The following is a 56,986-nucleotide window of genomic DNA, read 5'->3' as shown; positions in this document are numbered from 1 at the left end:
AAAATTGCGCAGCCCAGGCAAAAGCCCGCAAATGCCTCCAGCGAAGCCGCCACGATCAGCAGCGCCAGCAGTATCCAAGCGGCGGGCTGGAAAGCGGTGAAAAACAGCACGACGGCGGCACTCGTCAAGGCGGCCCCGATGCCTTGGGCGAAACGCTTGGGAGGACGGGCAACGAGCTTGGCGTGCCCGATCCGGGGCCAGCACCTTGACGGACAGCACTGCGAGCGGTGAGAGACCACAACCAGCCTGGCGGTGATCCGTGCAGCATTATTCGTTCACCGGGTTCGGGAAGGCGAAGACGGCCCGCCAATCCACCCCGCCGTGTGTGGCAGCACCGGCAGGCGGAGGCTGAGGGTTTGGGGAAGGGCCGGCCAGGTCATGCCCCGCCCACCATCTGCAGGAATTCGCCCTCGGAGACAACCTCGATTTGTTGGCCCTTGGCGTGAAGTTCCAAGACCCGTTTGGCTTTGCCGGTCAGGCGTCCGGCGCGAAGGTCGCCTGCCACGAAGCCATCACCGACAATCAGCACGGTGGTCCGTGCTGTGACCCGGCTTTCCGGGCGGGCACCCATATCCGCGGCCCGTGACTTCGCCTCCGGCCTGGTGATGGCGAGGTCGCCCGTGAACACCACGGTCTGGCCGAAGAGCGGATGTCCAGGTTCGGCAGCGGGGTTCGGCAAGGGGTTGGGCCCCTCCTCCGGCCACGCCGCGAAACCGCTGGGGACGCCCATGGCTCGTCCCAGTGTTCGTTCGGCTGAGCTGCCGGTCCTGGCCGCGAGCGCGGACATGGTCGCTTTGGAGAGACCATGCGCGGGATCGAAGGCCGGCTGCTTCGGCAGGTTGAGGCCCAGTGATAGATAGAGTTCGGCGATGCTGTTGGCGTTGTTGCGGCGGGCGATGTCCACCAGGATGCCGGCGCAGGCGCGTGCGTCTTCTGCGGCGTCGTGGTGGTTCACCAAGGGAACTCCGGCTTCCTCGGCTGCGTAAGGCAAGGAATTGGACACCAGTGAGTAGCAGCGGCGGGACAGCATCACGGTGCACACGTAGTCGTAGGCTGGTCCGGCAAGACCAGAGACTTCCAGGCCTGAACGGATCACGCCAAGGTCGAAGGCTGCATTGTGCGCTGCGAGTACATCGTCCCCGATGAACGCACCGATTTCCGGGAACAGTTCCCCGAACCTCGGGCGTCCGGCGACGTCTTCGGCACGGATGCCGTGAATTCGCGTGTTGTGGAATTCGAAGTGATCGTGGTTCTCGGGTGGGCGCATCAGCCAGGAGGCTTCCTCCACCACAACGCCACCGCGGACTTTACTGAGGCCTACCGAACACGGCGACCCCCGGAAGCCGTTGGCTGTTTCAAAGTCGATCGCCGTAAAGTCCAATGCCACTGGACAAGATTACAGCCGGTAAAGGCCGCCCCAGCCGATTTCCGCGGCGGGGCGGCCCTTCCGGCCTGCTTTGTGGTGAACGCTACATTCGGCGCTTATGGGGTTGCCCTGCGAAGGGTCGCGTAGGAGCCGACTGCGAGAACGACGCACAGCAGCGCGGCCCACCCGCTGATGGTTAGCGGTGTTTGCTGGGCAAACCAGCTTCCAACGTGCCCCCACCACTCAAGCAATGTTGTGAGGGCTGCGAAGCCTATCAACGCCAAGGCGGTTCCCAGGGTGGAGATCAGGGTGCCCGTGGTTCCCCAGCGCTTGAATATGGTGGCGAACCAGAATCCAATGATGAACATGAACATCATCAGTACGAAGAAGAACGCCGCGGTGGAGTACCAGGGACCATCCGTTACCCATGGGATGTTGAAGAAGTAGCCGTAGATGCCCCAGCCTGTGGTTGCCCTTTCAATGACACCACCGAGCAGGTAGAGCGCTGTCATCCCGAGTGCGATGAGGGAGAAGAGACCCAGAGTTCCCAGGTAGAACGCCCTGCGGCTGATGCTCAGGCCCTGGGAGAACGGGAACACCAAGGTCATGCTTTGGATTCCGAGAACCAGGAAATACCACAGGGGCGCTTGGCTTCCGCCACCGTTTTTGCCCTCGGTGACGGGGATGAGTGCGAAGATGGCGAGCGACATCAGGAAGGCTGCCGCCAGGATGGTCAACGGCCATCCGATGTACGTCCATTTATTGATCAGTTGCATTCGGGCAACTGCCAGGGTCCTGCTCATCGCCTTGCCTCCAACGTGTCGTCGGCGAGTTCTTCTGTTCTCGACGCGGGTCCGGGTACTCCCGAGCCCGCCATGGTTTTGCGGACCACCAACTGCTGCAGGGAAACGGGCGACAATTCGAGACCAAGCTCTTGGGCCACGCCACGTTCGCTGCTGCTGAGCGCCTCGTCCACTGTCACGGACGCCAGGGAGCCCAACGTTTCGCGGTGCAGAATCCTGCGGCCGGTCAGGAAAGCGTCCACTTTTTCCACGGAACCTGAAACGGTGACAGCCGAACCGCGGATTTCTTCGGCGTCGGCGTCCATGATGATCCGTCCCCGGTCAATCACCACAACATGTTCCAGGAGGTTTGCTACCTCGTCGATCAGGTGGGACGACAGGATGATGGTGCGCGGGTGCTCTGCATAGTCCTCCACGAGGCGGTCGTAGAACAACTGGCGGGCTACTGCGTCGAGCCCCAGATACGGCTCATCGAAGAATGTCAGTTCTGCTCGGGACGCCAGTCCGATGATGACTCCCACGGCAGACAACTGGCCGCGGGAGAGTTTCTTGATCCGCCTCTTGACGGGAAGCTGGAAGTCCTCGGCCAGGCGGTCCGCGAAGTCCTGGTCCCAGTTTTTGTAGAAGAGCGCAGCCGAGCGGAAGGCGTGCTGCGGCTGGAAGTCCTCCGGATATTTCTGCGATTCACGGATGAAGCAGATCCGGGACAGGACGGCGTCGTTCTCGTAAGCGTTGGCGCCAAAAACCAGGGCTTCACCGGAGGTGGCGAAAGCCTGGGCCGTAAGGATGGACATCAGCGTTGTCTTGCCGGCACCGTTGCGTCCCAACAGGCCGTAGATTCGGTTTGCCGAGAGGCTGAGGGTGACGTTGTCCAGTGCGTTGACGTCTTTGTAGTGCTTGACCAGGTTACGGGCCTCGACGATGGTCTCGTTCACAGGGCCGCGCTCCTTTCTTTATCGGTCCCGGGTTCCGGGGCAAGCCCCGAGCTTCGTTCAATCATGGTGTTCAGCTGCTCGGCCGAGATGCCCAGTTTCCGGGCTTCCAATGTCAGCGGCTTGACGTACTGTTCGAAGAACTCTTCAGTGCGGCGCGCAACCAGCTGGGCACGGGCCCCTGTAGCGACGAACATCCCTATCCCCCTGCGTTTGTAGAGAATTCCTGAATCCACCAGCACATTGACGCCCTTGGCGGCAGTCGCCGGGTTGATGCGGTGGAAAGCTGCGAACTCGTTGGTGGAGGGCACCTGCGATTCCTCGGCCATGCTGCCGTCCACGATTCCGTTTTCGATGAGTTCGGCGATCTGCATGAAGATCGGTTTGCTGTCATCGATCATGAGCACCACCGCCTTACTGGTTCATTACTCATGTAACTAACCATACAACCGGTGAACCAGGAGTCAATCGGCTCACCGGAAAAACACGACGACGGCCGTCAAGTAGGCTTGATGGGTGATCTTTACTGCGATAAGCGACCTTGCCGTATCCACTTTCGGGGGCGCGGGCCCGGTACAGCCGCCTATGGCTTCGTTCCTGCCGGACTGGCTGAACCCCGACGTCTTCCTCCGCGATTCACCTTTGGGACCGTGGGTGGTCCTTCTGGTCTGCGCCATTGTGTTCGCAGAAACAGGCCTCCTTGTGGGGTTCTTCCTGCCCGGTGACTCGATGCTGTTCACGGCGGGGCTCCTGGTCTCCACCGGGGCTATCGAGTTCAACCTCTGGGCCATGTGCGCCATGATCATCGTGGCTGCCATCATCGGCAACCAGACCGGTTATCTCATAGGATCCAAGGCCGGCCCGGCCATCTTCAACAAGCCCGACTCCAGGCTTTTCAAAAAGGAGAACGTGGAGAGCGCCCATGCGTTCTTCGAAAAGCACGGCGGCAAAGCCTTGATACTGGCACGGTTCGTTCCCATCATCCGCACCTTCGTGCCGGTGATCGTGGGCGTGGCTCAGATGGACAAGCGCAAGTTCTTCCTCTTCAACGTCATCGGCGCCGTCCTTTGGGGCGGCGGTGTTACCCTGCTCGGCGCATGGCTTGGCCAGTTCGAGTGGGTTGGAAACAACATCGACATTATCTTCATCGTCATCGTTCTGATCTCGGTCATCCCCATCTTCATTGAGATCGGCCGTGGATTCATGGCAAAGCGCAGGGCCGCTGCCGAAGGCACGGACCCCGTGGAGGAATTCATCGAGGAACACGAGGGCGGCAAGCACGGCGAGCACTAAGGCTCCTGGAACCCCTGAAACGCGAAAGGCACCCCGCAGCAGCGGGGTGCCTTTTCACGTACAGGAGCAAGCTACGCGGCGTCTGGCCCGGACAACGCCGATACGATGGCGGGCAACAAAGCACGGAACGCCTGTCCGCGGTGGCTGATGGCGTTCTTTTCTGCGGGGCTAAGCTCGGCACAGCTCCGATCCATTCCGGCGGGTTGCAGCACGGGGTCGTAGCCGAAACCACCCTCGCCGCGGGGTTCACGCAGCAACGTCCCTTCCAACTGGCCATACTCCACGGTCTCGTGGGCAATGCCGTCGGGACCCGGGACCGCCAAGGCAGCAGCGCATACGAACGCAGCTCCGCGGAAAGCGTCCGGAACATCGGAGAGCTGTGCCAGCAACAGGTTCAGATTGCCGATGTCATCACCATGCGTGCCGGACCAGCGTGCCGAGAAGATACCCGGAGCCCCGCCCAGGACATCAACGGCCAATCCCGAGTCGTCGGCGATGGCCACCAGGCCGGTCGCCTCCGCCACCGCCCTGGCCTTGAGGAGGGAGTTCTCAGCAAAGGTGACACCGGTTTCGGCAACATCCGGGGCACCTGCCGCAGCGGCGTCCACCACCTGGGTATCGACGTCGAGCCCTGGCACCTGGCCCCGCAGCAGTTCCCGGAGTTCCTTCAGCTTGCCCTTGTTGTGTGTTGCCAGGACGAGGCGTGGAGCCTCAGAGGCCTGTGCGCTGCTCACGGTGCTTCGGCCAGCGTCTCACGCTGGATGGCGGACAGCTGCGTGGTGCCGAGGAGTGCGAGGTCCAAGAGGGCGTTGAGCTCGTCGCGATCGAACGGAGCGCCTTCTGCGGTGCCCTGAACTTCCACGAACTTGCCCGAACCGGTCACCACAACGTTCATGTCCGTCTCCGCACGAACGTCCTCCACATACGGAAGATCCAGCATCGGGACGCCGTCAATGATGCCCACGGAGACCGCTGCAATGGTATCCACCAGGGGCTCCGCGTTGCGTGCAATGAGCTTGTTCTCACGTGCAAAGCGGATAGCTTCCGCCAGCGCCACGTAAGCGCCGGTGATCGCGGCGGTGCGCGTGCCGCCGTCGGCCTGCAGGACGTCGCAGTCCAGAACGATCGTGTTTTCGCCCAGTGCCTTGGTGTCGATGATGGAGCGCAGCGAGCGGCCAATGAGGCGCGAGATCTCATGCGTGCGCCCACCGATCTTGCCCTTGACCGACTCGCGGTCGGAACGGGTGTTCGTGGCACGGGGAAGCATGGCGTACTCGGCCGTGACCCATCCGCGGCCTTCGCCCTTGAGCCAGCGGGGCACACCCTCGGTCAGGGAAGCGGTGCACAGAACCCGGGTGTTGCCGAATTCGATCAGTGCCGAGCCCTCGGCCTGCTTCGACCAGCCGCGGGTGATGCTGATGGGTCGCAGTTGATCGGGGGTCCGGCCATCGGCGCGGATGACGGGAGTGGCTGTAGCTTCAGAAGTCATGGTTCAAGCTTAGCCAAGCTGAAGGCACCACCCCGACGCGGGGTAAGGTGCGAGGCTAGATCGTGTAGTGGACTCCGGCGACGGCGACTGCAACGTCACCGGTGAAGACCGGCTTGGCCTCGGACAACACCTTGGTCTGGGAGGTCCACACCGGGATGTGTGTCAGGAGGAGGCGTTTGGCACCGGCATTCATGGCAGCCTCACCTGCACGCTTGCCCGTAAGGTGGACGTCCTTGATGCCGTCATCCCTGCCTTCCTCGAATGCCGCCTCGCACAGGAACAAGTCCGAGCCCCTCGCGGCGTCCTCGAGCCCCTGGCAGGAATCCGTGTCCCCGGAGTACGTCAGGATCCTGGTAACGGGAACGCCGTCCTTGCCCGGTTCCGTGGCAGTAACGCGCAAGGCGTAAGCCTCCTCGACGGGGTGGTTGACCGCGAAAGGGGTCACAGTGAAGGGACCCACCGTGACCGGCTTGAGCTCGGTCCAGTTGGTGAAGTCGAATTCCTCGTGCATGCCGGGGTCGAGGTCCAGCCCGTAGGCGGTGGCCATTCTGTCCGCAGTAGCCGCAGGACCCCACACTGGCAGGCGATCCCGGCCCCAGCCGCCCGGCTTCCAACGAACCGCGACGTGGAGGCCGCAGAGGTCCATGCAGTGATCAGGGTGCAAGTGCGTGAGGAAGATCGCATCGATGTCTTCCAGATCCGTATAGCGCTGGATGGCGCCCAAAGCTCCGCTGCCCAGGTCCATCACGATCTTCCACTCGCGCTCACCGTCGTGCGCTGTCACCAGATAGCACGACGCCGGCGAACCAGGACCGGGGAACGAGCCCGTGCAACCTACGATGGTCAGTTTCACAGGCCACGTCCCATGGTGGTGCGAGCTTCGCCGGTGAGGGTGTCCTCCGGCTGGACGAAGTACGAGCGGCGGGACAGCCCTGCTCCCGAACGTGCGGCTTCCAGCATCTCCGGAGTGATGCGGGCCAGGCTGCCTGTGGGGTACTGGGCCGCGACGTGATCCACGTGCTTCACGGAGAGGACTTCCGGCCCCAGGAAGCGGCGGGCCAGGGTCTCGAACTGCGTGGCATCACCCGTGGCTACGAATTCGTGGCTCGGCGCCTGTGCCTCCGTCCGCTGGATGCCGTGGTTGGCCAAAGCACGGTAGACATCCTTGGCCGTCTCCTCAGCGCTGGAAACCAGGGTGACGTCCTCGCCCATGACGAAAGAAATCACGCCTGTCAGCAGCGGGTAGTGGGTGCAGCCCAGGACAACAGTGTCCACGCCGGCGGACTTGAGGGGCTCCAGGTATTCATTGGCAGCAGCCAGGAGGTCGGGACCGGTGGTGATTCCCGCCTCCACGAAGTTCACGAACGCCGGGCAAGCCACGGAAGTGATGGTGAGGTCCGGCGCGGCGGCAAACGTATCCTCATAAGCTCTGGACCCCACAGTGGCCGAGGTTCCGATCACGCCGATCTTGCCGGAGCGGGTAGCAGAGACTGCACGCCGGACTGCCGGCTGGATAACCTCGATGACCGGGATGCCATAACGGGCCGTGTAGCGTTCCCTCGCATCACGGAGCACAGCGGCGGATGCCGAATTGCAGGCAATGGTCAGCAACTTCACGCCTGAATCCACCAGTTCGTCCATGACGCCCAGCGCGTTGGCACGGACTTCGGCTATGGGCAGTGGACCATAGGGGCCATTAGCGGTGTCGCCGACGTAAAGAATCGATTCGTTGGGGAGTTGATCGATGATGGAACGTGCCACCGTCAACCCGCCCACGCCTGAATCAAAAATGCCGATCGGACGTGCCCCTATGAGTTCCCCGTTGCTGGTGGGGGTGCTGCTGCCCAACGCGCCGCTTGGTGAACCCGATGCTGAAGTCATAATTATTCGAGAATAAGGCTTCCCGTGGTGTCCGGCCATTAACTGTGTTCTCCGCCTCGTGTCTGATTTGTCACAGAGCTGAAGCAGCAACCCGCCATCCGGATCAGGATTTCGCCTGCCTTGCGGCCATCATTGCCTGCACCAAGGACTCCTGGAGCCACGTCGTGAAGTTGTAGACGAGGGCCAAGTAACTCTCCACATCCTCCGCCTGGCTCCAGTCCTGCATGCTGTGGATGTGCTCTGCATCCGCTTCATCGCGGATGTCCAGGCGTTCGGCCAGGACAAGCCGGACGTCGTTCAGCGCCATCGACCACCGCTTGGCATCCTCCGGCGTCAGAACAAGCTCGTTTTTGTCCAGGCCCAAAGCTGCAGCCCTCAAGGCACCAATTTTGCTCTCCCGAACAGAGCGTTCGGTGAGCTGGCGGAACTCCAGCGAGCCCTCGTCGTCGTCCTTCATGACGTTCGGCAACAGGCGCAGCAGGGCGCGGTCGTTGGGCTTCTTGACGTCCATGTCCAGGCCGATCAGCGCCGCCAGCGGGTCTTCGTTCTCCCGAACGTCCGATTCCAACATGGAAATGACGTCGTCCAGCAACCCGCGCAGGAGGTCACGCTCCGCGGGCTCCAGGTATCCGCTGATGCCTTTGAGTCCGTATTTGAATGCCTTAGCCACGCTGGCGGCCGCCCTTTCCGGGTGTTTCGTTGCCGCTCGCGGCCTTCTCCACAGTGGCCCACAGACCGAAACCGTGCATGGCCACCGCGTGCTGCTCCACTTGTTCCTTGCTGCCATGGGCCACAATGGACCGGCCCTTCTTATGGACCTCCATCATGAGCTTGTGGGCTTTGGACTCGGAGTAGCCGAAGTAACTCTGGAACACATAGCTCACATAGCTCATCAGGTTCACGGGATCATTCCAGATCACAAGGTTCCACGGGATATCAGGGGCTGTCAGGACATCGGTGGACGACTGCTCTGCAGCTTTCGTCCTCTCATCAATGTCCGTGCCATACGCAACGCTAGGGCTCATCTGTCCATTCTATGGCGGCTCGCACTAGAGTGAATTCGTGAGTAGAGCCTCGTCGTGGGACCACCCCGCAACTTCCTTGTACACAGACCACTACGAACTGACCATGCTTCAGGCAGCCTTGCATTCGGGCGCCGCGCACCGCCGCTCGGTGTTCGAGGCATTCGCCCGGCGGCTGCCGGACGGCCGCCGCTATGGCGTAGTGGGCGGCACAGGCCGCCTCTTGGAGGGCATCGCAGACTTCCGTTTCGGCGACGCCGAGCTCGCGTTCCTTGAGCTAAACAAAGTGGTCAACCAGGAAACCCTGGACTACTTGGCCGACTACAAATTCAGCGGCGACATCTGGGGTTACGCCGAGGGTGACGCCTATTTCCCCAACTCCCCCATCCTCATCGTCGAATCAACGTTCGCCGAGGCCTGCATCCTGGAAACGTTCATCCTGTCAGTCCTCAACCACGACAGCGCCATTGCTTCCGCGGCCTCAAGGATGACCTCAGCGGCCGGCACACGCCCGTGCATCGAAATGGGCTCCAGGCGTACCCAGGAAGAATCAGCGACGGCGGCGGCCCGCGCCGCCGTGATTGCCGGCTTCGCCAGCACCTCCAACCTGGAAGCCGGCCGGCGCTACGGCATCAAAACCGTCGGCACAGCCGCACACTCCTTCACCCTCCTGCACGACACCGAACGGGAGGCCTTCGAGGCACAGATCGCAGCGTTCGGTCCAGGCACCTCGCTGCTGGTGGATACCTACGACGTCGAGACGGCGGTGCGTACCGCCGTCGAACTGGCCGGTGACAAACTCGGCGCAGTCCGGCTGGATTCGGGCGACCTCATTGCGCAGGCGCAGTGGGTACGGCAAATGCTGGATGACCTCGGCAACGTCAACACCCGCATCGTGGTCACCTCGGACCTCGACGAATTCGCCATCGCAGCGCTCCAGTCGGCGCCGGTTGACTCCTACGGTGTTGGTACGTCCCTGGTCACCGGATCCGGGGCACCCACCGCGAGCATGGTCTACAAGCTGGTCAGCCGCACCAACGACGCCGGCGAGTTCATTTCAGTTGCCAAGGCAGCCAAGAACAAGGCGAGTGTTGGTGGACGCAAATACGCCCTCCGCAAGCTCAACGAACGCGGCCGGGCCACCCAGGAGATTGTTGGCATCGGTCACCGCCCGGAAGATGACGGCAATGACCGCGTCCTGCTCCACCAATTCGTCAAGAACGGCGAGGTGCTGCCCGGATGGACCGGACCGGAAGGCGTCATCCGTGCCCGTGAACGGCACGCAGCCACCATGGCAGAGCTGCCCGCCGTCGTGAACCGCTTGCAGCGTGGCGAAGCTGCCATCCCCACCATCTACGAGGAGAACTGATGTCCAGGGCCCTGATCATCGTCGATGTACAAAATGACTTCTGCGAAGGCGGAACGCTCGCCGTCGAAGGAGGAGCCGCGGTAGCCGGTGCCATCACGGAGTATGTAGACGCCAACCAGCAACACTTCGATCACATCGTTGCCACCCAGGACTGGCACATCGAGCCCGGCGAGCACTTTTCGGATGACCCGGACATGGTTGATTCCTGGCCTCCGCACTGCAGGGCCAGGAGCAAAGGTGCCGAACTCCACGAAGACCTTGATCCCGAGTACATCCAGGCCTACTTCCGCAAAGGGCAGTTCACCGCTGCCTACTCCGGATTCGAGGGCGTCCTGGCTCCTGAGGACGATGTCCCCACCGGTGACCTCAAAGCAGGCACCACCCTAACTGAAGTCCTCGATGAAGACGCGATCGGGCTTGACGACTGGCTGCAAAGCCACGACGTCGAGGAAGTGGTGGTAGTGGGGCTCGCAACGGACTACTGCGTCAAGGCCACGGCACTGGATGCTGTGCAGGCCGGTTACACCACCACGGTCATCGCTGAACTCACGGCCGGAATCGCCGAAGACCTCACCGACGCCTACGACGAAATGGAAGCCGCCGGCGTCGAGGTTGAACGCGACTGAAGCTGAAACGGCTGGAAACACGGGAGGGCGCCGCAACCGCGGCGCCCTCCCGTGTTTACTGCTGAAATTCGAACCAGCTACTTCCTGCCGATGAACCAATCCTGGAGCTTGCGCAGGCGGGCCTGCAACTGTTCCTCGTTCGCTTGGGCAACAGCGGGACCGCCGCACACTTCACGCAGCTTGGTATGAACCACTCCATGCGGCGTGCCGGTGCGGGCGGACCAGGCCGCCACGTTCTTGGCCAGCTCGTTGCGCAGGTCCATCAGCATGCGGTGGTCGGGAACCGCGGGCGAAGCCGCAGCTGCCAAGGGCGACTGGCGCTTCTTTCGTGACTGCTGTTCGTGCTGGCGCTGACGCAAGAGCGTACCTACTTGCTCGGCGTCAAGAAGCCCCGGAATTCCCAGGAAGTCCAACTCTTCATCCGAACCGATATCCGCACCTGTGCCGAACTCGCCGCCGTCAAAAAGGACCCGGTCAAAAGAGGCCTGGGAATCCAAGGCTTCGAACTTGCCCTTGGTGAGCTCGTCCGAGGCCTTGTCCTCGCGGTTGGCCTCCGCCATGAGGTTTTCTTCCGGGTTGAAAAGGCCGTCCTCGTCTTTTTCGGGGCGGTCCAACGCGTGATCGCGTTCGGCCTCCATGGTGTTGGCGAGCACCATCAGCGGAGGTACGGAGGGCAGGAAGACCGACGCCGTCTCGCCCCTCTTGCGGGCACGCACAAAGCGCCCCACGGCCTGGGCAAAGAACAGCGGCGTTGACGTTGAGGTGGCATACACGCCCACGGAGAGACGTGGAACGTCCACGCCTTCGGACACCATGCGGACAGCCACCATCCAGCGCTGGTCCCCAGCGGAGAATTCCTCGATCTTGCTGGAAGCCTTGGAATCATCGGAAAGAATCACAGTGGGCGACTGGCCCGTAATCTTCTTCAGCTGACCGGCATAGGCGCGGGCGTCATCGTGATCCGTGGCAATCACCAGGCCACCGGCGTCCGGAACCGTCCGCCGAACCTCGCCGAGCCGTTTGTCCGCAGCTGCAAGCACGGCTGGGATCCACTCGCCGGTGGGGTTCAAAGCAGTTCGCCAAGCCTGCGAGGTGATGTCCTTCGTGACGGCAGCCTCGCCCAGCGACGCCGCCATTTCATCTCCGGCACTTGTCCGCCAGCGCATCTGGCCGGAATAGGCCATGAACAGCACAGGACGCACCACATGGTCCCGCAGGGCGTTGCCATAACCGTAGGTGTAGTCGGCCTTGGAACGGCGAATACCGTCGCGGTCCTCGGCGTACTCAACGAAAGGAATCGGCGACGTGTCCGAACGGAAGGGTGTACCTGTCAAGGACAAGCGCCGCGCAGCAGGATCAAAGGCCTCGCGCAGGCCGTCACCCCACGAGAGAGCCTCGCCGCCGTGGTGGATTTCGTCGAGGATCACCAAGGTGCGGGCAGCTTCAGTCTTCGCGCGGTGCAGCATGGGCTTGCTCGCCACCTGCGCATATGTGACCGCGACACCCACGAACCCGCGGCCGTGTTGGCCGTCTGAGTTCTTGAAGTTTGGATCAATGGCGACGCCCACTTTTGCTGCGGCGTCCGCCCACTGCCGCTTCAAGTGGTCAGTGGGCGCCACAATGGTGATGCGGTTGACCACCCCGCTGTCCAGCAGGGTGGTGGCGATGCGCAGCGCGAAAGTGGTCTTACCAGCGCCGGGCGTTGCCACAGCGAGGAAGTCCTTTGGATTGCGGGTCATGTAGAGGTCAAGCGCCTCCTGCTGCCACGCACGGAGTTTGGGCGCCGTACCCCAGGCAGCACGCTCCGGGTACGCCGGAGGCAGCGATGGTCCGCCAAAAAGTGTTTCTGTCATGCTGACTCCCCCGGCCTGATGGCAGCGACCACGATCGCCGGCTTTCCGGGCACGCCAAAGCGGACCGAAAGACTGTGATGATCAGTGTGGGCCGGTGTTCTCTTCCCACCCACTACTTGGAGTTGCCCGGGCCGCCGTTTTTTCCACCGTCGTTACCGGGGCGGAGGCCTTCGTAAATCTCCTTGCACTCCGGGCAGACCGGGAACTTCTGGGGATCGCGCCCCGGCGTCCAGACTTTACCGCACAGGGCAATGACGGGCTCGCCGGTCAGGGCCGACTCCATGATCTTTTCCTTGCGGACGTAGTGCGAAAACCGCTCGCGGTCGCCGGGTTCCACTTCCTGACGCGTTTCCTCACGCTCAATAGTGGAAGTGGACGTTCCGGCTCCGGAAAGCTCGCGCATGGGGTCGTTTTCGAATGGATCCGGAGGAAGCGTAGTCATGCCAAACATCTTACCGTCTACAGTCCCTGCCACTCCGGCTTGTTGTCATAGGTGTGCCGATAATAGTCGGCCAATTTCAGCGACGACGCGGCCGCCTCGTCCACCAGAATCGTGGCGTGCGGGTGCATCTGAAGGATGGACGCCGCGCAAATGGCAGCTACCGGGCCCTCCACGAAATCGCGAACCGCCTGGGCTTTCTGGGCACCTGTTGCGACCAACACCACATGCCGGGCATCCATGATGGTCCCGAGGCCCTGTGTGACTACGTGATGGGGAACGTCGTCAATGCTGTCGAAGAACCGGGCGTTGTCCTTGCGGGTCTGCTCGATCAGCGTTTTGATACGTGTACGGGAGGCCAAGGAAGATCCGGGCTCATTAAAACCGATATGCCCGTCCGTGCCGACGCCCAGAATCTGGAGATCCACTCCGCCCACGGCCTTGATGGCATCTTCATAGCTTTGGCACGCTGCCTCAAGGTCCGCGGCCGCACCATCCGGTCCGTGGACATTCTCCGGCTTGATATTGACCCGATTGGTGAACTCGCGCCGAATCACCTCGCGGTAAGACTCGGGATGTCCTGCTTCGAGCCCGACATACTCATCCAAAGCGAAACCGTGTGCTTGACTGAAGTCCAATCCCCCGGCTTCGTAGCGGCTTGCCAGTTCGTCGTAGATAGGCAGCGGAGACGAGCCCGTGGCCAAGCCCAGGACCGCGTTGGGCTTACGGCGCACCAGTGCCTCGATGGCGTCGGCTGCCAGCGCACCGATTTGCTTGGTGCCAGGGAGAATGACAACTTCCATCGTCACGGCCTTTCGTAGTTATGGTCTTCGAGCTAATTCACAATGAGGTTATCCCATGTCCCACCTTAGGGCACGGTTATTACGGGGCTAGCGGTTCACGCTGAGTTGGGCGAACATTTCCGGACCCCGCGCGTCCAACCATTTTCCACCGAGGCGCACACCAACCACGAACAAGATGACGCCCAGTAAAGGACCGACGGCCAGGTTGATCCATCCGGCCTCGGGGCCCCCGCTGAACGCTTGGACAGCCACCAGTGCAAGCTCCGGAACGAGCAGGAGCGCCAAGAGGCCCATGCCAACGGCCTGGACTGCCAGCGTCTGGGCGACATTTCCCGGAGGCTTCTTGAAAGGACTGTCCCCCGGCAACGGCACGGCGATGTTGTAGCGGGCCGACATCACGGATGAGAGTCCCAAGCCGGTGAAGAGCGTTCCCAGCGACAAGCCCAAAAGGTTGGGCAGCCATTGCCAATCACCAGTGACGAAGAGTGGCCCTATGGTGAACACCAGCACCACTGGAAGTGAGATCGCCAAGCATGCCAAAGCCCGTCCCAGGCGATCGTCAATGCCCCGGACTCCCGCCGCGAGGTGAAGGGCAAAAGCGGTGTTGTCATACGAGACGTCGGCGCAAATGGACCACGCCATCATGAACGCGGTCAACGGCCCCAAAAGCATCAGCAGACCATAGCTGCCACTCTGTGATCCGCTGAAGAAAAAGAGAACGGGGAACAACGGAACAATCACCAGGGATGCCGCGTACCTCGGATCCTTCATCCAATAGATTAAGGACCGGGCAGCAACTGCGCCCGCAGGCGTCCCGGGGAGTACGCCGAACAATCCGAGTTTTCCGCCCTTCCTTGCCGAGCCTCCGGAGTACGGAGGGGTCACCAGGGCTCGCTGCAGCAGAAGATGCCAGCACAGGAGGAGGCCGGCGATGGTTGCCGCCGAGATCAGAAACTTGAGCGCCGCGGCGCCCACGTTGCCGGACTCAAGGTCGCCACCCAGAGACCACGCCGCACCTAGCGGCGTCCAGGACACAGTGCGGGCCAACACGGGCAGGTAGTCGGCGCTGCCGCGAACCCCGTCCACGATTCCCACCATGATGGGCCCCAACAGCATCAGCGGAATGAAGACGATGATGCTGCTGACGTCTTTGAAGCGTCGCGAAGAGGCAAGGCCGGCCGTCGCCGTCGTAACCACCTTGGACAAAACTACGCACGTAAGGGCCGCCAGGATGGCACCCAACAAAGCACCCGCTACGGCCGGAACACTGCGCCACCAGGTACCCACCGTGCCCAAGGCGGCGAGCAAGGTGGCGATGCCCGGAATGCCAATGAACCCTGCCAACGCAAGCCCCGCCAGGAGCTGCCTCGGCGGAATAGCGAACGTCGTAAAACGAGCGGGATCCAAAGTCATGTCAGCCGCGGAAGCGACGAGGGGAATTATGGCCCACCCCAGCACAGTGGCTGCACCGCCCAGCACCACAGCGGTATGGGCAATCTCAGCGTCAACCCAGCGCAGCGCAATGAGTCCGCCGATCAAGAGTGACAGGACGCCCAGTGCATACAGCAAGCCGAGGGCCATGCCCACCAACTGCCACGGGCTGCGTTTGAATCCGTTAAGAAGCAGGCGCCACTTCAGGTTTAGAAGGTGCGCAACCATTCCAGCCCCTCCGTCCGGTGTCCGCCGCCCACCAACTGCACAAACCGTTCTTCCAAGGTGGAGCCGTTCCGGACCTCATCCACGGATCCTGCCGCCAGCACCCGCCCGCCCGCGACCACGGCGACGTGGCTGCACATGCGCTGCACAAGGTCCATGACATGGCTGGACACAATGACGGTGCCGCCGGAGGAGACGTAACTCTCCAAAATGCCCCTGATGTTGGCAGCCGAAACAGGATCCACCGATTCAAAAGGCTCATCCAGGACGAGGAGCCGGGGTGCATGGATAAGTGCGGACGCAAGGGCGATCTTCTTGGTCATACCTGCCGAGTAGTCAACAACCAACGTACCGGCGTCTGCTTCAAGATCAAGGGCAGCCAGCAATTCAGAAACCCTTGAGCCCACCACGTCACGGTCCATTCCGCGGAGCAACCCCGAATAGGTGACTAATTGTTCGCCCGTCAGCCTGTCGAACAAGCGCACGCCATCCGGCAGGACGCCCATGAGCTTCTTAGCCTCCAAGGGCTGCTTCCAGACGTCCACGCCGTGAACCAGGGCCGTGCCAAAATCGGGCCGCAGCAGGCCAGTAGCCATGGACAGCGTGGTGGTCTTGCCGGCACCATTGGGACCAACCATCCCGTAGAACGAACCCGCAGGTACCTCCAGGCTCACGCCATCGACGGCGATCTTCTCGCCGAATCGCTTGGCCAAGCCCCGGATGGAAAGTGCAGCCAACGGCGTACCCTCCGCAGAACCTTTGGAAGGCAACAGGAGGTTGCCAACCCCCGGCTGGTCGACGTGCTGCGTTTCGGGAGCCAGCGGCGTTGCCGGGGATTGTGGCGCAGCGGACGCTTGTGGCGGCGCGGACGTGGGCGTGGGTTCATGGCGTGGTTCCGTCATGAACACAGCCTAACCTTTGCCAACACTAACCTGAGGAGCTCCTAGAAGCCGTGGCGGGGGACGGCCCGCTGATACTGCGGAACCCAAGGAATATCATGGCCTAGTTCGTAGGCTGCCCTGAGCCACCAGTGCGGATCCCGCAACGCGGCCCTGGCCATGAAAACGGCATCCGCCCTTCCGTTGGCCACAATGTCCTCCGCCTGCGCGGCACTCGTGAGCAAACCCACCGCGCCGGTGGGAACACCGGCGTCGTTCTTCACACGGTGGGCGAAACCTGCCTGATAACCGGGCACAGCCCTGATCTGCTGATGCGCTACTGCGCCGCCGCTGGAAACGTCCACCAGATCAACGCCACGTTCGGCAGCGGCGCGGGCCAGACGAACAGAAGCGTCAGGATCAACGCCGCCCTCCGCCCAATCAGACGCTGAGATACGGAGCAGGAGGGGCATGGAGTCGGGAATGGCATCCCTGACCGCATCCACCACGGTGAGCATCAGCCGGTTCCGTCCCTCCTCGTTTCCGCCCCAGCCATCGGTCCGGGTGTTGATGAGGGGGCTTTGAAACTGGTGCAGCAGGTAGCCATGAGCTCCGTGGATCTCCACAGTGTCAAAGCCCACTGCCACGGCGCGACTCGCAGCGGCAGCGAAGTCAGCCACCACGCCGTGGATATCCTCTTCACTCATAACGTGCGGCGCAGCATAGCCATCAAACGGATCGCCGGTAGGTCCCACGGTGACCCATCCGCCGTCGGACTCCGGAACTGAGCCGGAGCGATCCGAAAACGGCCAATACGTAGATGCCTTGCGCCCCGCGTGGGCGAGTTGCGCCCCTATCTTGCAGTCGACGGCGGCATGCCGGTGCACGAACGCCACTATCCGTTCCCATCCGGCAGCCTGCTCATCTGAGTACAGCCCGGCGTCCAGCGGGCTGATCCGGCCTGCCGCGTTCACCGCCGCTGCCTCACTCAGGATCAACGCGGCGCCGCCGGCGGCAAAAGAGCCCAAGTGCATCAAGTGCCAGTCATTCGGGACGCCTTCCCCGGTCTCCGGATGGCAACTGTACTGGCACATCGGCGATACCCAACCACGGTGCGGGACGCTAAGAGAGCGCAGCTGAAGCGGTGTGAACAGCGCGGATGTCACTAGAAGAGAACCCTCGCGAGCCCCTGACGGGCCTTTGCCACCCGTTGGTCCTGGGTGCCCACAACCTCAAAAAGCTCAAGAAGGCGCAGGCGGGCAGTCTCACGCTCGGGGCCGAAGTTCCTGCCAATGAACGTGATGATGCGGTTGAACGCGTCCTCGATGTGACCGCCGGAAATGTCCAGGTCGGCCACATCCAACTGGGCCTGGACGTTGTCCGGCTCTTTCGCGGCGAGGTCGCGGAGGCTTTCAGCCTCGGGTGCAGAGAGTTTTTCCAAGCGTGCCATCAGCTCCACCTGGGCAAGGCCGGCCTTGGCGTCCGTGTCTGCCGGCTGCTCGAGGAGCGCCTGCTTGTAAGCTGCGGCTGCTGCGGCATAGTCTCCGGCTTCGATCGCGTCAATGGCGGCCTGGTGAAGTGGAGGCAGTGGTGCCGGTTCGGTGTCCTCGCCCGGCGCCGCGTCACCTATGCTGCCTGTTACCCCGTTGGCTGCAGCAACCTTAAGAAGTTCCTCCACAAGGCTTCGGATCTGCTCGTCATCAGCGGGCCCTTGGAAAAGCGGAACGGGCTGTCCCTTAACCACAGCAACGGCTGTGGGGACGGCCTGGACCTGGAAAGCCTGCGCCAGCTGCGGGAAAGCGTCCACATCAGCGGCTGCAAGCACCAGACGGCCACCGTAGCCTTCAACAACGCGCTCTGCTGCGTCGAGGACGGCGGGTGACTCGGGCGCATAGCGCGACCAAAGAAGGAAGAGCACGGGGATCTGCGCAGACAGCTGCACCAGATCCTGGAAATTTGATTCGGTTGCATCCACCCGAAGTGGAGCTTGGCCGGTTTCGCCTGCTGGGGGCGTGCCGTTCTCAGGCGTTTCGCCCTGCCCCGAAACAGGAGCGGCAGGCACCGGCGGGGCGGCCGGGCGGCGCAGCGACGACAGGTCAACGGCACCGCGAAGATTGAGCTGGCTGGCAGCGGCTGGAGTGGGTCGGTATCCGGGCGAACTCATACCGTCCACTCTAGCCGCTGCCCTGCCATGGATATGCCTTACTTGAAGCTGGCCCCCACCAGCCCGCGGGTTGCGGCCACGAGCTTCATGGGATCGGCAGAACCTGCCGGCGGAATGTATACGGCCACGGATTCGGCGAAGTTCAGTACCATGCCCGTCGTGGTTTCCTTTCCACCGGCGAAGACCGCAGAATCATCCTCAAGAAGAAGCTTGTCGCCTGCCGCCTTGGGCGTACCTTCGAAGGCGAAGTCCAAACGTCCCACAACCAGGGCACCGCCATCGGCTGTCCGCAGCACCACGGTCTGATTGGTGACCGGCGTGTGCGTGAACTTGAAGTTGGCGCTGGTTCCGTTCTTCACGGTGTCCGCCTGATAGGCCAGTGCGCCCGCGATGTACGGGGAAGACTGTCCATCGGCCAGCTTGCTTCGGTTGGCCGACTCAGGGTTGGTCAGCATCTCGCTCAGGATTTCCAAGGCCTCGTTACCGCTGTAGGCCAAGCCCGTGCTGTCACTCGCCGGTACAGACTCGGTACCCTTGCGCGGAATCGGGAAGGAAGGGAAGTTGGTGCCAGGCTGAAGCGGCGCACTGCCCCACAGCTTGTAGTTTTCACGAGGAGAAAGCTGCACGAGGGTCAGGACCTGGGGCACCACGTTTCCTTCGCCCTCCGTGAGGGCGAATACCGTACGGGGCCAGTCGCGCTTGGTGCTGATAACGCTGCTCTGAAGCTTAGTGGCGCGGACCGGCATGCGCGGCTCGTAGGCGGAGACCGTGGACCGGATCTTGTAGTTCTGCGTCCGGATCTGAAGTTCCATCTTGTCTACCCGGGGAGCCAGTTTTGCTGCGTCCTTGGCGGCATCCGCTGCATCCACCGTGCTGGCTACCTGCTCGAGGATCCTCTGCAGCTGGGATTCCAGCATGACAGGGGTCCCACCGTCGGCAGTAGCTGCAGCAGAGGACGTTGAGGTGGCCTCAGGCGTCGTGGTGGCTTGGGCGGCGATGGCCGTGCCGCCCACCATGACCGCTGCCAGCGTGGCAGCGAGTGCGGTGATCCGGAGGGTCGGACCTTCGGTGCCGGCACCACGACCACGGCCTTCGTCACCCGCAGGTGACTGAACCGTTGGGGACTGTACCGTGTGCGACTGATCCTTGGGCGACTGATCCTTGGGCGACTGGACAGGCAGCGTGGTGGTCTCTCCGCCGTCGCGCGGCTCGTCGTCGTCGCCTTCGTTGCGGCGGTTACTGAGCGCTTTGGCGATGAACGGCAAGGCCGCTCCCACCAGGATGATGACGATGCCCAGAACAATCAGCGGCACTGCCCATGGGGTGGTGGCGTTGTTCGGGAACGTCATGGAAATCGACGACGGCGCAGGCTGGGTACCGTCGCCGGCTACCAGCAGGGACCACTCACCATCAGCGGGAGGGTTCCATGTGTAGTCCAGCTCGCCGCTGGCGTCCTCGGTGCTGACCCACAAATCGGATCCAGCAGGGGAAGGCGCAGTGGCTTCGCCGTCCGCAGAGGAAACCTCCAGTGACTTCTGGTCCGCGGAGACACCGGTCAACGTGTTGTGGGCAGTCTCGCCAACCCAGGCTTCGACGTCGTCCGGGCGTCCCGTGGCAACGATGAAGTTGCCTTCACCCTGGATCTTGATCTTCACCGGCCCGTCGTGGAGGGCGATCAACTTTTGGTCGATCACGGTCAGCGGGGCAGCTTTGGTATCGCTGGGAACCGAGGCCGTTACGGTCTCGGAGGGGGCCCAAAAAGTCAGCTGGCCAATACCGGCCAGCATCGTCAGCAGGCCCAGCAGCACCAGCAAGGCTGCAGTCTTCAAACGCACAGGATCACCTATCATCAGCGGTCGTTGAACTTCAAGGGTAACCGTTTTGTTATCAAAGAGTCAGATCGAGGTGATCTCCCCGACATCCCGAAAAGCCCGTCACCGCGCCGATGCAGCGCCATTCCGCGCTCCTGATAGTGTGGCGATGATCATGACATAAGGGCCTTCAAACGCCTATGTCCACCCTGTACCACCACTGAAAAGGCAGCTAAACCGCGTGAAAGACCACATGGAGCCCCGTCCCGTCGATGAGCCCGGGTCAAGTGCGGTGAGTGGACCTTCCGAGGGAACTTCTGCGACCGTCCCGGTCCGGACCGGACGCCTTGCTGCCATCAGCCGCAGACTACTGCGGCCCATCCCCGGAGCACGGGACCGGCTGCGCTTCGAGATGCCCCCTGAAACTGAATCCGAAGAGGGCACCAAAGTTTTCCGGCCCGAAGACGATCACGGCTTCGGCGCCCCGGGCCCGCGGATGTCATCCCAGCACCCCGTTTATGTCGGATTCATGGGTACCGCCGGGGTCGGCATTGCCTTGGCCGTGTTCTACATTGCCAGCAACACCACCCAGCTCATTTTGTGGATCGTGGCCGCACTGTTCATCGCCCTCGGACTTGATCCCGTGGTTCGCTGGCTTGAAAGCCGCAAAGTCCCGCGGCCGGCCGGCATTCTTATTTCCGTCTCAGCGCTTGTCCTGGCAGTGGCAGGCTTCTTCGCAACACTGATACCCACCATCGTTGAACAGGTATCCGAGATCGTGCGACAAGCCCCGGAGTGGATCCGCGGCTTCCTCGACTCAGACTTCTTCCGCAACGCAGACAGCCAATTCGGCGTGCGTGACCGTATCACCACTGAGCTGGACAAGTTCGTCAAGGATCCCGAGGCGATGGGTGGCATCTTCGGCGGCGTGGTCGGTTTCGGTTCCACTGTGGCCAACGGCCTGTTCGGCTCGCTGATCGTCCTGGTCCTGAGCCTGTATTTCCTGGCAGCCCTGCCGTCCATGAAAAAATGGGCTTACCGCCTCGCTCCCCGGTCCCGCCGTCCGCGTGTTGAGGCGCTCTCCGAAGCGATCACCGATTCCGTGGGCAATTACGTCATTGGACAGGTCTGCGTAGCCCTCCTGAATGCTATTTTTGCCTTCATCCTGATGACGATCCTGGGCATACCATTCAGCGTCCTGCTTGCGTTCGTGGTTGCCCTGCTGGCGTTCATCCCCTTGGTAGGCGGCATGATCGCCGCTGTCGTGGTCATCCTGGTGGCACTGACCGCCGGCTGGCAGACAGCCGTGGTCTACGCGATCGCCTACTTCGCCTACCTGCAGTTCGAGGCGTACTTCATCTCACCCCGCATCATGCAGCGCGCTGTGGCGGTTCCGGGGGCCGTGGCCGTGATCTCGGTGATTGCCGGTGGCAGCTTGCTTGGCGTCCTTGGCGCACTGATCGCCATTCCCACAGCAGCAGCGATCATGCTGCTGATGAAGGAAGTCTTCATCGTCCGGCAAGACAGGCACTGAGCCCTCCCCTTCTCTACGAGTTTTCGAACAGATAATGCCCCTAAACGCGATGTTTAGGGGCATTATCTGTAAGCAACTCGGCGGCCGGGCCGGCACTCGCCACCGAGCTAGGCACTCGCCACCGAGCAAGGCACTCGCCACCAGGCTAGGCACTCGCCACCAGGCTAGGCACTCGCCACCAGGCTAGGCACTCGCCACCAGGCTAGGCACTCGCCACCAGGCTAGGCACTCGCCACCAGGCTAGGCACTCGCCACCGACCCCGCCCACTCCCGGGGAAGGCCGGCCGCTCCGGCACCCGCCGGAGTGACGTCGTCGACTATTTCATCCAGGACGCGCGCCGCGTACTTCTCGCCAACCCAGAGGTGCTTGGCGCCGTCGACGCCGACAATCCGGGCCTGCGGCACGAGGCTGAACCGCTGGGCCGCTTCGGCAGGTTGCAGGTAGTCGTCGTGTTCAGGCACGAGGACTGTCAAAGGCTTCCCGGAGGCCGCCCACTCCTTAAGGTGCACGTCTGTGGCGCGGTGCAATGGCGGGGACAGCAGCACAGCTCCCTCAACCTGCGCTGCGACGGGATCCACCGCCCCGTACATCAGGGCAAGTTCGGTTCCGAAGGACCACCCCACGAGCCAGCGGTTGGGCAGGCCGCGTTCTACGGCGAACCTGACTGCAGCTTCAACGTCATAGCGCTCCCCGAGGCCTTCCTCGAACTGGCCGTCGCTGGTGCCGCGCGGCGACGCTGTGCCCCGGGTATTGAAGCGGAGGACAGCAACTCCTGCCAAAGCCGGCAGCCTGTAGGAGGCCTTGCGGTAAACGTGCGAATCCATGAATCCCCCGTGCGTGGGCAGCGGGTGGAGGGTGATCAGCGTGGCGGTGATTTCTCCTGATGCCGGGAGCGCGAGCTCACCCACCAGCACCTTGCCATCCTCAGTGGTGAATTCCACATTCTCGCGCAGGGCAGGGAGGACCGTGGAAGCACGAATTTCCGAGGGCGCTTCCTGCGGGGTGAAAACGAACGAGGCGGGGTCGAAAGTCATGCAATCAAGCCTAAGGGAATCAGCGGTAGCGGTACGTCCGTGAAGTCCAGCAATTGGTGTGCCAGTGCCTGCGCTCAGCCAAGCCCGCGGCCTGGCCGAAGAGATGGCTGTCCGACCACACCACCAAGTGCGCTATTCCGGGCATGATCGCGGTAGAACAACCAGGGCAGATGTATTGCTTCTCTGCTTTCTTGGCCGTCATGGTGCGCACCATCCAGTCCCCATCCGGCGCGCTTTCGCGCCTGGCAATTCCCCCACGCGCACGCTCAAGGTCCAGCTCCGGCGTCGGTTCCGTCCACTTGCCTCCGGTGTTGCCGGAGCGTGTGCTGGACGCGTTGCGACGAGGACGGTTGGAGCGGGGCATGCTTCCATTCTGCCCCAGCCATGCTGTTGCAGATGGTGAGACGGTAATGTGGGGCGGGTGCGACTCGTCATAGCCCGTTGTTCTGTTGATTACGTTGGCCGCCTCAAGGCCCATCTTCCCCTCGCTACCCGGCTCCTGCTGGTCAAAGCTGATGGTTCGGTGCTGGTGCATTCCGACGGCGGCTCCTACAAGCCGCTGAACTGGATGAGCCCCCCTGCGACCCTTCGGGTGACCTCACCGGAGGAGACCGAAGTGGAGGAAGGGGTGGTGGAACAGTGGACTGTTCAGTCCGCCAAAACGGATGATCGCCTCATCATCAACATCTACGAGCAACTGCACGACACCTCGCACGAGCTCGGCACCGATCCCGGCCTGATCAAGGACGGAGTCGAAGCAGATCTTCAAAGGTTGCTGGCCGAGCAAATCGAGCTTCTGGGGTCCGGCTACTCCCTCATACGCCGCGAGTACTTCACAGCCATTGGTCCTGTAGACATTCTGGCCAGGGACGCTGCCGGTGCCACCGTTGCCATTGAGCTGAAACGCCGTGGAGACATCGACGGCGTCGAGCAACTCACCCGGTATCTCGAACTGCTCAACCGCGATCCCCTGCTGGCGCCGGTGCGGGGGATCTTCGCCGCCCAACAAATCAAGCCCCAAGCGAAAGTACTGGCAAACGATCGCGGTATCGATTGCGTCACTCTGGATTATGACGCCATGCGCGGCGTGGACGACAGCGAGTCGCGGCTCTTCTGAATTCCCGTCTTCGAGAGTGTGTGCCGCAGGCCACTAGAATCAGAATCATGACTGCCGCATCCCGTTTTCCCTCCTCCGCTCCAAGCCATCAGATCATCAGAGGAACGCTTGTCAGCGACGGCGAGGTGGTGGAAGACGGCCTGGTTGCCGTGGACGGGGACCGGATCGCCTATGCGGGACCGGCCAATGGTTTCGATCCCGAAGAATTCGAAGGGTTTCAGAGCGCAATCCGTTTGGGAATTCCCAGCGGAAGCTATCTCTTCCCCGGCCTTGTGGACGTTCACTGCCACGGCGGCAACGGTGGCGATTTCCCCAGCGGCGAAGAAGCCTCGGCGCGCAAGGCTGTGGAGTTTCTGCATCGGTCCGGAACCACGACGTTCCTTGCAAGCATGGTCACCGCTCCACGGGCCGACCTCCTCCGCGGCATTGAACTCTACGTGAAGCTCGTGGACGAAGCCCTGGTAGCGGGCATTCACCTTGAAGGCCCTTTCCTTTCCCACGCCCGGTGCGGGGCCCAGAATCCTGATTACTTGCTGGAACCCGACCTTGAGTTGATGGACGAGCTCGTGGGCGCCGCGGCCGGCAAGCTCGCCACCATGACCTATGCGCCAGAGCTTCCGGGAGCATCTGCCTTGGTGGACCTGATGACATCGCATGGCGTCACACCGTCGCTGGGGCACACGGATTGCGACGACGCTACGGCTACGGCGTCGCTGGCTGCCGCCCGCGAGGGGCTCGAGTCAGCAGGGTTCGACGGCGTGAGCTCACTCCCTACGGTCACGCACCTTTTCAATGGGATGCCTCCCCTGCATCACCGCGCCTCTGGTCCCGTTGCTGCGTGTCTGCGCATGGCCCAGGAGGGAAAGGCAGTTGTTGAACTCATCGCAGACGGAACCCACCTGGACCCCAGCACGGTAGCCACCGTCTTCCAGTTGGTGGGAGCCGGGAATATTGTGTTGGTGACGGATTCCATGGCTGCAGCAGGACTAGCCGATGGAAACTACATGCTCGGCCCGTCTCCCGTCACCGTCAGTGGTGGTGTGGCCACACTGGATGCCACAGGATCCATCGCCGGAGGCACCTCCACCCTCCTGGAAGTCGTCAGCAAAACGGTGGCAGCCGGCGTCGCGCTTCCCGATGCGATTTGCTCAGCGACGGCGGTTCCGGCCGCCGTTCTGGGACTTTCCGACGAAATAGGCGGGCTTCGACGGGGCCTGCGAGCCGATGTCGTTGTAACAAACGAGGATCTGGAACTGACGGGCGTAATGCGCAATGGCCAGTGGTTGTCCTAGGTGCACCGGGAAAACGGCCCTGATGAATTCCAGAGGCCGACGTTACCTTCTTTTTACCGAAAATTTTCCTGAATTGCCCAAAACACCGTTGACCTCCGGCATAGCTCGTGAAAGTGTTGTAGCAGTCTTTGTGTAGGTGGTTTTCATGCTCGCAAGACCAGTTGCGAGCGTGAAGCTCCTGCGAATCAATCAAGCCCCGGCTTGGATGGTATTCAGGTCTTCTCGCGGAGTAACAAACCCGGTACGAGGTGTATCGGACTGATGTTCCACAATGAGGAGAAATACATGGCACTGGGAACCGTCAAGTGGTTCAACGCTGAAAAGGGCTTCGGCTTCATCACCCCGGATGACGCGGACGGAGACGTTTTCGTTCACTACTCCGAGATCCAGACCGGTGGCTTCAAGACCCTCGATGAGAACCAGCGCGTTCAGTTCGAGATCGGTCAGGGAGCTAAGGGCCCCCAGGCAACCGGCGTTACGGTGGTCTAGTCTTACCCGTTGACCTTTGCTTGTGGCAGGTCCAACAAACACGCTGACCCTGGCTTTCGAGCCGGGGTCAACGTGTCTTAACATCAGGAATGCAAGCCGGAATATGAGCTTGTCAACAAGGCTTGTTACTAAGTTTGAAGAAATACCAAAAGGGTCCTCCAAATAGGTGTTGACAATTCAACCAACCAAGCTCCGGAGCAGCCGCGCGGAATGCCGGACTGACAATCCCGGAAGGTAAGCCCTGCTGAGCGCCCGTCCTATTGCAGGAAGATGCAGCGGGTCCTGATAATACATGTACAGCGTTCTGTACTCGGGCTGGAATCTCGACTTAAAAGAAGCCAACGACCTGAATCCGTAAACAGGTTCCAAGGCCTGCCCAACCACCTCCAGTATTCCGGCCAGGCCTTTAGCCCGCTGCTCGATTTCGCTCTCTTCCCGGGCCAAGGGCGAACCGGACAAAGAAATCAGCTCCACGGAATCCCGCAGATGCAATACGGCGGAAGCGATCAGGAACTCCATGACTCCCGGGAAGGCATCGCCTCGCCGCCGCATGAAGTCCAACGTCCAACTGACAACCGCGCCATCCTCATAGACAGGAAGCCAACTGGTCACACCGTAGACAAAGCCCGTGTCATCCACAGCAACGCAGCACAGGACGTCGTCGTCATCCAACTCGTCCAAGCCGCCCATGGTGAAGCCCATTTCCGGGATCTTTTTCTGCGCTGCCCACTCCTCTGAGACCTCACTCACCTGGGCACGCACCCCATGCGGAAGGTCAGAGTACCGACCCCAGCTTGCCGTGATCCCCATTTTCGCGGCACGGTTGAGAGATGTTCTGACGTTCTGCCACTCTTTGCCCCTGAACTCCAGGCCCCTTATCCGCAGCCGTGTCTCTTGGGCAACCGAGACGCGGCGGAATCCACGTGATTGCAGCATAGGCCAGAGCTTGTCCGTGCAGGAGTAGAGGCATGGTGTCAGCGCATGCTGTGAGCAGTACTCCAGGAAGCCTTTCGCGGTGGTCGAATGGTGCTGCCGTGGTCCGAAGGGACCCGCCAACGTCAACGCCACGTGGCTGTGCTGCTGGTAGGCCACTCCCCCGGTGCCGTCGGGAGCGAACCAGTACTTATTCGGCTCCCAGAGAGCCATCCATGACAAGGAATCTCCGCCGCGCTTCACCAGGGCACGGGCCCTTTGGCGCGCCTGAAGGTCAAGTCCCCCGGTGTGATGCCCGCGGATCAGAAGCATCCACACACCAAGCAACGCGACGAGCCAAAACACCGTCCCCGAGTAAGAAAAGAGGAAGACTTCCACTACGTCACGCTCGGCGAAAACCTTCCGGTAGACACCAGGAAGCGGAACCGGGAGATACTGTCTGGCGAGCTCAGCCGCCAAACCCAGCATTCCGCCGTCGCGAACCAAGCCGCCCGATGCCAACCACACCACGGTGTAAGCCAGGCTAAGCCCTCCCCCGGTGAGGCCAACCAGCCAGAACACTTTCCGGCGGAGGTGATCCGAAGTCACCACCCGGAAATGGCCCCGGTACGCGAAAAGGAGAAGTGCCAAGGCCAAGGGGACCAGCACAAGCGGAATGATGTGAACCACAGCAGAGTTGAGCATTCCCACATGGGGGCGGCCCACCGGTCGCGGCATACCGGCGAAGAGGCCAAGGTAGATCGTGGACAAGACGACTACCACCAACTGCACGCCGATGGCAATCCCCAACGCCAGCCGGCGTCCCCGCCTCATGCCGTCGGCACAAATCAGGAGCAAGACCACCGGCACCACCGCCAGAGCCAAGCCGAACGGACCTGTGTACCCCTGGCGGGCAATCTCAAGGCAAGCGACATCGATGGTGCCCCCGCAGTTGCTTTCCAGCTGGCTCAGGGTAGGTAGGGGGTTGAGGATGACGTCCCGCAACAGAGCCAAAGGCCCGGATGGACTTTTGGCTGCAGCGGTCACGATAGGACCCACAGCGAAGATTGCCATGGTCAGTGAGAGGAGGTTCCTGACCTCACGGCTGGTTGACCGGTGAAGGTGGAGATGACCTTGGCTGCTTTGCATCCACCACCCGGTGAGCAAGCCGATCAGCGCGCCCAGGAAGCCGACCACCGTCTCTGCGTGTCCTACATAGAGCACCAGCAGCACGGAGATGGAGAGCACCACAGTGCGCAGGCGCCGCTGCCACAAAGTGGGCAGGAGGGCGCTGGCGGCCAAAGCGGTGGCCAGAACTGCGCCGTAGGGTCCAATCAGGCGGATATCAGCCATCCCGGAGAGCCACCCGTCATCGGCGTACTGCGCCACTTGGGTCACAAGGAAGAACGCCGAGATGCAAGCGAACTGGCTGCCGAAGAACACCCCCGCGGTCTTTAGCGAGCCCAGGTGTCGCTCTGCCGGGCCAAGGAGAAACACGATCATGAGAACGGCCGTGACATAAGCCAACGGATTGGTGGTGAAGAACAACGATGTCCAAATAGACCACCAATCCCCCGACCGCAGACCCTCCAGCGACACACTTGCCACCGGAAGCCAAGGCTCAGGTGGCCCCGTCAGGAAGCTCGCGGATACCAACGAGAGGCTCACAAAAAGGGCAAGAACCAGCAGAGTGAACGGTGTGGACCGCAGATGCCGGCCCGCCTGCCCCATAGCTGGCTCGATCACACCCTTCAGGGCAAGGCTCACCGCGGCAACCCCCATCGGGCAGCCAGGAAATCGAGTCCACCAGGCATTCCACGTATCACTGCGTCCCAGGAGTGCCCGGCATGGGGAATGGCATGTTCTTCGGTTTCAAAACCGGCATTTCTTGCCGCGTCAGCAAGCTCATGCATGTAGTCGGTGAACTCGCGGTCAGCTTCACCCGAGACCAGATACACCCCGCTGCCGGCAAAGTTGCGCTGCTCCATCAGCACCAAGGGAGTCCTGGATTCGAAAGCTTCAACATCGCCGTCGAATGAGTCCGAAATGGTCTTGTTTCTATCCTTGGCGAGAGCGGGTTCCCGCTCGGCGGCGAAAGGCAGGATGGACGCGTACACATCCGGGTGTGAGGTTCCCATCTGCATGGCGCAAGTGCCGCCAAAGGAGAAACCGCCAACTGCCCACTGCTTGTGATCCTTGGAGACATTCAACGTCTCACTGATCCACGCCGGCACATCCTGTGAAAGATAGGTGTCCACGGAGGCGATGTTGCTGTCCATGCACATAGTGTTGGCGTTGGCTGAGCCGTTGGGGTCCACCACCACGGTGACAGGGGCGATCCCCTGGTGTGCTTCGGCGAACTTGTCCAGGAGCGTGCGGAGCTGGCCACCAGACAGCCAGTCCGCAGGACCGCCCGGCTGCCCAGCGAAGAGTACAAGCACAGGAAGGCTTGGACGAGGCACCGTCTGATAGGCCGGCGGCAAGTAGATATAGGCCTCCCGAGCAGTAAACCCGGAAGCAGTACCGGGAATCCCGGCTTTGCGCATGATGCCGTTGCGGGGCATGGAATCCGGAGCTTTCCATGCGGAAAGAGCAGGGCCGGGCTTCGCGTCCGCAGCGCGCTTAAGGCTTGCTTCGAGAGGCTGTATGCGCGCTACCGCCGTACCCAATAAGTCCGAGACGGTGTTGTTCAGTCCAAAATAGAGATTTATCTGAACCACGCAGAGGAGCACAACGCCAAGCACTGCGGCCACACTGAGCGAGCGGCCGCGCCAGGAACTTTGGGGGAAGCGCGCGGCGCACAGGAGCACAGCCGCGACAGCCGGAACCGCCCAGGCCAGAGTCTCAAAAGGCAGATTCTCAGAAAACGTGGCGGTAAGGTCCACAAGGACCCAATGAATCAGCGCCACAGCGCCTATGGAGACCACCAGGCTGGCCAGGACGAGCAGCAACCAGGAACGTCGTCGACGCCAGAGAAGGTAGGCCCCTCCGGCCGCACCAAAGGCGATGCTGAACCAGAGGAACGGCCCATCCACCAGACTCACGTCCGAAAGAAAGTCCATGGCGCCTAACGCCAGGTTCCGACGCCGATGACCGGCCCGGCCTCGAGCCAGGAGGACAAACCAGCGTAGGCGTCGAAATTCATGGCGAGCATGAACTCTTTACCTTCGTACTGCAGTTCCACCACTACGACGCCGGGCTGTATCCTGACGAGTTCATCTTCCGTGGGCTGGCGGCGGCCAAGCAGTTCAAGCGAGCTGCGCTTGAACTTGTGCTTAGGGATGACGCTGAGGGACATCAGGCGGAACCACTCGAGCTCGTTGTCCTGATAACGACAAACCCCCATCTGCCAGCTGTTTCCAGCCATGCAAATGGAGGCGTCGACCGTGCCCAGGGCGCGCCGCAGATTGAAGCGGCGCACCCCGAAAAGGCACAGTGAAATGATCAGCAACGTAAACGCTGTTGCCAGGGCGATGAACGGAATGAGGGAATCGTCCATCAAGGTCGTGCTATCGGATCCCCGCTGTAGCCGCTTCGCCCAATTTGGCGTTGTCAGCAACAATCACCACGCGGTCGTTGTCCACGGAGAAGAATCCACCGTCAACAACCACCGCAATGCGATCACCGGAAACCGGCTGGATTGCCAGCTCGCCCGCGGCCATGATGGCCAGAAGGGGCGAGTGGCCCGGCAGGATTCCGATTTCACCATCGCTGGTGCGGGCCTTCACCATCTTGGCCGCACCGGACCACACGAAGTGGTCCGCTGCGACAATCTCAACCTCGAGCTCAGCCATACTACTTGGTCTGTTCCTGGATCTTGGCCCAGTTGCGCTCGACGTCATCCAGGCCGCCGACGTTGAAGAACGCCTGCTCTGCGATGTGGTCAAGCTCGCCGTCGCAGATGGCAGTGAAGCCTTCAACGGTGTCCTTGATGGACACGGTGGAGCCCTCGACGCCGGTGAACTGCTTGGCGGTGTAGGTGTTCTGCGAGAGGAACTGCTGGATACGACGTGCACGCGACACGACGATCTTGTCCTCTTCAGACAGTTCGTCAACACCGAGGATGGCGATGATGTCCTGGAGTTCCTTGTTCTTCTGCAAGATCTGCTTGACACGGACTGCCGTGTTGTAGTGATCCTTGCCGATGTACTGGGGATCCAGAATACGGGAGGTGGACGTCAGCGGGTCAACGGCCGGGTACAGACCACGGGATGCGATTTCACGGGAAAGTTCCGTGGTCGCGTCGAGGTGTGCGAAGGTCGTTGCCGGAGCCGGGTCGGTGTAGTCATCAGCCGGCACATAGATAGCCTGCATCGACGTGATGGAGTGACCCTTGGTGGACGTGATGCGCTCCTGGAGCAGACCCATCTCGTCAGCAAGGTTCGGCTGGTAGCCCACAGCAGACGGCATACGGCCGAGCAGAGTGGAAACTTCCGAACCTGCCTGCGTGAAGCGGAAGATGTTGTCAATGAAGAGCAACACGTCCTGGTTCTGGACATCGCGGAAGTACTCCGCCATGGTCAGGGCAGACAGGGCCACGCGCAGACGCGTTCCCGGCGGCTCATCCATCTGGCCGAATACAAGGGCGGTGTCCTTGAGAACGCCTGCCTCTTCCATTTCAACCCAGAGGTCGTTACCTTCACGGGTACGCTCGCCAACACCGGCGAATACCGAAGTACCACCGAAGTTGCGGGCAACACGAGTGATCATTTCCTGGATCAGAACGGTCTTGCCAACGCCGGCGCCGCCGAACAGGCCGATCTTTCCACCCTTGATGTACGGGGTGAGAAGGTCGATGACCTTGATGCCGGTCTCGAGCATCTCCGTAGAGCCCTCGAGGGAAGCGAAGGACGGAGCCTTGCGGTGGATCGGCCAGTAGGCGTCTGCCTTGATCTCCGACTCTTCGACGTCCAGCGGCTTGCCGAGAACGTTGAAGATGTGGCCCTTGACGCCGTCGCCAACGGGCACGGAGATGGGAGCACCGGAATCCTGCACGGTGGTACCGCGGACGAGGCCGTCGGTTGCCTGCAGGGAGATGGCGCGAACGAGGTTGTCACCCAGGTGCTGTGACGTCTCGAACGTGATGGTCTTCGTCTGGCCGTTGAGAGTGATCTCAGTGGTCAGAGCGTTGTAAATCGAGGGGATTGCGTCAGCCGGGAATTCGACGTCGACAACCGGACCAATAACACGGGCAATGCGGCCGGTGGCACCGGCCGTAGCTACGTGTTCGGTAGCAGTGGCAGTCATCTCTCTCACTTCACTCAGTAGATGGCGTGGGGTTAAGTTTATCTGTTTGGTGCAGGTGCGGCTTCGAGCCGAATCCGTTGCTGGCTAGGACGCGAGGGCGTCTGCGCCGGCCACGATTTCGGAAAGCTCCTGCGTAATCTCGGCCTGGCGGGCCGTGTTGCGAAGGCGCGTGTACTTCTTGATCAAATCCGTAGCGTTGTCACCGGCCGACTTCATAGCGCGCTGGCGGGCTGCGAGCTCGGAAGCTGCGGCCTGCAGCATGGCTGCGAAGATGCGGGACTCGATGTAACGCGGAAGCAGTGCGTCAAGCACCTGCTCTGTTTCCGGTTCAAACTCGTACAACGGCAACAGCTCGGATTCCGAGGCTGCTTCCTCTTCGACGACCTCCAGCGGGAGCAAACGGATGACCGTAGGCTCCTGCGTCACCATGGACTTGAAGCGGGTGTACACAACGTGGATCTCGTCCACGCCGCCCTCTTCGAAGTCAGTGGAGAAGTCTTCAAGAAGTGCAGCTCCGACTTCCTGCGCGGTTTCGAATTCCGGTGCGTCCGTGCCACCAGTCCATACGCGGGCGTAGGACCGGTTGCGGAAATCGAAGTACGCCTGCGCCTTGCGGCCAACCAGGTACGCCTTGACTTCCTTGCCTTCTGCGTGAAGAAGCTCGGTGAGACCTTCAGCCTGCTTGAGCACGCTCGCGGAGTAGGATCCTGCAAGGCCGCGGTCCGATGTAATGATCAGGACTGCGGCGCGGCGGATCTGCTCCGGCTCGGTGGTCAGCGGGTGGTCGATTTCGCTCTGAGTTGCGACAGCAGAAACGGCGCGGGTAATCGCGTTCGCGTAAGGCAGTGAAGCTGCTACGCGGGCGCGGGCCTTACCGATGCGCGAGGTAGCGATCAGTTCCATCGCCTTGAAGATCTTGCGCATCGACGTCGTCGAGCTGATCTTCTGACGGTAGACCCGAATCTGGGCTCCCATACTTATCCTTTCCTAAGTTCCCGATGTGCTGCCCTGCCGGGGCCCTTGCGGACCCCGGCAGAGCAGGTTATCGAAACTAGCGCTTCTGCTTGACGATCTTTTCCTGGTCGACGTCGCCGCCGGAGATCGCTGCGTGCTCTTCGTGGCCAGCGCCAACCAAGTGGTTGTCGCCTTCGCCGAAGAAGCCCTTCTTGAAGGAAACAATTGCTTCCTTCAAGGCTGCAGCGGTGTCGTCATCCAGGACGTTGGTCTGTGCCAGCGTGGTCAGGATGGAGGACTTGTGCGTGAGGTGCTCCAGGAACTCGGACTCGAAGCGGCTGATGTCCTCAACCGGAACGTCGTCCAGGTAACCGTTGGTACCGGCCCAGATGGAGACAACCTGGTTCTCAACCGGGAACGGTGAGTACTGGCCCTGCTTCAGCAGTTCCATCAGGCGTGCACCACGGGTCAGCTGCTGACGGGAAGCAGCATCCAGGTCAGAGGCGAACATAGCGAATGCCTGCATGTCGCGGTACTGAGCCAGGTCCAGCTTCAAGGTACCGGAGACCTTCTTCATGGACTTGACCTGTGCAGCGCCACCAACGCGGGACACGGACACACCAACGTCAACAGCGGGACGCTGGTTGGCGTTGAAGAGGTCCGACTGGAGGAAGATCTGGCCATCGGTAATGGAGATCACGTTGGTCGGGATGTAGGCAGAAACGTCGTTTGCCTTGGTTTCAACGATCGGCAGACCGGTCATCGAACCTGCACCGAGCTCGTCAGAGAGCTTGGCACAACGCTCCAGCAGACGGGAGTGCAAGTAGAAAACGTCACCCGGGTAGGCTTCGCGTCCCGGCGGACGACGCAGCAGCAGGGATACGGCGCGGTAGGCTTCGGCCTGCTTGGACAGGTCATCGAAGATCACCAGAACGTGCTTGCCGCCGTACATCCAGTGCTGGCCGATGGCCGAACCTGCATACGGTGCCAAGTACTTGAAGCCGGCGGGGTCAGATGCCGGGGACGCCACGATGGTGGTGTACTCCAGTGCGCCGTGATCCTCGAGTGTCTGACGAACGGCTGCGATGGTGGAAGCCTTCTGGCCAACACCGACGTAGACGCAACGTACCTGCTTGGTGACATCTCCCGAAGCCCAGTTGGCCTTCTGGTTGATGATGGTGTCCACGGCGATGGCGGTCTTGCCGGTCTGGCGGTCACCAATGATCAGCTGACGCTGGCCACGGCCGATCGGGATCATGGCGTCGATAGCCTTGAGGCCGGTCTGCATCGGTTCGTGAACCGACTTGCGTTCGGTAACGCCCGGAGCCTGAAGTTCCAGGGCACGGGTGGCTTCGGCCTTGATCTCGCCGAGGTCATCGATCGGCTGGCCCAGGGGGTCGACGACGCGACCCAGGAAGGCATCGCCAACCGGGACGGACAGGATCTCACCGGTACGGTGAACTTCCTGGCCTTCTTCAATACCGGTGAAGTCACCGAGGATAATGACACCGATCTCGCGGACGTCAAGGTTCTGGGCCAGGCCCAGCGTGCCATCTTCGAAGCGAAGCAGCTCGTTCGCCATGACCGAGGGAAGACCCTCAACACGGGCGATGCCGTCACTTGCGGTGGTCACACGACCAACCTCTACGCGCTCTGCGTTTCCGGGTTCGTAGGACGCCGCGAACTCGTTCAACGCATTACGGACGTCGTCGGCGTTGATGGTCAATTCGGCCATCTGCAGTCCCTGCTCTCCTGTTTTCGTGATCATCGTTGCTCACGATGACCGGGTTTTATATCAGTTAAGTTGTGCTTTGTCTTCGCTAGCCAGCGAGCTGGCGGCGGAGTTCGGTCAGACGGGCGATAACCGAAGCGTCGAGCACTTCGTCACCCACCTGCACGCGGATTCCACCGATCAGTGCGGGGTCAACATTGACGTTGACCTTCAGTTCGCGGCCGTACAGGGCATCCAGCCCGGCCTGCAGACGGCTGGCCTGCGTTTCCGTCAACGGACGGGTAACGCTGACAGTTGCAATCCAGCGCTGCTGACGCTTGGCTGCAAGCTTGGCGAATGAATCGACAAGCTTGCTCGGCTTGACACCGCGCGGCTGCGTAACTGCCTGGCTGATGAGAACCTTTGCTTCCTCGCTGCTGCCAGGAACAAGCTTCTCGGCCAGTGCAATCTTCGCCGCGGGAGATGCCTGCGGCTCAGACAGAGCACGTTGTACCTCGTGGCTGGAGGCGACGGCCTGATTGAAGGCAAACAGATCGTTTTCCAGCTCTTCCAGCCCTGTGATACCGGAGGCAGAAACGGCCGACTTGTTTTCAGCTACGGCAATGACAACCGTGGCAGCAAGCGTCTCGAGTGCATCGCCGATATCGCGTGCCGATGCCCAGCGCGAGCTGGCCAATCCGCCTGCAATCTCAGCAGCATCAGCGGAGACTTTTCCGCCAACCAGCTGCTTGACCAGCGCCGACTTCTCGTCACCGGAACGGGACGGGTCAGTCAGGGCGCGGCGCAAGCCAGCCGAGCTGTCCACCGTTCCCAGGATTCCGAAGAGGTCCTTAGCCAACTGCAGCGAGGCGAAGGGAAGCTTGGCTTCCAGCTGCGCCAGTGCTGTGGTCAGCGATTCGCTCGATATACCTGCCATTACTTAGCTGCACCTGCGCTCTGGGTCTCCAGATCTGCAAGGAAGCGGTCCACAACGCGTGCGGCGCGCTGGTCGTCGGTGAGTGCTTCCCCGACGATGCGGCCGGCCAGCGTAGTGGCCAAAGTGCCAACCTCGGAGCGAAGCGAGACAACAGCTGCCTGGCGCTCCGACTCGATGGCAGCGTGTGCCTGCTCAGTGATGCGCGCAGATTCTGCCGCAGCCTTTGCCTTCAGGTCCGCGAGGATCTGGGCGCCTTCGGCGCGTGCTTCTTCGCGGATGCGGTTGGCTTCGGCACGGGCATCGGTGAGCTGCTGCTTGTACTCTTCAAGAGCTGCAGAAGCTTCCGCCTGGGCCGCTTCGGCCTTTGCAATGCCACCTTCGATTGCTTCGGCGCGCTCTGCGAAGGTCTTCTCGAACATCGGGACAACAAACTTGACCACGATGTACATGAGGACCGCAAAGCCCACGAGGACTACGCCCATTTCCCAGACGTTGGGAACGAGCGGATTAGCCTCCGCAGCGCCTTCAGTGGCGGCTGAGATGATCAGCTGATTCATATTTCACCCGTCCTATCTACTCGTGCTTGGGATTCGCTTGGTTCTAAGGACTAGGAAAGAACGAAAGCGAAGACCAGGCCGAGGATGGCGAGAGCTTCAGTCAGTGCCAGACCAAGGAACGCGATCGGCTGCAGCACACGCTGAGCTTCCGGCTGACGTGCAACACCGTTGATGTACGCGGCGAACACGAGACCCACACCGATACCACCGCCGATGGCCGAGAGACCGTAGCCGATGAGGTTGAGGGAGCCGTTGATGGTGCCTTCCATTTTTTCTTCCTTTCAAGATGCCGCCCGTGCGGCAGGTTGTTTGGGTTGCTTCATCCCCGCGAGGGGAAGTTTTGGGAGCCTAGTGGCTGTCGGCGTGCAGGGCGCCTTCGATGTAGATCGCGGTCAACAGTGTGAACACGTAAGCCTGCAGGGCCATGATCAGTGCTTCGAGCATGTACATGGCCACGGCGCCTACCAGTACCAGTACCGATGCGCCCTTGAGCAGGACGTTCTCCTGCATGACAAGGAACTCGATGCCGGAACCGGCGAGCATGACGATCAAGTGGCCGGCCAGCATGGTCGCGAACAGACGGAGGCTGTGCGTGACGGGGCGGACCAGGAAGTTGGAGATGATTTCGATCGGTACCACGATCGGCAGGATGTACCACGGAACACCGGAAGGAACTGTGGCGAGCTTGAAGTACTTCAGGCCGTTCTTCTTGATACCGATGATGATCCAGGTGAAGTACACGATGCCGGCCATGACGTAGGCGCCGCCTACGTGCGAGAAGCTCGGAAGCTGGATCACCGGGATGGCGCCGTAGATGTTGTTCACCAGAATGAAGAAGAACAGGCTGAACAGCAGCGGGACGTACTTGATGAAGTCCTTGCCGCCGATGATGTCCTTGGCGATGCCGTTACGGACGAAGCCGTAGGCCATCTCGCCTGCGAACTGCAGCTTGCCGGGAACCAGCTGCTGCTTACGTGCAGCGAGGATGAAGAATGTAGCGATAATGACGACCGATAGGATCACCAGCAACATCTGCTTGGAGAAGCCATCGTGCGCACCCCAAGGCAGGATTGCCGGCAGGTGCATTTCGTCGATTCCGGGTGGGGTGAATGACCCCGAATCCTGGGCGGGGAGCGCAAGCGCGATCAACGCGTTTCCTCTCTGCTGTGTCCATCATTGGGCATTGGTTGGAATCCGGACGCGTTGGACGCATCTGCATTCCTTGTGAAATTATTTGGCATTACTGTCCCCGTCCGTGGACGGACCGCTGTCTGCGTTGCTCTCGCCAGAAGAGGAGCTTTGTCTGGTGAGGCCGTGCATATGGGAAAGATAGAACCCTCCTGCGGCTCCCAGCAGAGCGCCAAGGAGCACAATCCAGCGGGTCCCCCACAGATTATCCAGACCCCAGCCTATCAAACTCCAGACAATGATCCCGCCAATGATGTAGCTGAAGACGGCAATGCCGGCGTTGTATCCGCCGTCGTTTCCGGCTTCCGCGGATTCATTGCGGTTGGCAGCTTGCTGATCAGTCACAACCGGGCGTGAATAGCGCTTACGCGGGGACATCCGGGCCGCCTTTCTGCTCAGCAGGATCGTTGTAGATCTGCAGGCGGGCCTTGCTGAAGCCATAGATCTCGGCGGCTTGCCAGAAGACGACGGTGACCACGGCGCCGATGAGGAACCAACGGTCGTGGAGCCATTCCGGAGCGCCGAGTACAAAGAGCACAACAGCGAATCCGACCACCTTGATGAAATACGTCGCAACAAAGAGGCCGACTGCACCGGAGGGGTTGTTACGGCCAACGAAGTGGCCGATCAGGAGGCTGATCCCAAAGAAGAGCATGACCAGCACGGCACCGAACGCGGCTGAAAGCGCGCCCTGCCCGCCATTGATGAACGCTGCGATCACACAGGTGACGGCCGTGGCCGCTACTGCTGCTGCAGCGCTAAGAAGAAGCAACCGGAGCCACAACGAGGACGGCTGACCAACAGATCCAACACCACGTTTACCGGACGGGCGTCCGGTTTCGGCGTTGGATGTCATGGGGATACCAATCCTCGTGGCACAGGTGCCATATTCTCAAAGTGGGGTTACGGGCGAGTGACTGTCCGCAGAAAGAATTCTACATGAGATAGAACTGTGACCATAACCGGCCGTCACAACTACTCCCCAGGCCGCGTGGAGTTCCGGGTGAAGTAGGGCCACGCCGTTACGGCGGCCATGACCAGCGCTGCCGCTATGACCACGATGAGCACGATTTGCCATGGGAACACAGCAAAGGCGACACCGCCGAAGGCAAGAATGCACGTCCACACATAGAGCATGACGACGGCGCTGCGGTGCGAGTATCCGAGGTCCACCAACTTGTGGTGGAGGTGCCCGCGGTCAGCCGACCACGGCGATTGGCCTCTGGCTGTTCTCCGGACAACAGCCATCCCCAGGTCAAGAAGGGGAAGGGACAGTACCGCGAAAGGAAGCAAAATAGGAACGATCGTGGGGATACCGTTGGCGCGGTCGTAGAGGCCGGACCCGATCTGTCCAGTGGCCACAACACCGGCGGAAGCCATGAGCAAGCCGATAAGCATTGCCCCGGAATCTCCCATGAAGATTTTGGCGGGGAACCAATTATGCGGCAGGAACCCGATGCAACTGCCAACCAGGATGGCCATCAGGAGTGTTGCGAGATCCGAGTTGTCCGTGGATGGGTTGTTACGGTGTACCCAGTACGCGGTGAGGAAGAAGGCTCCGCCACCAATGATCGCGACTCCGGCGGCCAAACCGTCCAGTCCGTCGATGAAGTTGACGGCATTCATGGTGGTGACAATGAGGCCGGCCGTCAGCACAATCTGGACCACCTCGGACTCAAGGAAAATCGGTTCAGGGATGAAGGGCACCACAGACATCCGCACACCCCAGATAGCCACAATGAACGCTGCCGCGGCCTGGCCCAGAAGTTTGATCCACCAGCGGATGTCGAGGATATCGTCCGCGACCCCCACGGCGACGATCACTACAGCACCGGCCAGGATCCCCCAGGGGGCATCGTTGTGCCTGAAAATGTCCTTGACGAAAAAGGAATTGCTCGCGACTACCAACGCGGCGAAGAAGCCCACAAAGATGCCCAGTCCCCCAAGTTTGGAGATCAGGGCTGAGTGCATGTCACGGCTTCGGATGGGTTGGTACAAACGGAGCTTGTTTCCCACCACACGGGCACCCCATGTCCCGGCATACGCCACAACCGCAGCCGTAAGGGCCATCAGCATGTACATGATCATGCCGCGGCCCCAAAGAGCAGCCCGATGAATAACCGGGAAACCTGGATCACTGCACGCAGCCGGCGCGCACTGCCGCGAAATTGAGCGCAGCTCAGGGTGTGGAATTCTGTCTTTGGATAAATGGAACTTCTCCGTCGCCATGCCTGCACCGGCTGTGCCGAATGTTGCGGGATTTCTGTGGACTCTTGTCACGATACTAATGCCAACGGTCGTGACCACCCTGTGACGCAGCCGCCAAACCCAGCGTGTTTGGCTGAGGTTAAGCTGCGTGGCTCTTACCGAACCGGCTCTTGAACATTGCGCAACGCGTAGATGCCTTCGAGCACTTGGTCGTTGGAACGCGGGGCTTTCAGGCTGTGCCGCAGGCCCTTGAAAAACCCTGCCAACAGCACTTTGCGGTTGGGCGAGGCCGCGATGGTGCGGGTCCAGTTGCGCAGCGAAGCACCGGTGAACAGGACCTTTTCCCACGGCGCCAAGGCATTCGATCGGGTATAGACCCAGAGCTTGTTCCGCACTTCATAATAGAAGCGGGGGCCCGGATCTGCTCCCGCGTCGCCAAAGACCTTGGTGTGGTGGTTGGCCACGGAGGCGTTGGTGGTCAAGGCGGTCCCCCGGCGGGAAATCCTGGCGGTGTACTCGAGATCATCGTTCCAGATGAAGTAGTCCGCAATAGGGAGGCCATGCTGTTTGACCTCTTCAGCACGTATCAGCACCGAAACGAACGATGCAGTCCGGATTTGGGTCGCACCCAGCCGGGCAGCTGCGCTGCGCTCGTTCTCGCTTGCTCCCATCCGCGGCCGCATGCGGTTCATCGGATGGTCGCGGCCATCAGTCCACACAACACGGCTTGCGATAAAGGCCGGGGCCTTACCTGCTGCCTGTCGGTAGGACTCCGATACGTCCAATGCTTCGCGAAGGGCATCCGGCTGCGGTTCCGTGTCGTCGTCCATGATCCACACGTGGTCCGCGCGGTGGTCCAGTACGGCCCGTTCCATGCCGACAACGAACCCCCCGGCCCCGCCCACGTTCGTGTTCAAGGTAACCACATCAGTGGTCACCGTGCCTTGGTACTGCTGGAGGAACTCGGCGGTGCCGTCCGTGGAGGCGTTGTCCACGATGACGACGGCGTCCGGTACCCGGGTACCTGAAGCGATGCCTTCCAGGGTTGTCTGGAGGAGTTCACGCCGGTTATAGGTCACTACAACAGCGACCACTACAGGGTGGGACGTCATTTACTTGCCTTTGGTCTTGGATGGTTGGAAGCGGCGCCGGATCAGCAGGCCTGCCAGCTTCCAAGGTTCAACAAAAACTCTGTAGGCCACGCGGCCCGGGTGCAGGACCAGGCGCCAAGCCCATTCGAGCCCCAAGCGTCCGAGCCAGCGTGGCGCCAGCTTTTGGATGCCTGCAACTTGTTCAATGGCACCTCCTACAGCGCAGTAGAGGGCGGGCGGCAATTCCGGGAGCCTACGGTGCAGGACAGTTTCCTGAAGGGGCATCCCGAGTCCGATCAGGACCAACTGCGGTCGGAAGTCCGTCAGCCAGTCCACCACCGCGTCTTCCAGGGCGCTGTCCCACCCTTCACCCGGCATTCCGTCCACTGTTGCACCGGGGACGATAGCGCGCAGCCGGGCGACCGCCGTCGTATTGGCCGCGCGTCCCGCGCCTACTACGGCCACGCGCTCCAGACCCTCGACCTTTCCAAGCTCCGGGATCCAATCCATGGAACCCAGCCGGTAGGCCATTGTTCCCTCACCCAAGGGCTGGAGTTGACGCTTGTGGGCGAATCCCCAGAGCATCGCAACGGGAGCACCATCCAAGAGGACGATCGGACTGCCCTCATACAAAGAACGGACATCCGGGCGCGAATGAAGCAACGTGATGCTGTGAAGGTTGTGTCCAAGCACCGTGGCGGTTGTTCCGGAGGCGATGAGCCCGCCCATGGCCTCAATAAGCTCATTGACGCGCAACGGAGTGGCGTCGACGTCAAGGACGGGGACGCGTTGGCGCTCCGGAATCATTCGGGCTTGGCTTCCCTTGAGGCCTCTGGCTTCACCGTTTCCAGCGTTGAGTCCTCGACGGCGGCGGCTTCCGTTACTTCCACAGGCGCGTCATCCGCTGTTGTGGGCTTCTCTTGGGGAACGATGGCTTCCTCAGAAGGTTCATCGACAGCCGCAGTATGCTCTGCGGCGCCGGCTGCTGTGGTTCCTTCAGGCGCCGCGTCGTCCACAGCAGGCTCCTCCGCAGGAATGATGTCGGCGGCGCCCAGGGTCTCGCCAATGCCCAGTATCGACGGAACAATTTCGCGGAGCCGCTCCAGCTCAATGGCTCCTTGGCGCACTACCCGGAACGGAGTGGACGTGGCGTCAACAATGGTGGAGGGCAGGGCAGCAGTCCCCTTGATCGGACGGAAACCGCCTTCAAGGTAGACCTCAACGGACTCCGCCAGTTGGAGTCTCGCTTCCGAGGCTGTCTGTGCCGCTTCCTGGCCCGTCCGGTTGGCGGAGGAAACAGCCAAGGGACCCGTGAGCCCCAGGAGTTCCAGGGCAATCTGGTCATCAGGCATCCTCAGGGCAACGGTGCCCTTGGTGTCACCGAGGTCCCAGTCCAAGGACGGCTGTGCATGCAGGATCAGCGTCAACCCACCCGGCCAGAAGGCTTGAGCCAGTGCCCGGGCATCGGCGGGTACGTCGGTGGCAAGTCCATCCAAGGCGTTGACCCGCGGAATCAGGACCGGAGGAGGCATCTGCCGGCTGCGACCTTTGGAGGCCAGCAACATGGTCACGGCCAACGGCGAAAAGGCATCAGCAGCAATACCGTAGACAGTGTCCGTTGGCAGCACGATGCACTTCTTTTCGCTGATGGCGCGTTGGGCATGCTGAAGCCCTTCAGCCCGCTGGTCATCGGAAGTGCAGTTATAGGTTGTGGTCACAGCGCTATTCTTTCACTCATCAGGAGAGGGGCTTGCCAGGATCGCGCTGGTGGCACGTTCCTTGCCGTTCAGGTCGCAGTGCGTGGTGACGTTGTTCCAACGTCCGGTGCGTTCCAGCATCCCCGCGATCCATACTGCTTGGACCTCCGCGTGCTCCATCACGAAGAAACCACCGGGTTTGAGGAGGCGGGCCGCTGAGGCCGCCGCCGCCGTCGGAAGTACCATGCCGTCCGCTCCCCCACCGTACAGTGCCTCCGGCGGATCATGGAGGGCAACTTCAGGCTCTGTGGGGATGGCTTCGGACGGAATGTACGGCGGATTGGATACGACGACGTCGAACGTTCCGTTGTGCTCGGGAAGGGCATCCCGCAGGTCGCCTTGCACCAAGGTCACGCCCAGCGGTTCGAGGTTCTTCGCAGCCCAGGCGTGGGCAAAGGTACTGAACTCCACTGCATGGACTTCAGCGCCCGGAACCTCATGGGCAATGGATCCGGCGATGGCACCGGATCCTGTCCCGAGGTCCACCACCTTGGGCGTGGGCACTCCCGCGACGTGATCAATGACCAACTGGACCACCGATTCCGTTTCAGGACGGGGAATGAAGACACCCGGCCCCACGCGCAACTCAAGATGGCGGAAATACGCGACGCCGGTGATGTGCTGGAGGGGGACCCGTCCGGCACGCTCCTCCACCAGCTCCGCGTAGCCTTCCGGAGCGGGTGTGTCGCCGAGCAACATGGCACGCAGGCGGCCAAGGCCGACACCGAGCAGGTGTTCGGCAAGCAACTCGGCATCGACACGCGGGCTGGGCACACCGGCTTCGGCTAAGACGGCAGTAGCCTCGCGAACGGCGTCCGCGAGGCTCTGACCTTGGTAAAACGTCATGGATGAACTCTGGTGTGGTTGTTGTCCGGCAGGCAGTTATTCGCCGATGGCATCCAGGCGGGCCTGCTCGTCTGCTTCAATGGCTGACTGGATCACGGGTTCAAGATCGCCGTTCATGACGGCGTCAAGGTTGTAAGCCTTGTAGCCGGTGCGGTGGTCCGCGATACGATTTTCCGGGAAGTTGTACGTACGGATGCGCTCTGAACGGTCCATGGTGCGGATCTGTGACTTGCGCTGTTCGGAGTTGGCGGCGTCGATTTGTTCCTGCTGGTGTGCCAAGAGACGGGCACGAAGGACGCGCATACCGGCTTCGCGGTTCTGCAGCTGCGACTTTTCGTTCTGCATGGCCACCACGATGCCCGTAGGCAAGTGAGTGATGCGGACAGCGGAGTCAGTGGTGTTCACGGACTGCCCACCCGGACCGGATGAACGGTAAACATCGATCTTGAGGTCGTTCTGGTTGATCTCGAGTTCCTCAGGCTCATCAACTTCCGGGAGCACCAGGACGCCGGCAGCCGACGTGTGGATACGACCCTGCGACTCGGTTACGGGAACACGCTGGACGCGGTGAACGCCGCCTTCAAATTTCAACCGGGCAAAAACGCCCTGTGCGGGATCGTTCGAATTGCCCTTGATGGCGACGGCAACGTCCTTGTATCCACCAAGATCGGATTCGGTTGCGGAGATCATTTCGGTCTTCCAGCCCCGCGATTCGGCGTAACGCATGTACATGCGCAGAAGATCACCGGCGAACAAAGCAGCTTCGTCGCCGCCTTCGCCGCCCTTCACTTCAAGGATCACGTTGCGGGCATCGTCCGGATCACGCGGGATCAGCAGACGGCGCAGCCGCTCTTGTGCCGCGGGGATCTGTTCCTCCAACTGCACAACCTCGGCAGCGAATTCGGGATCCTCGTCAGCCATCTCTTTGGCAGCTTCCAGATCATCGTTGAGCCCGCGCCACTTGTTGTAAGCCTCCACAATGCCCTGAAGCTGAGCGGATCGCCGCCCCAACTTCCTGGCAGCAGACTGATCGGCATAAACGGCAGGATCACTCAACTGCGCCTGAATAGCAGCATGCTCATCAAGCAATCCCTGTACGGACTCAAACATTTTCAAACCTCTTTCGACTCGCAGACAAGTCTAGTTGCGACGATTGGTGACTTAACGACCAACCGCTCAAATAAGCCGGCCAGCGAAGGTGACGGCAACGCCCAAGGTGACCTGACCGCCGTCGAGTAATTTTGCCGGCCCGGGAGTGGCATCGGGCCTGTCGTAGCGTTGCTGCCGACGTACGCAGTACGTCGGCAGCAACGCGAAGGGGCGGGGCCGGCAAAATTACTCGACGGCCCCACCCCAGATAACGCTATTTGTCGTTGTCCGACTTCGCTCCGAGCGTCGTCTTCTGAACCTGCATGAGGAACTCGACGTTGCTCTGCGTCTCCCGGATCTTGTTGGTCAGCAGCTCAAGGCTCTGCTGCTGTTCGAGGCCGGAAAGGACGCGGCGCAGCTTCCACATGATCTTGACCTCTTCAGGCGAGAGCAGGTTCTCTTCGCGGCGCGTGCCGGACGCGTTGACGTCCACGGCCGGGAAGATGCGCTTGTCTGCCAGCTGGCGGGACAGGCGGAGCTCCATGTTGCCGGTGCCCTTGAACTCTTCGAAGATGACTTCGTCCATCTTGGAGCCGGTCTCGACGAGAGCGGTTGCCAGGATGGTGAGCGAGCCACCGTTCTCGATGTTGCGGGCTGCACCGAAGAATCGCTTGGGCGGGTACAGGGCTGCTGAGTCCACGCCACCGGACAGGATACGGCCGGAGGCCGGTGCTGCCAGGTTGTAGGCACGGCCCAGGCGGGTCATGGAGTCCAGAAGAACCACCACGTCCATGCCCATTTCCACGAGGCGCTTTGCGCGTTCGATGGAGAGTTCGGCAACCGTGGTGTGGTCGTCGGCGGGACGGTCAAAGGTGGAGGCAATAACCTCACCCTTGACGGTGCGCTGCATGTCCGTGACTTCTTCGGGACGTTCGTCAACCAGCACCATCATGAGGTGAACCTCAGGGTTGTTGGTGGTGATTGCGTTCGCGATGGACTGCAGGATGAGCGTCTTGCCGGCCTTCGGCGGGGAGACGATCAGGCCACGCTGGCCCTTGCCGATCGGGGCCACGAGGTCGATAACACGCGGGCCGATCTTCTTGGGGTCCGTCTCGAGGCGCAGGCGCTCGGACGGGTACAGCGGTACGAGCTTGGCGAACTCGACGCGGTCCTTGAGTTCTTCCGGCGTCTTGCCGTTGACTGACGTGACGCGGACGAGTGCATTGAACTTCTGGCGGGCCGACTGCTGGCTGCGGTCTTCACCGTCACGAGGTGCGCGAATGGCACCGACGACGGCATCGCCCTTGCGGAGGTTGTACTTCTTTACCTGCGCCAGGGAAACGTAGACGTCGTTTGCACCGGGGAGGTATCCGGATGTACGGATGAACGCGTAGTTCTCCAGGACATCGAGGATGCCTGCTACGGGAAGCAGGACGTCGTCTTCGGTAACCTCGACGTCGTCAACGTCCGGTCCCTGCGCGCGGCCACGGCGACGCTCGTTGCGATCACGGAAGCGGTCGCTGCGGGTGTTGCCGTCACGGTTGTCCTGACCTCCCCGACGGTCGCTCCGGTCGGTCTGCTCGTTGCGGTCACGACGGTTCCGGCGGTTCCTGCGGTTGCCGGTGTCGTCGCCGTCGTTGTTGTCATCACGGCGGCCGCGAGTGTTGTCGCGACGTTCGCGCTGCTGCTCGCCAGAGTCGGACTGTTCGCGCTGTTCAGTGCGGTCGGCACGCTGCTCACGCTGCTCGGTGCGATCGGCACGCTGCTCCGCACGGTCAGTACGTTGCTCAGTGCGGTCAGCGCGCTGCTCGGCGGCAGGTGCTTCGGCTGCTTCAGCAGGCGCTGCGGCAGCTTCGCCACGGCGTCGGTTACGGGTGCGCGGCTGACGACGCTCTGTAGCGGCCTCGCCGGTCTCAACGGCGGCCGGAGCTTCAGCAACCGGTGCGGTTGCGGACTCGGCAGGTGCTGCAGCGGCTTCAGCAGCTGCTACCACTCCATCACTGGTGGCGCGGCGGCTGCGGCCACGACCGCGACCACGAGGCGCTTCCTGGGCCGGGGCCTCGGCAGCTGCTTCTGCAGGTGCGCTGCTTTCCGCTGCAACCTTGGGCTCTGCGGTCCGGGCTTCCTTGGCCGCAGTTGCCTTTGCCGTCGCGGTGGCCTTGGCGGGCGCCTTGGCGGTTGAGGTTCCGGCGCGATGTGCCGAAATGGCCGTTACCAAGTCCCCCTTGCGCATACGGGATCCCCCGGAGATGCCCAGCTGACTCGCGAGAGCCTGAAGCTGGGCGAGCTTAAGGCCTGCAAGGCCGCTGCTCTTGGTGGTTGCTGCAGTTGACGAATCAGCAGCAGAAGATGTTGTGTCCACAGCTGAAGCCAGCTCAGTGGTTTCTGTCACGAAGGATCCTTCCCCCTCGACGGCGTCCAGAGCGAGAGCTGGACGCGATGATTTGTTCTGGGCTGCAGTTCAGATCTGCAGCCGGTGATTTGGGCCGTGCCTGATGGATTATGGCCAACAGGGCCGGATACTGATCGTCATCACTGGATCCAGTTGCCCGGACAGCCGGCGTAGCGTTCAGGGAACAGAGAGATTTCTGCGGCCCTGAGACAGGCCGGAAAGAGACGACACCACCAACGTTGGCACAGTTGACGAAAGGTACGGCAAAACACCGAGATCCAAAATCAGGGAACTGCCCGCGGCTTTACCGGCGGTGCACTTCCACTCTAGCACCTTGATCGTCTACAGCCAGCGTCATCACACGCCAACCGACGTCGGGTGTGTTGACCGCCGTGAATGTCTCGATGAATTCTGCAATTGTGGCGGCTTCGTCAGCGCCATTGGCCAGCACCATCACGGTGGGACCGGCGCCTGAGACAACCGCTGCATGCCCCGCAGTCCGGAGGGCCGCGATGAGATCGGCGCTGGGGCGCATGGCCTGAGCGCGGTAGCTCTGGTGGAGGTAGTCCTCTGTGCCTGGCAACAGCAACGTGGGATCAGCAGTGAGCGCGTGAATCAACAGGGCTGCACGTCCGGAATTCATTGCTGCCGCGTGATGCCCCACTGATGCCGGGAGCAGCCCGCGCGCAGTTTCCGTGGAAAGCTCGTAATCGGGGATTGCCACCACGGGAATGACCGCCGCTGCGACCTCAGCGTGTGTGCTGCTGTACTGCTCGCTGTCCTGCCATGACAGCGCCAGTCCGCCGAATATGGCGGGTGCGACGTTGTCCGGATGGCCTTCCATCTCGCTGGTCAACTGCAGGATCCAATCGCGGTCCTGCCGGGATGCTGCCGGGACCAGTGCGTTTGCCGCAGTGACGGCGGCAACCACTGCCGAGGCTGAAGACCCGAGTCCCCGGCCGTGCGGGTTGACGTTGTCCGCTGTGATTTTGAGGCCGGAGTGCCGGAAGCCAAGCCGATCCAAGGCGAGGTCAATGGCACGAACCACGAGGTGGCTGGCGTCACGCGGGAGGGAGTCAGCACCCTCGCCGGAGAGCTCGAACTCGAGCTCCCCGGTGCTGAGGGTCTCCACCGTCAAGGTGTCGTAGATGGACAGGGCCAAGCCGAGGCTGTCGTAGCCGGGGCCCAGGTTGGCACTCGTACCGGGGACCTTGACGGTCAGCCGCTGGCCTGCCGCGACGAGTGCACGATCGGTCGCGGTGGGCTGCGTTGATTCCACTCTTAGTTTTCTTCCAGTCCCAGTTCTGCGGCAACAGTGACGACGTCGTTCGGCACCTTGACGGGCTGCACGTCGCTGCCGTCTTCGGTGCGGAGGGCCCACTGCGGGTCCTTGAGTCCGTGTCCGGTAACCGTGATGACGATGGTTTTGCCCGACGGAACCTCGCCGGCGGCATGCTTCTTGATCAAGCCCGCGACACCGGCAGCGGAGCCGGGTTCAACGAAAACGCCTTCCTTTGCCGAAAGCCAGCGGTGAGCAGCCAGAATCTCGTCATCGGTGACAGCCTCGATCAGTCCACCGGATTCGTCACGGGCCGCAACTGCGGTTTCCCACGAGGCCGGGTTGCCGATGCGGATGGCGGTGGCAATCGTGTCGGGCTCGGTGATGGGGTGGCCTGCAACGAACGGCGCGGCACCGGCGGCCTGGAAGCCCCACATGACGGGCGTCTTGGTGGAAACAGCAGGAAGTGTTCCATTAGTGGTCTCGAAGGGCGCGGAGTATTCCTTGTAGCCCTTCCAGTAAGCACTGATGTTGCCGGCGTTGCCTACAGGCAGTACGTGGATGTCAGGGGCATCGCCCAAGGTGTCCACCACTTCGAAGGCACCGGTCTTCTGGCCCTGGATACGGGCCGGGTTGACCGAGTTCACCAGGAACACCGGGTAGGCCTCGCCGAGCTTCCGGGCGATGTCCAGGCAGTTATCAAAGTTGCCGTCAACCTGGAGCAGTGTGGCGCCGTGCGCGATGGCCTGGCTCAGCTTGCCCATGGAGATCTTGCCTTCGGGTACAAGCACAGCGCACTTGAGGCCTGCCGCAGTGGCGTAGGCCGCAGCCGAGGCGGAGGTGTTGCCGGTGGAAGCGCAAACAACAGCCTTTGCACCGGCTTCAACGGCAGCCGTCATGGCCATGGTCATGCCGCGGTCCTTGAAGGAACCCGTGGGGTTCATGCCTTCGACCTTCAGGTACACCTCTGAGCCGGTCAGCTCGGAAAGCTTCTGCGCGTGGACGAGCGGAGTGCCGCCCTCTCCCAGGGTGATGACCTTGGTGGCTTCCGTTACAGGCAAACGATCAGCGTATTCGCGGATTACTCCGCGCCATTGGTGAGCCACTTAGACCCCTTCTACCCGCAGAACGGATGTTACAGAATTGATGACGTCCAGGCCCTTCACGGCCTCGACGGTTGCTGCGAGTGCAGCTTCGGATGCACGGTGCGTCACGATTTTCAGCTCGGCCGACTCAACGTTGGAGGCTGAGTCGCGGTGGATCGTCTGGCGCATGATTTCGATGGAAACGCCGTTCTCCGCAAAGATGTGCGCAATCCGTGCCAGCACGCCGGCCTGGTCAGCGACATCCAAGCCGATGTAGTAGCTGGTGTTCGAGGCGTCGATGGCCAGCGCCGGAACGTGGCCCGTCGTGGTTTCCGTGCGGCCGGGGCCGCCCAACACCAAGCGCCGCGCAGCGGAGACGAGGTCGCCCAGCACGGCAGACGCCGTCGGGGTGCCGCCGGCACCCTGGCCGTAGAACATCAGTTCCCCGGCATTTTCCGCCTCGATGAAGACGGCATTGAAGGCTCCACGGACAGCGGCCAGCGGGTGTTCGCGCGGCAGGAGCGTGGGATGGACACGCACGGAAATGCCGCTGCCGTTGTCCGACGAGTCGATCTTCTCGGCAATTGCGAGCAGTTTGATGACAAAGCCGGCTTCCTTGGCGGAGGCGATGTCTGCAGCGCTGACCTTGGTGATGCCTTCGCAATAGACATCGTCCAGGGAGAAGCGGGTGTGGAACGACAACGACGCAAGGATCGCTGCCTTGGCTGCAGCGTCGTGGCCTTCCACATCGGCAGTGGGATCTGCTTCCGCGTATCCGAGGCGCTGTGCTTCGGCGAGGGCATCGGCGAACTGCGCGCCGGTGCTGTCCATCTGGTCAAGGATGAAGTTGGTGGTGCCGTTGACGATACCGAGTACGCGGGTGATGCGGTCTCCGGACAGAGAGTCACGGATGGGGCGCAGAATGGGAATGGCTCCCGCGACGGCGGCCTCGTAAGACAGCTGGACTCCGGCCTTGTCGGCCTCCTCGTAGAGAGTGGGCCCATCCTGGGCGAGCAAGGCCTTGTTGCCGGTAACGACGCATGCGCCGTTCTGGATGGCCGTCAGGATCAGTGATCGGGCAGGCTCTATGCCGCCCATGAGTTCGATGACCAGGTCTGCGTCCTTGACCAAGGTATCGGCGTCGGTGGTGAACAGTTCACGCGGCAGTTCGACGTCACGCGGCGAGTCGACAGTGCGGACGGCGATGCCGGACAGTTCCAGGCGGGCGCCGCTGCGGGCAGCGAGGGCCTCGGCGTCGTCAATCAGAATCCGCGCAACCTGGGCCCCAACGTTGCCACAGCCCAGCAGGGCCACCTTCAAGGTTCGCATTTCAGACATTCGCCACTCCCATGTCGCGGTTCAAGAGATCTTCTTCGGTTTCCCCGCGGACAATCAGCCGGGCGGCTCCGTCGCGTACAGCGACAACGCCAGGCCGGGCCAGGTAGTTGTAGTTGCTGGAGAGGGCCCAGCAGTAGGCGCCGGTACCCGGTACTGCGAGCAAATCACCGGCTGCCACATCCGCGGGCAGATATACATCTCTAACAACTATGTCGCCGCTCTCGCAATGTTTGCCCACTACGCGGGACAGCTGCGGAGCCGCCGAAGAGTTCCGGGAGGCCAGAATTGCCGAATAATCCGCGTCGTACAGCACCGGACGGGCGTTGTCGCTCATTCCGCCGTCCACCGACACATAGCGGCGCGGATACGTAACGTTCTCTTGCGTTTCTTCACCCTCAGGGGCGTCAACACGGACGGTTTTGAGCGTGCCGACTTCGTAGAGAGTGAAGGTTGTGCTGCCCACAATGGCACGTCCGGGTTCAATGGAGATACGCGGTGGCGTGATGTCCAGCTCGGCGCACTTGGAGCGGACGACGTCGGCCATTGCCTGCGCTATTTCCGCTGCCGGGCGGGGGGTGTCCACGGGGGTGTAGGCGATGCCGTAACCGCCGCCGAGATCCAGTTCGGGCATGACGATGGAATACTTGGCCTGCATGGCGGCGAGGAAGCCCAGGAGCTTTTCCGCTGCAACAGCAAAGCCATCGGGCTCGAAGATCTGCGAACCGATGTGGCAGTGCAGGCCAAGCAGCTCGATGCTGGCGTAGGAGGTTGCCGCGGCCACTGCTTCTTCGGCCGCGGACAGGCCGGCTTCCTCGGTGGAGTCTTCGGCCATGGAAAGGCCGAACTTCTGGTCTTCGTGAGCCGTGGCAATGAACTCGTGGGTGTGGGCGTGCACGCCGGGGGTCAGCCTCAGCATGACCTTGGCAGTTTCGCCGCGGCTGGAAGCGATCTTGGCAACGCGCTCAAGTTCATCGAGGCTGTCCACCACGATCCTGCCAAGCAGCATGTCCAAAGCGCGGTTGATCTCGGCGTCGGACTTATTGTTGCCGTGCAGGCCAAGGTTGGGACCTTCAATTCCCGCGCGTGCCGCAACAGCCAGCTCGCCGCCCGAACAAGTGTCCAGGCGAAGGCCTTCCTCAGCCACCCAGCTGGCCACTGCAGTGCACAGGAACGACTTCCCGGCATAGTAGACGTCCACTCCCCCGCAAATGTCGGCGAAGGCGGCATCAAAGGCGTCTTTGAATGCACGGGCACGGGCACGGAAGTCCGATTCACTCATGACGAACAGCGGGGTTCCGTACTGTTCCTTGAGCTCGCTGACGGACACGCCGTCGATGGTGACCTCGCCGGCGTCGTTCTTTTCAACCCCGGCCGCCCACATAGGTGCCTGCAAGGCGTTGAGGTCTTCAGGAACGGCCAACCACCCGGGAGCGAGCGGAGAAGCGTGTGCAGCGTCTGTGTTCATTTCCCTACATCCGTTCCGGCGCAGAAACGCCCAGCAGTTCGAGTCCGTTGGCGAGCACCTGGCTGGTGGCGTCGTTCAACCACAGACGTGTGCGGTTGACGTCGAGCACAGGTTCCTCGCCCTGCGGCGAGACGCGGCATGCGTCGTACCAGCGGTGATAGGCACCGGCGATGACCTCCAGGTGGCGTGCCACGCGGTGCGGTTCACGCAGTTCGGCGGCCTTTGCCACGATGGACGGATAGCTGCCCAGATAGGAGAGCAACTCGTTTTCGGTGGCGTGGTCCAGGAGTGATGCGTCAAAGACGGAGCGGTCCACGCCTGCTTCCGCAGCATTGCGGGCCGTGCCCCGCGACCGGGCATGAGCGTACTGCACGTAGAACACGGGGTTCTCGTTGCTGTGCTTCTTCAGCAGTTCGGGATCCAGCGTCAGGGGCGAGTCAGCCGGGAAACGGGCCAGCGAGTAGCGGACAGCGTCCTTCCCGAGCCATGAGATGAGGTCCTTGAGCTCGATGATGTTACCGGCACGCTTGGACAGTTTGGCGCCATTCACGGACACAAGCTGGCCGATGAGGACCTCAATGTTGACCTCGGGATCATCGCCCGCGCAGGCTGCAATGGCCTTCAGGCGATTGATGTAACCGTGGTGGTCCGCGCCGAGCAGGTAAATCTTCTCCGTGAACCCGCGGTCCTTCTTTGAAAGGTAGTACGCGGCGTCCGCTGCGAAGTAGGTGGGTTCGCCGTTGGCACGGATCATCACGCGGTCTTTGTCGTCGCCGAAGTCGGTGGTGCGCAACCAGACGGCGCCGCCGTCGTCGAATACGTGGCCCTGTTCGCGAAGGCGGGCGACGGCGGATTCGATCGCGCCGGCGTCGTGCAGTTCCTTCTCCGAGAAGAAGACGTCGAACTCTACGCCGAACTCAGCCAGCGTGGTCTTGATGTCTGACATCTGTGCCTCGTAGGCTGCGGCGCGGATGACGGGCAGGGCTGCCTCGTCTGTCAGTTCGCGGATGCCTGGGTGGGCTTTCAGCACTTCGTCGCCAAGTTCACGGATGTATTCGCCCGGGTAGCCACCCTCCGGTACACCACGGCCATGAAGGCGGGAAAGGACCGAGTTTGCGAACACGTTCATCTGCGAGCCGGCGTCGTTGATGTAGTACTCGGCGGTGACATCAGCACCCGAGGCACGCAGGACGCGGGCAATGGCGTCGCCAAGAGCGGCCCAGCGCGTATGTCCGATGTGCAGTGGACCAGTGGGGTTCGCAGAAACGAACTCCATATTGACGACTCGGCCTGCGAGCGCCTGGTTGGTGCCGTAGCTGGCTCCTGCTTCAACAATGGTCTTGGCGAGGGCGCCTGCTGTGGCAGCGTCCACTGTGATGTTCAGGAAGCCCGGACCGGCGATTTCCACTCCGGTAACGCCGGGAATGCCCTGCAGATGGTTGCTGAGGATTCCTGCGAATTCACGGGGGTTCATGCCGGCCTGCTTGGAGAGTTGCAGGGCGATGTTGGTGGCCCAGTCTCCATGATCCCGGTTCTTGGGTCGCTCCACTCGCACGGCGTCGGGCACGGCAGATTCCGTCAAGGCGATTTCGCCGGTAGAGACGGCGTCCTTTAGGCAGGCGGATATGGCAGCAGAGAGTTCTTCGGGAGTCACGCTTCTAGCCTACCGGGGGCCTGCAAAGTCGCGGAATTGAGGCTCCCGTATGTGGATAGTTGGACACAGCCCGCTCACAGGAATGGCTCTCTGGCAGCACAGACTGAACCATTACGCTGAATCCAACGTTGTGAACACGTAGGAGGTGGCCTTGTTGGTCATCCCGTTACACGCAGTATCCATTGATGAAAATGACCCTTGACGAATTCTTGTCCAGTTGAAACGAGCAGAACCATGACTACGCCACTCCGCAAGAGCCTCTACGTTGGTTTCGCCGGCCTCTCCATCATCGGAACCGCCGCGGCATGTGCCCCTACGACCCAAGCCCCCGCAACTCAGACTCCGGCTACCCAGGATGGCGGGCAGGCCGCAACCAACAGCCCGTCATCGGCAGGCACTTCATCGTCTGCTGCCGTCGCTTCCACCGGCGCGGCCACATACAAGGACGGGACGTACAGTTCCGACGGTACGTACACCTCGCCCAATGGGCTGGAAACGGTGGGTGTTGAGCTGACCTTGGCCGCGGACAAGGTTTCTGCCGTCAACATCACGGTCCACCCATCCAATCCGAATACCAAGAAGTTCCAGGGGGAGTTCGCCAGCGGTATCGCAGCCCAGATCGTCGGCAAGGACATCGACGAACTCAACGTTTCCAAGGTGGCCGGCTCTTCCCTGACGTCCGGCGGCTTCAACGAAGCCGTGGAACAGATTAAGTCCCAGGCCAAGTAGCAGCCATGCCGCACCCTGGCTGGAGCACCTTCAGCTTCGAAGGGATCGGTACGCAGTGGGAGATTTCGACGCCGGACAGCTTGGTACCCGCCGTCCGGCGCGAGGTGCTTGAAACAGTCGCGGCATACGACAAGACGTGGTCGCGGTTCAGGCCGGATTCCTTGGTGTCCGGCCTGTCCCGCGGTCCGGGCATCATCACGCTGCCGGAGCATGCGGTCGCCCTCCAGAAGCTATATTCGGTGCTGTATCGCCTCAGCGATGGTGCCATGACCCCACTCATCGGCAGCAGCTTGGAGCGTCTGGGTTACGACGCCGGCTACGCTCTTGTTCCGTCAGGAAATCCCCTCGCCCCGCCGCGGTGGGAAGACGTCCTCGATTGGACAGGCACGGACCTGGCCGCGAAAGAGCCGGTAGTTTTGGACGTCGGAGCAGCCGGGAAGGGCCAGCTGGTTGACCTGTTGGGCGAAATCCTGTTGGCAACGGATCACACTGACTTCCTGGTGGATGGCAGCGGCGACATGCTGCACGCGGGAAGCCACCCGGTCACCGTTGCGTTGGAGCATCCCTATAACCCCCGGCAGGCCATAGGAACGGTGGAGCTGAACAACTCCGCACTGTGTGCCTCTGCTTCAAACCGACGCACGTGGGGTGACGGTCTCCACCATGTCCTGGATGGAACGACGGGCGAGCCTATTCACACCACGGTGGCTACATGGGCCATGGCTGCGAGCGCCCTGGTTGCAGACGGACTTGCCACGGCATTGTTCATGCTTGAACCGGCTCGGCTGGAGGAGGAATTTGATTTCTCATGGCTTTCGGTGTCGTCGAGTGGTGTTGCCGCGTTTTCGACCGGTTTTGAGGGGAGACTGTTCACATGATTGCCGCTAAGTCGCGCCTGGACACTTGGTTGGGCCGCTTCACCATGTACCGCTTGATTCTCTGGGTGCTGGGCGTGCTGGTTGTCTACAGCATGGTCCTGAACATCCTGGGGTGGTTGACCTTCGGGCTCCCGGAGATGGCGGTACACCTTGTGCTTTGCTTGGGTGTGACCTATGCCTCCAGCCGGCTGCTCGCGCTGCTCTTCGACGTGAAGCCGCACACGGAGTCGTCACTTATTACCGGGCTGCTGCTCTACTTCCTGTTCTGGCCGGCCTTTGGCGTGATGGACATGGCGGGGGTTGCTTTGGCATGCGTGCTGGCCAGCGTGTCCAAGTATGCTCTGGCCTTCCGTGGGCGGCATATTTTCAACCCGGCCGCGGCCGGTGCGTTCATCACGGGCCTGACGGGGCTCAACATCGCCACGTGGTGGGCTGCCACGCCGGCCATGCTCTGGCTCTTGGTTCCCGGGGTGCTGCTTGTCCTGTACCGCACGCGGAAAATGCTGATGGCCGCCGTTTTCCTCGTGGCTGCCACCAGCATCATCACGGTAGAGCTCCTCAGCCGCAGCATGACATTGGGCCAGGCCTTGTGGCAGTCCTTGGCACAGCGCCCGTTGCTGTTCTTCGTGGGATTCATGCTCTCGGAGCCCCTCACCCTGCCTCCCCGTCGCTGGCAGCAGCTGGCGCTTGCCGCCGTCGTGGGTGTTGTCTTCGCCGTTCCCTACAACTTTGGTTTCATTGCCAACTCCCCGGAACTCGCGCTGTTGCTGGGCAATCTTTTGGCGTTCTTCCTGGGACAGCGCGGTGGCGTCCATCTGACGTTCAAGGGCTCGCGCCCCCTCACCCCCGCCAGTACTGAATTCAGGTTCGAGCCACAGCGGCCCGTGCGCTTTGCCGCCGGACAATTCATGGAGCTGAACCTGCCGCATGCCGGATCCGACGGCAAGGGGCGCCGACGGGTTTTCAGCATCACCAGCCCGCCCGGCGCGGCCGAGGTTACGTTCGGCGTGGGTACGGCCGAGCCCCTGTCTACGGCCAAGAAGGCACTGTTTGCGCTTCAGCCCGGGGACAGCGTTTCTGCAACGGCCGTGGGCGGAGACTTTGTTTTACCGCGCGACGCCGGGAAGCCGGTCCTGCTGATCGCCGCGGGTATCGGCATTACGCCTTTCCTGTCGCAGCTGGCGGCCGACGACGCCGCCCGCGACACCGTGGTTGTGTACCTCGCAAAGGGTCGCGATGAACTTGCGTGCGTGGAACAGCTGGAAGCCTCCGGCGCCAAAGTGTTGGCCCGGCTGGCGGACGGTTCCACTCCCCCGGAGTTCATGGTGGACGCCGGTACGTCCAGGATCGATGCCGCACGCCTCAAGGAGCTGGTTCCGGATATCGGGGATCGGGAAGTTTTCGTCTCGGGCTCCCCGGCGAGCGTGGACTCCCTGCGCGCTGCAGCACGTGGTGCAGGAGCGCGCCGGGTACATGTCGACTCATTCGCGGGCTACTGATCCGCGGGGTTCCGGTCCGGGCTCGCCGGAGGGGCGCCGGGTTTTCATTTGCGGCTCCGTGGCTGCTAAGCTCTAGGACGTCCCACCGGCAACGGAGGGAACCCTGGATGCCCTCGTAGCTCAGGGGATAGAGCGTCTGCCTCCGGAGCAGAAGGCCGTAGGTTCGAATCCTATCGAGGGCACAACGAATACCCCGCCAGTCCTGCTGGCGGGGTATTTTTTTGCGTGCCGGTTACCGACTATCAGTTGGGGGCTTGCCGGGCCCGAACCGCAATATTGTCCGTCCCTGATCCTAGGCTGATTCCAGTTGGTCATACC

Annotated in this window: 56 protein-coding genes and 1 tRNA gene (1 of these 57 cut by a window edge); 11 read left to right on the top strand and 46 right to left on the bottom strand. The window is 61.8% G+C overall.

All coding sequences use genetic code 11. The annotated features are described in order from the left end of the window. The 5 genes from J3A64_RS23935 to J3A64_RS03885 form a co-directional block, all read right to left on the bottom strand. Positions 1-128 carry the 5' portion of a DUF4395 family protein gene (locus tag J3A64_RS23935; protein ID WP_307807161.1) on the bottom strand. 79 nt of this gene lie to the left of the window's left edge, so 128 of the gene's 207 nt are visible here — the first part of the coding sequence; it begins with the start codon at positions 126-128; the stop codon falls past the left edge of the window. A 248-nt stretch (positions 129-376) separates the two neighbouring features. Beyond that, positions 377-1,387, bottom strand: coding sequence for an exonuclease domain-containing protein (locus J3A64_RS03900; RefSeq protein WP_210063664.1), 1,011 nt, complete (start codon positions 1,385-1,387; stop codon positions 377-379). A gap of 95 nt (positions 1,388-1,482) precedes the next feature. Continuing rightward, positions 1,483-2,169 carry a hypothetical protein gene (locus J3A64_RS03895; protein ID WP_011775228.1) on the bottom strand — a complete coding sequence of 229 codons (687 nt, stop codon included), beginning with the start codon at positions 2,167-2,169 and terminating at the stop codon, positions 1,483-1,485. Then, positions 2,166-3,104: an ABC transporter ATP-binding protein gene (locus tag J3A64_RS03890; protein ID WP_014922153.1), complete on the bottom strand. Its 939-nt coding sequence runs from the start codon at positions 3,102-3,104 to the stop codon at positions 2,166-2,168. Before J3A64_RS03890 ends, J3A64_RS03895 begins: the two co-directional genes overlap by 4 nt. Next, positions 3,101-3,502, bottom strand: coding sequence for a GntR family transcriptional regulator (locus J3A64_RS03885; RefSeq protein WP_197533143.1), 402 nt, complete (start codon positions 3,500-3,502; stop codon positions 3,101-3,103). The genes J3A64_RS03890 and J3A64_RS03885 overlap by 4 nt, the downstream gene beginning before the upstream one ends. A 130-nt stretch (positions 3,503-3,632) precedes the next feature. Between J3A64_RS03885 and J3A64_RS03880 the strand changes: the two genes are divergently transcribed. Then, complete coding sequence (locus tag J3A64_RS03880) at positions 3,633-4,394, top strand: DedA family protein (RefSeq protein ID WP_187329962.1); 762 nt, start codon at positions 3,633-3,635, stop codon at positions 4,392-4,394. Positions 4,395-4,465: 71 nt separating this feature from the next. Here the strand turns inward: J3A64_RS03880 and rdgB are convergent, their stop codons facing one another. The 6 genes from rdgB to clpS form a co-directional block, all read right to left on the bottom strand. After that, the gene (rdgB, locus tag J3A64_RS03875) at positions 4,466-5,128 is read right to left on the bottom strand and encodes an RdgB/HAM1 family non-canonical purine NTP pyrophosphatase (protein WP_210063663.1); all 663 of its coding nucleotides are present in this window, start codon (positions 5,126-5,128) and stop codon (positions 4,466-4,468) included. Next, positions 5,125-5,883, bottom strand: coding sequence for a ribonuclease PH (rph, locus tag J3A64_RS03870; protein ID WP_011775233.1), 759 nt, complete (start codon positions 5,881-5,883; stop codon positions 5,125-5,127). The genes rdgB and rph overlap by 4 nt, the downstream gene beginning before the upstream one ends. Before the next feature lie 55 nt (positions 5,884-5,938). Next, complete coding sequence (locus J3A64_RS03865; RefSeq protein ID WP_011775234.1) at positions 5,939-6,736, bottom strand: MBL fold metallo-hydrolase; 798 nt, start codon at positions 6,734-6,736, stop codon at positions 5,939-5,941. Beyond that, positions 6,733-7,803 (bottom strand): glutamate racemase, encoded by a 1,071-nt coding sequence (murI, locus tag J3A64_RS03860; protein ID WP_210063662.1) that lies wholly within the window; start codon positions 7,801-7,803, stop codon positions 6,733-6,735. Before murI ends, J3A64_RS03865 begins: the two co-directional genes overlap by 4 nt. Positions 7,804-7,867: 64 nt before the next feature. Continuing rightward, positions 7,868-8,434: a DUF2017 domain-containing protein gene (locus tag J3A64_RS03855; RefSeq protein WP_011775236.1), complete on the bottom strand. Its 567-nt coding sequence runs from the start codon at positions 8,432-8,434 to the stop codon at positions 7,868-7,870. Continuing rightward, the gene (gene clpS / locus J3A64_RS03850; protein ID WP_011775237.1) at positions 8,427-8,789 is read right to left on the bottom strand and encodes an ATP-dependent Clp protease adapter ClpS; all 363 of its coding nucleotides are present in this window, start codon (positions 8,787-8,789) and stop codon (positions 8,427-8,429) included. The genes J3A64_RS03855 and clpS overlap by 8 nt, the downstream gene beginning before the upstream one ends. A gap of 37 nt (positions 8,790-8,826) precedes the next feature. On the opposite strand from clpS, the gene J3A64_RS03845 reads away from it, so the two are divergent. Together J3A64_RS03845 and J3A64_RS03840 are read left to right on the top strand one after the other, a co-directional pair. Further along, positions 8,827-10,155, top strand: coding sequence for a nicotinate phosphoribosyltransferase (locus J3A64_RS03845; protein ID WP_011775238.1), 1,329 nt, complete (start codon positions 8,827-8,829; stop codon positions 10,153-10,155). Further along, positions 10,155-10,781 carry an isochorismatase family protein gene (locus J3A64_RS03840; RefSeq protein WP_210063661.1) on the top strand — a complete coding sequence of 209 codons (627 nt, stop codon included), beginning with the start codon at positions 10,155-10,157 and terminating at the stop codon, positions 10,779-10,781. Before J3A64_RS03845 ends, J3A64_RS03840 begins: the two co-directional genes overlap by 1 nt. A gap of 77 nt (positions 10,782-10,858) precedes the next feature. On the opposite strand, the gene J3A64_RS03835 is transcribed toward J3A64_RS03840, so the two are convergent. From J3A64_RS03835 to J3A64_RS03800, 8 genes are all read right to left on the bottom strand, one after another. After that, positions 10,859-12,634, bottom strand: a complete 1,776-nt coding sequence (locus J3A64_RS03835) for a DEAD/DEAH box helicase (RefSeq protein WP_011775240.1) — start codon at positions 12,632-12,634, stop codon at positions 10,859-10,861. 112 nt (positions 12,635-12,746) lie between these two features. Beyond that, the gene (locus J3A64_RS03830; RefSeq protein ID WP_014922159.1) at positions 12,747-13,085 is read right to left on the bottom strand and encodes a DUF3039 domain-containing protein; all 339 of its coding nucleotides are present in this window, start codon (positions 13,083-13,085) and stop codon (positions 12,747-12,749) included. A gap of 8 nt (positions 13,086-13,093) precedes the next feature. Continuing rightward, the gene (gene nagB / locus J3A64_RS03825) at positions 13,094-13,876 is read right to left on the bottom strand and encodes a glucosamine-6-phosphate deaminase (RefSeq protein WP_014922160.1); all 783 of its coding nucleotides are present in this window, start codon (positions 13,874-13,876) and stop codon (positions 13,094-13,096) included. 87 nt (positions 13,877-13,963) lie between these two features. Next, positions 13,964-15,535, bottom strand: coding sequence for a transporter (locus J3A64_RS03820; RefSeq protein ID WP_210063660.1), 1,572 nt, complete (start codon positions 15,533-15,535; stop codon positions 13,964-13,966). Beyond that, positions 15,517-16,434 (bottom strand): ABC transporter ATP-binding protein, encoded by a 918-nt coding sequence (locus J3A64_RS03815; protein ID WP_286176157.1) that lies wholly within the window; start codon positions 16,432-16,434, stop codon positions 15,517-15,519. The genes J3A64_RS03820 and J3A64_RS03815 overlap by 19 nt, the downstream gene beginning before the upstream one ends. Before the next feature lie 41 nt (positions 16,435-16,475). Continuing rightward, positions 16,476-17,576 (bottom strand): NADH:flavin oxidoreductase/NADH oxidase, encoded by a 1,101-nt coding sequence (locus tag J3A64_RS03810; RefSeq protein WP_011775245.1) that lies wholly within the window; start codon positions 17,574-17,576, stop codon positions 16,476-16,478. Next, the gene (locus J3A64_RS03805; RefSeq protein WP_043806169.1) at positions 17,576-18,574 is read right to left on the bottom strand and encodes a tetratricopeptide repeat protein; all 999 of its coding nucleotides are present in this window, start codon (positions 18,572-18,574) and stop codon (positions 17,576-17,578) included. The genes J3A64_RS03810 and J3A64_RS03805 overlap by 1 nt, the downstream gene beginning before the upstream one ends. A gap of 38 nt (positions 18,575-18,612) precedes the next feature. Continuing rightward, positions 18,613-20,424: a hypothetical protein gene (locus tag J3A64_RS03800; RefSeq protein ID WP_014922165.1), complete on the bottom strand. Its 1,812-nt coding sequence runs from the start codon at positions 20,422-20,424 to the stop codon at positions 18,613-18,615. A 202-nt stretch (positions 20,425-20,626) separates the two neighbouring features. Between J3A64_RS03800 and J3A64_RS03795 the strand changes: the two genes are divergently transcribed. After that, on the top strand, positions 20,627-21,919 hold the full coding sequence (locus J3A64_RS03795; RefSeq protein ID WP_011775248.1) for an AI-2E family transporter: 1,293 nt from the start codon (positions 20,627-20,629) through the stop codon (positions 21,917-21,919). A gap of 240 nt (positions 21,920-22,159) precedes the next feature. Here the strand turns inward: J3A64_RS03795 and J3A64_RS03790 are convergent, their stop codons facing one another. Together J3A64_RS03790 and J3A64_RS03785 are read right to left on the bottom strand one after the other, a co-directional pair. Then, complete coding sequence (locus tag J3A64_RS03790) at positions 22,160-22,954, bottom strand: alpha/beta hydrolase (RefSeq protein ID WP_210063658.1); 795 nt, start codon at positions 22,952-22,954, stop codon at positions 22,160-22,162. A gap of 19 nt (positions 22,955-22,973) precedes the next feature. Continuing rightward, entirely contained in the window at positions 22,974-23,318 is a 345-nt protein-coding gene (locus tag J3A64_RS03785) for a hypothetical protein (RefSeq protein WP_014922167.1), read from the bottom strand. Between the two features lie 57 nt (positions 23,319-23,375). Between J3A64_RS03785 and nucS the strand changes: the two genes are divergently transcribed. The 3 genes from nucS (at position 23,376) to J3A64_RS03770 (ending at position 25,852) form a co-directional block, all read left to right on the top strand. Continuing rightward, a complete protein-coding gene (gene nucS / locus J3A64_RS03780; protein ID WP_014922168.1) occupies positions 23,376-24,071 on the top strand; it encodes an endonuclease NucS in 696 nt (231 codons plus the stop codon). 47 nt (positions 24,072-24,118) lie between these two features. Continuing rightward, positions 24,119-25,363, top strand: coding sequence for an N-acetylglucosamine-6-phosphate deacetylase (locus tag J3A64_RS03775; RefSeq protein WP_210063657.1), 1,245 nt, complete (start codon positions 24,119-24,121; stop codon positions 25,361-25,363). Positions 25,364-25,648: 285 nt separating this feature from the next. Next, complete coding sequence (locus tag J3A64_RS03770) at positions 25,649-25,852, top strand: cold-shock protein (protein ID WP_017199737.1); 204 nt, start codon at positions 25,649-25,651, stop codon at positions 25,850-25,852. Positions 25,853-26,029: 177 nt separating this feature from the next. Here J3A64_RS03770 and J3A64_RS03765 read toward each other — a convergent pair whose 3' ends face one another. The 25 genes from J3A64_RS03765 to argS form a co-directional block, all read right to left on the bottom strand. Continuing rightward, positions 26,030-28,546, bottom strand: a complete 2,517-nt coding sequence (locus J3A64_RS03765) for a bifunctional lysylphosphatidylglycerol flippase/synthetase MprF (RefSeq protein ID WP_210063656.1) — start codon at positions 28,544-28,546, stop codon at positions 26,030-26,032. Further along, entirely contained in the window at positions 28,528-29,826 is a 1,299-nt protein-coding gene (locus J3A64_RS03760) for an alpha/beta hydrolase family protein (RefSeq protein WP_210063655.1), read from the bottom strand. The genes J3A64_RS03765 and J3A64_RS03760 overlap by 19 nt, the downstream gene beginning before the upstream one ends. A 5-nt stretch (positions 29,827-29,831) precedes the next feature. Next, positions 29,832-30,263, bottom strand: coding sequence for a DUF2550 domain-containing protein (locus tag J3A64_RS03755; RefSeq protein ID WP_014922171.1), 432 nt, complete (start codon positions 30,261-30,263; stop codon positions 29,832-29,834). 10 nt (positions 30,264-30,273) lie between these two features. Further along, the gene (locus J3A64_RS03750; RefSeq protein ID WP_014922172.1) at positions 30,274-30,558 is read right to left on the bottom strand and encodes a F0F1 ATP synthase subunit epsilon; all 285 of its coding nucleotides are present in this window, start codon (positions 30,556-30,558) and stop codon (positions 30,274-30,276) included. A gap of 1 nt (position 30,559) precedes the next feature. Continuing rightward, positions 30,560-32,011 (bottom strand): F0F1 ATP synthase subunit beta, encoded by a 1,452-nt coding sequence (atpD, locus tag J3A64_RS03745; protein ID WP_014922173.1) that lies wholly within the window; start codon positions 32,009-32,011, stop codon positions 30,560-30,562. Positions 32,012-32,095: 84 nt separating this feature from the next. Further along, complete coding sequence (locus J3A64_RS03740; RefSeq protein ID WP_011775258.1) at positions 32,096-32,986, bottom strand: F0F1 ATP synthase subunit gamma; 891 nt, start codon at positions 32,984-32,986, stop codon at positions 32,096-32,098. A 76-nt stretch (positions 32,987-33,062) separates the two neighbouring features. Further along, positions 33,063-34,700: a F0F1 ATP synthase subunit alpha gene (gene atpA, locus J3A64_RS03735; RefSeq protein ID WP_011775259.1), complete on the bottom strand. Its 1,638-nt coding sequence runs from the start codon at positions 34,698-34,700 to the stop codon at positions 33,063-33,065. Positions 34,701-34,785: 85 nt separating this feature from the next. After that, positions 34,786-35,613, bottom strand: coding sequence for a F0F1 ATP synthase subunit delta (locus J3A64_RS03730; protein ID WP_014922175.1), 828 nt, complete (start codon positions 35,611-35,613; stop codon positions 34,786-34,788). Further along, the gene (locus tag J3A64_RS03725; protein ID WP_011775260.1) at positions 35,613-36,170 is read right to left on the bottom strand and encodes a F0F1 ATP synthase subunit B; all 558 of its coding nucleotides are present in this window, start codon (positions 36,168-36,170) and stop codon (positions 35,613-35,615) included. The genes J3A64_RS03730 and J3A64_RS03725 overlap by 1 nt, the downstream gene beginning before the upstream one ends. 50 nt (positions 36,171-36,220) lie before the next feature. Beyond that, positions 36,221-36,439, bottom strand: a complete 219-nt coding sequence (gene atpE, locus J3A64_RS03720; protein ID WP_011775261.1) for an ATP synthase F0 subunit C — start codon at positions 36,437-36,439, stop codon at positions 36,221-36,223. 79 nt (positions 36,440-36,518) lie between these two features. Then, the gene (atpB, locus tag J3A64_RS03715) at positions 36,519-37,319 is read right to left on the bottom strand and encodes a F0F1 ATP synthase subunit A (RefSeq protein ID WP_011775262.1); all 801 of its coding nucleotides are present in this window, start codon (positions 37,317-37,319) and stop codon (positions 36,519-36,521) included. An 81-nt stretch (positions 37,320-37,400) separates the two neighbouring features. Then, positions 37,401-37,736: a hypothetical protein gene (locus tag J3A64_RS03710; RefSeq protein WP_210063654.1), complete on the bottom strand. Its 336-nt coding sequence runs from the start codon at positions 37,734-37,736 to the stop codon at positions 37,401-37,403. Further along, entirely contained in the window at positions 37,723-38,214 is a 492-nt protein-coding gene (locus tag J3A64_RS03705) for a hypothetical protein (RefSeq protein WP_011775263.1), read from the bottom strand. The genes J3A64_RS03710 and J3A64_RS03705 overlap by 14 nt, the downstream gene beginning before the upstream one ends. 119 nt (positions 38,215-38,333) lie before the next feature. Then, on the bottom strand, positions 38,334-39,446 hold the full coding sequence (locus J3A64_RS03700; RefSeq protein ID WP_187329886.1) for an MraY family glycosyltransferase: 1,113 nt from the start codon (positions 39,444-39,446) through the stop codon (positions 38,334-38,336). A gap of 275 nt (positions 39,447-39,721) precedes the next feature. Beyond that, positions 39,722-40,678: a glycosyltransferase gene (locus tag J3A64_RS03695; RefSeq protein ID WP_014922178.1), complete on the bottom strand. Its 957-nt coding sequence runs from the start codon at positions 40,676-40,678 to the stop codon at positions 39,722-39,724. Continuing rightward, entirely contained in the window at positions 40,679-41,464 is a 786-nt protein-coding gene (locus J3A64_RS03690) for a WecB/TagA/CpsF family glycosyltransferase (protein WP_011775266.1), read from the bottom strand. It lies immediately after the preceding gene. Further along, positions 41,461-42,375: an L-threonylcarbamoyladenylate synthase gene (locus J3A64_RS03685; RefSeq protein WP_210063653.1), complete on the bottom strand. Its 915-nt coding sequence runs from the start codon at positions 42,373-42,375 to the stop codon at positions 41,461-41,463. Before J3A64_RS03685 ends, J3A64_RS03690 begins: the two co-directional genes overlap by 4 nt. A 12-nt stretch (positions 42,376-42,387) precedes the next feature. After that, on the bottom strand, positions 42,388-43,260 hold the full coding sequence (gene prmC / locus J3A64_RS03680) for a peptide chain release factor N(5)-glutamine methyltransferase (protein ID WP_210063652.1): 873 nt from the start codon (positions 43,258-43,260) through the stop codon (positions 42,388-42,390). A gap of 36 nt (positions 43,261-43,296) precedes the next feature. Further along, the gene (gene prfA / locus J3A64_RS03675) at positions 43,297-44,370 is read right to left on the bottom strand and encodes a peptide chain release factor 1 (protein ID WP_014922181.1); all 1,074 of its coding nucleotides are present in this window, start codon (positions 44,368-44,370) and stop codon (positions 43,297-43,299) included. A 253-nt stretch (positions 44,371-44,623) separates the two neighbouring features. Further along, a complete protein-coding gene (gene rho / locus J3A64_RS03670) occupies positions 44,624-46,741 on the bottom strand; it encodes a transcription termination factor Rho (protein WP_210063651.1) in 2,118 nt (705 codons plus the stop codon). A 304-nt stretch (positions 46,742-47,045) separates the two neighbouring features. Continuing rightward, positions 47,046-48,020 (bottom strand): homoserine kinase, encoded by a 975-nt coding sequence (gene thrB, locus J3A64_RS03665; RefSeq protein WP_011775272.1) that lies wholly within the window; start codon positions 48,018-48,020, stop codon positions 47,046-47,048. 2 nt (positions 48,021-48,022) lie between these two features. Further along, on the bottom strand, positions 48,023-49,126 hold the full coding sequence (thrC, locus tag J3A64_RS03660; protein ID WP_011775273.1) for a threonine synthase: 1,104 nt from the start codon (positions 49,124-49,126) through the stop codon (positions 48,023-48,025). Continuing rightward, positions 49,127-50,443 carry a homoserine dehydrogenase gene (locus J3A64_RS03655; protein ID WP_210063650.1) on the bottom strand — a complete coding sequence of 439 codons (1,317 nt, stop codon included), beginning with the start codon at positions 50,441-50,443 and terminating at the stop codon, positions 49,127-49,129. Then, positions 50,436-51,908, bottom strand: a complete 1,473-nt coding sequence (gene lysA / locus J3A64_RS03650) for a diaminopimelate decarboxylase (protein ID WP_011775275.1) — start codon at positions 51,906-51,908, stop codon at positions 50,436-50,438. Before lysA ends, J3A64_RS03655 begins: the two co-directional genes overlap by 8 nt. 4 nt (positions 51,909-51,912) lie before the next feature. Next, positions 51,913-53,562: an arginine--tRNA ligase gene (gene argS, locus J3A64_RS03645; protein WP_210063649.1), complete on the bottom strand. Its 1,650-nt coding sequence runs from the start codon at positions 53,560-53,562 to the stop codon at positions 51,913-51,915. A 234-nt stretch (positions 53,563-53,796) separates the two neighbouring features. Here argS and J3A64_RS03640 point away from each other — a divergent pair, with 234 nt between their 5' ends. The 4 genes from J3A64_RS03640 (at position 53,797) to J3A64_RS03625 (ending at position 56,850) form a co-directional block, all read left to right on the top strand. Then, the gene (locus tag J3A64_RS03640; RefSeq protein WP_014922187.1) at positions 53,797-54,291 is read left to right on the top strand and encodes a hypothetical protein; all 495 of its coding nucleotides are present in this window, start codon (positions 53,797-53,799) and stop codon (positions 54,289-54,291) included. A 5-nt stretch (positions 54,292-54,296) separates the two neighbouring features. Further along, on the top strand, positions 54,297-55,169 hold the full coding sequence (locus J3A64_RS03635; protein WP_210063648.1) for an FAD:protein FMN transferase: 873 nt from the start codon (positions 54,297-54,299) through the stop codon (positions 55,167-55,169). Continuing rightward, on the top strand, positions 55,166-56,668 hold the full coding sequence (locus tag J3A64_RS03630; RefSeq protein WP_210063647.1) for an FAD-dependent oxidoreductase: 1,503 nt from the start codon (positions 55,166-55,168) through the stop codon (positions 56,666-56,668). The genes J3A64_RS03635 and J3A64_RS03630 overlap by 4 nt, the downstream gene beginning before the upstream one ends. A 109-nt stretch (positions 56,669-56,777) precedes the next feature. Continuing rightward, positions 56,778-56,850, top strand: a tRNA-Arg gene (locus tag J3A64_RS03625). The last annotated feature ends 136 nt before the right edge of the window (positions 56,851-56,986 follow it).

The organism is Pseudarthrobacter sp. PvP004, assembly GCF_017876035.1.
GTDB lineage: Bacteria > Actinomycetota > Actinomycetes > Actinomycetales > Micrococcaceae > Arthrobacter > Arthrobacter aurescens_A.
Note: the sequence above shows the minus strand (reverse complement) of the source record. Positions and strands in the feature narration are given on the sequence as shown.

Coding starts and splice junctions, on each gene's coding strand:
- J3A64_RS03895 (WP_011775228.1), bottom strand. CDS start 2,169: ATGAGCAGGACCCTGGCAGTTGCCCGAATGCAACTGATCAATAAATGG.
- J3A64_RS03885 (WP_197533143.1), bottom strand. CDS start 3,502: ATGATCGATGACAGCAAACCGATCTTCATGCAGATCGCCGAACTCATC.
- rph (WP_011775233.1), bottom strand. CDS start 5,883: ATGACTTCTGAAGCTACAGCCACTCCCGTCATCCGCGCCGATGGCCGG.
- murI (WP_210063662.1), bottom strand. CDS start 7,803: ATGGCCGGACACCACGGGAAGCCTTATTCTCGAATAATTATGACTTCA.
- clpS (WP_011775237.1), bottom strand. CDS start 8,789: ATGAGCCCTAGCGTTGCGTATGGCACGGACATTGATGAGAGGACGAAA.
- J3A64_RS03840 (WP_210063661.1), top strand. CDS start 10,155: ATGTCCAGGGCCCTGATCATCGTCGATGTACAAAATGACTTCTGCGAA.
- J3A64_RS03835 (WP_011775240.1), bottom strand. CDS start 12,634: ATGACAGAAACACTTTTTGGCGGACCATCGCTGCCTCCGGCGTACCCG.
- J3A64_RS03830 (WP_014922159.1), bottom strand. CDS start 13,085: ATGTTTGGCATGACTACGCTTCCTCCGGATCCATTCGAAAACGACCCC.
- nagB (WP_014922160.1), bottom strand. CDS start 13,876: ATGGAAGTTGTCATTCTCCCTGGCACCAAGCAAATCGGTGCGCTGGCA.
- J3A64_RS03820 (WP_210063660.1), bottom strand. CDS start 15,535: ATGGTTGCGCACCTTCTAAACCTGAAGTGGCGCCTGCTTCTTAACGGA.
- J3A64_RS03815 (WP_286176157.1), bottom strand. CDS start 16,434: ATGACGGAACCACGCCATGAACCCACGCCCACGTCCGCGCCGCCACAA.
- J3A64_RS03805 (WP_043806169.1), bottom strand. CDS start 18,574: ATGAGTTCGCCCGGATACCGACCCACTCCAGCCGCTGCCAGCCAGCTC.
- J3A64_RS03800 (WP_014922165.1), bottom strand. CDS start 20,424: ATGATAGGTGATCCTGTGCGTTTGAAGACTGCAGCCTTGCTGGTGCTG.
- J3A64_RS03790 (WP_210063658.1), bottom strand. CDS start 22,954: ATGACTTTCGACCCCGCCTCGTTCGTTTTCACCCCGCAGGAAGCGCCC.
- J3A64_RS03785 (WP_014922167.1), bottom strand. CDS start 23,318: ATGCCCCGCTCCAACCGTCCTCGTCGCAACGCGTCCAGCACACGCTCC.
- J3A64_RS03775 (WP_210063657.1), top strand. CDS start 24,119: ATGACTGCCGCATCCCGTTTTCCCTCCTCCGCTCCAAGCCATCAGATC.
- J3A64_RS03770 (WP_017199737.1), top strand. CDS start 25,649: ATGGCACTGGGAACCGTCAAGTGGTTCAACGCTGAAAAGGGCTTCGGC.
- J3A64_RS03765 (WP_210063656.1), bottom strand. CDS start 28,546: ATGGGGGTTGCCGCGGTGAGCCTTGCCCTGAAGGGTGTGATCGAGCCA.
- J3A64_RS03760 (WP_210063655.1), bottom strand. CDS start 29,826: ATGGACTTTCTTTCGGACGTGAGTCTGGTGGATGGGCCGTTCCTCTGG.
- J3A64_RS03755 (WP_014922171.1), bottom strand. CDS start 30,263: ATGGACGATTCCCTCATTCCGTTCATCGCCCTGGCAACAGCGTTTACG.
- J3A64_RS03750 (WP_014922172.1), bottom strand. CDS start 30,558: ATGGCTGAGCTCGAGGTTGAGATTGTCGCAGCGGACCACTTCGTGTGG.
- atpD (WP_014922173.1), bottom strand. CDS start 32,011: ATGACTGCCACTGCTACCGAACACGTAGCTACGGCCGGTGCCACCGGC.
- J3A64_RS03740 (WP_011775258.1), bottom strand. CDS start 32,986: ATGGGAGCCCAGATTCGGGTCTACCGTCAGAAGATCAGCTCGACGACG.
- atpA (WP_011775259.1), bottom strand. CDS start 34,700: ATGGCCGAATTGACCATCAACGCCGACGACGTCCGTAATGCGTTGAAC.
- J3A64_RS03730 (WP_014922175.1), bottom strand. CDS start 35,613: ATGGCAGGTATATCGAGCGAATCGCTGACCACAGCACTGGCGCAGCTG.
- J3A64_RS03725 (WP_011775260.1), bottom strand. CDS start 36,170: ATGAATCAGCTGATCATCTCAGCCGCCACTGAAGGCGCTGCGGAGGCT.
- atpE (WP_011775261.1), bottom strand. CDS start 36,439: ATGGAAGGCACCATCAACGGCTCCCTCAACCTCATCGGCTACGGTCTC.
- J3A64_RS03710 (WP_210063654.1), bottom strand. CDS start 37,736: ATGTCCCCGCGTAAGCGCTATTCACGCCCGGTTGTGACTGATCAGCAA.
- J3A64_RS03705 (WP_011775263.1), bottom strand. CDS start 38,214: ATGACATCCAACGCCGAAACCGGACGCCCGTCCGGTAAACGTGGTGTT.
- J3A64_RS03700 (WP_187329886.1), bottom strand. CDS start 39,446: ATGATCATGTACATGCTGATGGCCCTTACGGCTGCGGTTGTGGCGTAT.
- J3A64_RS03695 (WP_014922178.1), bottom strand. CDS start 40,678: ATGACGTCCCACCCTGTAGTGGTCGCTGTTGTAGTGACCTATAACCGG.
- J3A64_RS03690 (WP_011775266.1), bottom strand. CDS start 41,464: ATGATTCCGGAGCGCCAACGCGTCCCCGTCCTTGACGTCGACGCCACT.
- prmC (WP_210063652.1), bottom strand. CDS start 43,260: ATGACGTTTTACCAAGGTCAGAGCCTCGCGGACGCCGTTCGCGAGGCT.
- prfA (WP_014922181.1), bottom strand. CDS start 44,370: ATGTTTGAGTCCGTACAGGGATTGCTTGATGAGCATGCTGCTATTCAG.
- J3A64_RS03655 (WP_210063650.1), bottom strand. CDS start 50,443: ATGTCTGAAATGCGAACCTTGAAGGTGGCCCTGCTGGGCTGTGGCAAC.
- lysA (WP_011775275.1), bottom strand. CDS start 51,908: ATGAACACAGACGCTGCACACGCTTCTCCGCTCGCTCCCGGGTGGTTG.
- J3A64_RS03640 (WP_014922187.1), top strand. CDS start 53,797: ATGACTACGCCACTCCGCAAGAGCCTCTACGTTGGTTTCGCCGGCCTC.
- J3A64_RS03635 (WP_210063648.1), top strand. CDS start 54,297: ATGCCGCACCCTGGCTGGAGCACCTTCAGCTTCGAAGGGATCGGTACG.
- J3A64_RS03630 (WP_210063647.1), top strand. CDS start 55,166: ATGATTGCCGCTAAGTCGCGCCTGGACACTTGGTTGGGCCGCTTCACC.